We start from the raw sequence: 54,142 nt of genomic DNA on the forward strand, positions 1-54,142 counted from the left end.
CGATGCCACCGGTGGGCGCGTACGTGAGCGCCTTGAGCAGGACCAGTGAGCGGCGCACCTCCTCGCCCCACCGGCCGTCGTAGTCACAGTGCCCGATCCACGCCTGCCAGTACTTCTCGGTGTCGGCCAGCGCCAGTTCTGCATCGACGGCCCCAGGTGGGGGCAGGTGGGACGGCGAGTGGGTGAGCACGAACGCCACCCGTTGCCCAGCGCTCAGGTCGAAGGTGGCGCGGGCGTCGCCACCGTCCTGGCGCATCGGGACAGGCCCGTTCAGCCACGTGGCGTCCGGACCTGCCACCGCGACCAGGTGACCGTCCTCGTGCCGGATCCACGGCGCGACATTGCCGTAGTCGAACCGCAGGCGGAGCTCGGTGTGCATGGGCACGCGGCCCGACACGCCCTCGGCGATCCGCACGACGTCCGCGGCGTCTCCGCGCGGCGGCATGAAGTCGATCACGCGCACGGTGCCGTCCGGCGTCTCCCACTCCGTCTCGAGGATCAACGTGTCCCCGCGGTAGCGGCGGCGGGTGCAGGTGCCTCCGGCGGCGGGCGCCAGCAGCCACCTGCCCGCGCTCTCGTCGTGCAGCAGGGCGGCGAAGCACGCCGGGGAGTCGAACCGCGGCAGGCACAACCAGTCGATGCTGCCGCCACGGTCGACCAGCGCGGCGGTCTGCAGGTCGCCGAGCAGCGCGTAGTCCTCGATGTGCGCCGGGCTCACCGATCCGCCTCGTCCATCGTGATGACCACCTTGACGTCGTCGGGCCCGGCGGTGAAAGCGTCGCTGTGGCGCGACAACGGCACCCGCCGGCTGATCATCGACTCGAGCCACGACCGGTCCGCCTTCGCCAGCACGTCCGCGGCCTGCCGGTAGTGGCGCAGGTTCGCGTTGACCGAGCCGAACACGGCGTCGTTCTCCAGCACGAGGTCGCGGTTCACCGCACCGGCGTCGAGCCGCAGGGTGCGGCCACCCGACGACACGCCGGTCAGGCAAACGATGCCGTAGGCCGCGGTGTTGGTGAGGACGTCGAACACCACGCTGCCCGCGCCCGTCGCCTCGATCACCACGTCGGGCTTCAGGTGCGCGGCCACCTCGTCGGCGGCCTCGTGGTGGTAGGTGGCGCCGAGCGCACGGACCAGCTCCGGCTTGGGGCCGTCCTTGATCCTGTCCAGCACGTGCACGTCGAGCTTCTGCTGTGCGCCGATCAACGCGGCCAGCAGGCCGATCGGCCCCGCACCGGTCACCAGCACGCGCTGCGGCTCGAACCAGGCCCGTTCGCCGATGCGGTGGATCTGCTCCCACGCCTTGGCCACGACCGAGGCCGGCTCCACCAGCATCCCGACCGTGCGCAGCGAAGGGTCGAGCCGCACGGCGTACTCCGGTTCGACGGTCCACCTCTCGCTGGCGTAGCCGTCGAGCTCCTTGATCCCGCGTTCCACGTACTTCCCGTTGCGGCACATGTCGAACTCGCCGTTCGCGCAGGCTCCGCACGGAACGGGATCGGGGCGGCGGACCACGCCGACGACCAGATCGCCTTCGCTGAAGCCACTGCCGGCGGGCGCGCCGCGCACCCGGCCGAGCGACTCGTGCCCGAGCACCAGCCGCTCCCGCCCCGGCGGCGCCCAGCCGTAGTCGCCGGCCAGGATCTCCTTGTCGGTGCCGCACACTCCGACCGCGAGTCCGTCGACGAGCAGCTCACCCTCCCCCGCTCGCGGATCGGGCACGTCGGTGACGGCCACCGTGGAGTTCTGTCCTGGGTGGACGGTAAGAGCACGCATTCCTCACGCTTCCCCGGTCGCCGGAAGGACTTCGAGCACCTTGTCGCCCTCCCGCAGGCACCCCGCCTCGGGATCTTCGAGCCACATCCGCCTGCCGTCCCGCACCAGCGCGAGCACCGTCGGCTGGCAGAACACGGGCGGCCTGCCCACCTCGTCGGTGTCCACGCTCCGCTCGGCCACCGCCAGCGGCGCGTCCTCGCCGATCTCCGGTGCCGGCTCCACTACCTGGGGGGTGACGATGACGTGGTCGGCACCAAGGTGCACGACCATCTCGCACAGCTGCGGTTCGGAGATCACGGCGACCAGCGTCGCATCCTCGTTGGCGCACCGCAGGGCGGCCGTGATCCGCAGGGCCAGCGCGTCGTTGCCGACCGCGACGATGATCTGCTGGGCGTGTTCCACGCCCGCCTGCAGGAGAGTGCCCAGGTGGCAGCCGTCCCCCAGGAGTGCGCGGGCGCCGTCCTCCGCCGCCTGCACCACGCGTGCCCCGTCGATGTCGACCACGGTGAGGCCAGGTCGCAGGCAGTCCATCCGCAGAGACGCCAGTGCGACCCGTGCGTTCACACCGTAACCGATGAGAATGGTGCGCTGGATCATGTCAGCTTCCGTCCGGACGACAGCTGGTCTCGTCCGTGGAGTGCCCCACACCGGCGGCCCGCAATCATGGGAGCCCCGGTGTCAGCGAGTCGTAAGGTCGGCACGCCTCCGCGAATGCGCTGGTCTCAGGCGCGGATCTTGAGCCGTTCCAGCCGGTAGCGGGCCAGTTGGTGCAGCATCTCCCCGATCGCGTCGGGCACGATCTGTCCTTCGAGGTCCCTGCGTGCGCCGAGCACCGTGTCCGCCACGATCCGCGACGACAGCACGCCGTCGTACTCGGCGCTGAGCTCGCTGGTGGCCGTCAGCACGTGCTTGTCGGACCGATCGAGCTGAGCTGTCATGTTCTCCTCCTCGTCGAAACCTGTCACCGTCCATCGTCGGTGAAGTGCCCGGCCCGCTGACCTAACGAGTGGCTGACGATCGTTCGGCCGGTGACGGCACCGGCTTCGTGGTGGCGGTCGTCGTAGGGTCCGTTGAGCTGGATGGCGAGACATGGGGTCTCTGCGTCACCGTGGGAGTGGGCGCGTTGCTGCTGTCGATCGAGTTGAGCGGCTCCGGTTCATCCTGTGTGGACACTCCACAGGCCGCGATCGTCAACACCGCGGCCAATGCCGCCGCCGCCGCTTTCACCTGAACTCCAATCGGCGGAAGCCTGGTCGTTTACGGTCAGGAGGAGCCGATCCCGGCTTGCGCGGCCCGCGCAGCGGCCCGTCAGTCGGGACGCTTCTGCTGGTCGATGTACTCCTTGATGATTGACAAGGGCGCACCACCGCACGACCCGGCGAAGTAGGAGGGCGACCAGAAGTGCTGCCCCCACAGGTATCGGCGGATGTGCGCGGAGAATTCCTGCCGCAGGCGTCGAGAGGAGACGCCTTTGAGACCGTTGACCAGTGTGGACAGGGCCAGACTGGGCGGGTAGTGCACGAGCAGGTGCACGTGGTCGGTCTCGCCGTTGAACTCACGCAGCTCCGCACCCAGGCTGGCGCACACGTCCCGCATGATCTCCTCGCAGCGGCGCAAGATCTGATCGGTGAACGCGCCACGCCGATACTTTGTGACGAAGACCAGATGGATGTGAAGGCTGTAGATGACACTGCGTCCCCTGCGTACGTTGGGGTCAGGTTCCCACCGTGGTGACATAGACCAATGCTTTGATGATCAACGTGAAGCAGGTTGTGCAGGTGCGGTTGCTGCCGACGCCCGAACAGGCGTCGGCGCTGTGCGATACCCTGCACGCCTGCAACACGGCAGCTTCTTGGCTGTCTGAGCGGATGTACACCGACCAGGTGTTCCGGAAGTTCGACGTGCAGAAACGTCTCTACACCGAACTGCGGGAACGGTTCGGGCTGGCCGCGCAACCGGCGATCCGGGTCATCGGCAAGACCGTGGACGCCTACACGACACTGCGGGCCAACCTCAAGGCAGGCAACTACGGGCCACCTGGGTCGGACCAGCGCCGAAAAGTCGAGGACACCCCGATCAGGTTCCGTCCGCAAGCGGCGCAGCCGTTCGACGCCCGCTGTCTGTCCTGGCAACTCGGTGACGCGGGCCGCTACGGGACAGTGTCGATCTGAACGGTCGCCGGTCGACTCCGCAGCGTGCGGATCGTCGGAATCCCCAGACATCTCGCCCTGCTGCGCTCCCGACCGGCGATCGGGGAAACCGATCTGCTGCACAGGGACGGAGTGTGGCTGCTGCACGCCGTCGTCGACAGTCCCGAGGCCGCCCGGCAGGAACCGGCGAACGGGTTCCTCGGGGTCGACCTGGGCATCGTCAACATCGCGACCACCTCTGACGGTGACCGGTTCAGCGGGTCGCGCCTGAATCGCTACCGCGAACGCCAGAACCGAATCCGGGACCGGTTGCAGGCCAAGAGGACATCCTCCGCGAGACGGCTGCTCAAGCAACGCCGCCGCAAGGAGGCACGGTTCGCGGCCGACGTGAACCACCGGATCAGCAAGAACATCGTGGCCGAGGCTGAACGCACCGGACGCGGGATCGCTGTCGAGGAATTGACAGGAATCCGCGCCAGGGTACGGCTTCGCAAGCCCCAACGGGCCACGCTGCACTCCTGGGCTTTCGCCCGATTCGGTCAGTTCCTGACCTACAAGGCCCAGCAGGCCGGTGTGGTGGTGGTGCAGGTCGATTCGGCCTACACCTCGCAGACCTGCCACGCCTGCTGGGGCGAAGTCATGCGCCCAGACGCAGCGCCCATCCTGGCAGCCAGCTAGGACGGCAGCAGCAAGCCTGGAGACCGCCGCTCGCGGCGGTTGGCAAGCTCGTCCCTTCAGGGACGAGTTCATGACTGCTTCACCTTCGGGATCTCCACCACGAACCTCGCTCCGCCTCCTGGCCGGTCCTCGACCCACACCTGGCCCCCGTGCCGCCGCACGTGCTCGGCGACGAGCGCGAGACCGAGACCACTGCCGGTGTCGGCGCCCCGGTTACCCGCCCGGCTGCCGCGGGTGAACCGCTCGAACACCTGGGCGCGCAGCTCCTCCGGCACACCGGGACCGGCGTCGTCGACCTCCAGCCGGACGGTGTCGCCGCTGTTCAGCACCGCGAGCCGCACCGGGCCGTGCGCGTGCCGTTCCGCGTTCTCCAACAGGTTTCCCACCACCCGGTCCATCCGGCGCCGGTCGCCCAGCACGACCGCGGGGCCCTGTTCCACCACCACCTCGGTGGAGCTGCCCAGCCGGGCGTCCGCCATGGTGCGCACCAGCTCTCCGACGTCGAAGGGCTCCAGCACGTCGCCGCCCGCGCCCTGGTCCGCCCTGGTGATCTCCATCAGGTCCACGACCATCCGGGCGAACCTGTCCACCTCGGACGTCAGCAGCTCCAGCGCGGTGCCGGCGACTCCGGGCAACGCGGCCTGCCGGCGCCGCAGCACCGCGGCGGCGTTCACCATCGTCGTCAACGGCGAGCGCAGCTCGTGGCTGACGTCGCCCGCGAACCGCGCGTCCCTGAGCACCCGTTGCTCGAGTGCGCCCGCGGTGGCGTTGAACCTCTCGATCAGCGGAGCGAGGTCGCGGTCGGACTGCTCGGGCAGCCTGGCCTTCAGGTCACCGGCGACGATCCGGGACGCGGCCGCGGTGAGGTCGGACAGCGGCCGCAGCGCCCGCCTGCCCGCCCACCAGCCGAGCGCGACGCCGGCGAGCCAGCTGAGCACGGTCCCCGCGATCAGCAACCCGCTGAGGAACCGCAGGATCCGATCGAGCTGGGTCAGCGGGAACAACTCGACGTAGAAGCCCGGCGGCGCCGAGGCGATGGGCTCGGTCACGGCCAGAACGGGCACCCCGTCGACCCGGATCCGCTGCCGTGCGGCGACGCCGTCACGGGCGAGGCCGAGCAGGCCGGAGGGCAGTGCGTCCGGAGCGACCTGACGGCCACTGGTGAGCACGGTGCCGTCGCGGAACAACAGGATCGTGGAGTCGGCATCGGTCGTGAGGCCGGTCAGCAGGTCCTTCAGCCCACCGGAACCGGTGCGCACCGCTTCGTCGACCAGCCGGACGTTGACCTCGGCCTGCCTCGTGGCGCCCTGCACCCGTTGCCGCAGCATGTAGTCCGACGCGAAGTTCCACGTCGCGACAGCGAGCACGCTGGTGATCAGCAGTGAGCAGAAACCGAGCGCGGCGGCCACCCGCCATCGCATCGACATCCGCAGCACGAAGCTTCCCGTGGCTCGACCATCTCGTCCGTTCCTGGTGGTACTGGTGCCACCTTGCCACGCTGACGTCCGGCACGCCCGACTCCGAAAGCGTTTCGCAAGGTTGCGCGGCATCCACCGCGAGGGCACGCCACAGTGGACCCCGAGCTGTCAGCGTTCGCGGGTCTGGATCGTGACGGTCAGCTCCTGGCGTTGCCCGTCCCGCGTGAGCGTGAGTCCGACACGTTGGCCCTCGTCCACACCACGAAGCGCGCCGAGCAGGTCCTCGGTGCTGCGCACCTCCGACTCGGCCAACCCGACGATCACATCGCCCACCCGGACACCGGCCGTCGCGGCGGGCCCGTTCTGGTCGACGCCGAGGACGAGCACGCCGTGGTCGGCCTGGACCCCGTACTGCTCCCGGATCTGCGGCGTCAGCCTGCCCGCCGTCACGCCGAGGTACGCGTGCTCCGCCGTGCCGTCCTCCAGCAGCTGTTCGGCGATGTCGACCGCCGTCGCGGACGGGATCGCGAAGCCGAGCGACACGGCACCCGCCGCCGGCGGGATGTACGCCTCGTTGATGCCGACGACGCGGCCCGCCGTGTCGAGCAGCGCACCGCCGGAGTTGCCCGGCGAGATGGCCGCGTCGGTCTGGATCAGGTCCACCATCGACCGCGTGCTCGCCACCGAACCGGGAATCTCGCGGTGCAGGCCGGACACGATGCCCGCCGTCACCGAGTTCTCGAACCCGAGCGGGCTGCCGATCGCCACCACCGGGTCGCCGGGACGCGGCAGTTCCCGGCGGAACTCGGCAACCGGCAGGTCCTTGCGCTCGGTGCGCACCACCGCGAGGTCGGTGATCGCGTCCGCGGCGAGCACCGTCCCCGGCGACCGGCCGCCGTCGGCGTACTCGATCTCCACCTGTTTCGCCTGGCCGACGACGTGATCGTTGGTCAGCACGACATCGGCCCGGAAGACCACGCCGCTGCCGACACCGTTGGCCGTGCGCACCGTCACGACGTGCGGTGCGGCCCGTTCGACCAGGTCCGCGTAGGAGAATCCGGCACTGACCTGCGGCGGCGGAGCCGGAGTGGACCTGTTGTCCGCGGTACCTCCCGACGTGCAGCCCGCCAGCGCCAGCACGGTGATCGCCATGGCCGCCCAGCGCGGTCGTTCGTCCTTCACGTCAGCTCCTCCATCACCGCTTCGGCAGCGGCGTCAGGCCGGCTCGGCCCGCGCGATCTCGAACGGGATGCCCTGCTGGCAGGTCGTCGCCTGCCCCTGCCGCGCCACGCCCTCGAGCACGACCTCCGCGCCCGGCTTGACCACGGCCGAGTTCCCGCCGAGCAGCAGGTACTGGCGTCCGTCGGACTCCATCACGAGGCAACCGGCCTCCACACCGGAACGCACCGTGCCGCGCAACGTCACGGCTTCGGGAGACGGCGGCGACGAGGTGGCGCCCGCGGCCGGACAGTCCCCAGGGTGACCAGCGCCGTCCAGGTCGGCGACGGCCTCCACCGGCACGTCCAGTGAGACCTCACCGGCTTGCTCGAACCGGAACGTCATGGGGATTTCGGTGCCCGCCTGCACCTCGCGGGTGAAGCCGTCCAACTGGACGCGGTACTGCAGCAGCGAGCCACTCAGCCGGGTGACACCGCCGTCCGCCAGCAGTGGCAACCGCTGCACCTGCTCGGACTCCCCGTCACACGCGGCGTCCCACAACAGCGAAGCGTTGGTCGCGGCATCGGTGCGTACGTCGACGAGCGCATCGGGTCGTGCGGCCTTGTTGAACAACGCGAGCCGGACGGCGGCATCGTCACCCTGCTGGTAGCCGTCCCCACCTGGTGGAACGACGTGCACGTTGCGCAGCAACACGTCCCCCACCTGGCCGTTCGCGCCGATCGTGCCGCTCTCCTTCACCTGTTGTGGATCACCGCACGAAACCAGGACCAAGGCCAGCGCGGCCGTCGCGAGCGATGCGGACCAACGACAACCCATGACCGTGATGCCTCCGAAGTCCTCGTGCCGGCGAGACGAATCGCTCCCTGGGTTCCCGTGGCACCGAGGCCTGCACGCCATTCACACCACCGTGACCCACAAGTGATGTGGGCGGTGGCCAGCACGCCGATGGCGCGCACCACCGTGTCACGGGACTTCGAGCAAGCGAAAGGCGGGGCCGGCAGATGCCGGCCCCGCCCTGTGATCACCTCGTGGTCACACCTTCACGGAGTGCTTCCCGTGCGTCCAGGACGCGGCGTCGCCGCCGTCGCCCGCCGGACCGGAGTGGCCGCCGACCGTGTTGCTGTGGTTGGAGGCGTCACCGGTCGAACCGGTCGCACCGGTGTCACCGGAGTCGCCGGGAGTTTCCGGTGGTGGCATTGTTCGAGCTGGTGCCATCGCGGTCCACGGCGACGGGCGGGACAGATGTGCGCTCGGCAAAGCGGATGCTGACGCCGCGGATCGTGTCATCGTCACGGTGCCGGACGACCTCAACGCCTTCCTGATCACGAGAGCGGTCCGGTCGCTGAACCCCGACGCCGTGATCGTGGCCGTCATCCGTGAACCGGCGAACCACACGCTGTTCCTGTCCTCCGACGTGACGTCCGTCCACTTCAGACCAACCGACGAGCAGACATGACGAACTCCGGAAACAGCGGTGCCGTTTCCGGAGTTCGTCAGACCTCATCGTTTGCTTACGAGGGCATCAGGACCGAGTCGATCAGGTAGACGGTGGCGTTGGCGGTGTGCACGCCGCCGCAGATCACGTTGGCGTCGTTGACCTTCAGCGCGTCGCCGGTGCCGGTGACCTTGACGGTGCCGGTCTGGACGGTCTTCTGCTCGCCGGTGATCTTGTCGGGCGAGATCTGGCCGGGGACCACGTGGTAGGTCAGGATCTTGGTGAGCAGCGCGTCGTCGGTCTTGAGCTTCTCGATCGTGGCGGCGTCGATCTTCGCGAACGCCGAGTCGACCGGCGCGAAGACGGTGAACTCGCTGCCGTTGAGCGTCGAGACGAGGTCGACCTTCGGGTTGAGCTTGCCGGACACGGCGCTGACCAGCGTCGTGAGCAGCGGGTTGTTGCTCGCCGCGACGGCGACCGGGTCGGCGGCCATGCCCGACACGGAACCGGAGCCGGAGGGAACCTGCTTGGCGTAGTCGGCACAGCCGGGGCCGACGAGGTCGCGGGCCGGGTCGGCCATCGCGGCCGACGAGGTCGTCGCCGTGGAGGTGGGAGCGGCGCTGGACGAGGTGCCGGTGCCGGCCATGTCACTCGAGCCGCAGGCAGCGCCGAAGAGGGCGAGCGAGACGGCGCCGGCGGCCAGGACGGTGCTGCGAACGGTCTTGTTCATGACAGGACATCTCCAAGGGTGAACGGGGAGGTTGCTACTGGTGATTCGCCGCCCCTGGGCGACCGGATGGGTGCGGTTACCGACCTGTTACCAACGGCTCCGCACATCGATCCTCACCAGCACAAACGACCCGGCTGAAAGCTGGAGTCCACAGTCGACGGCCGGCTCGGCGCACTTCCTGATACACCAACCGGTTCTGCCGCACGGGGCAATCCGCGACGCGATCAGCAGCGAACCAGGGACATCTCGCACTTCCGTCAATCCGAGTTGGGCCCCACATGTTGACCCTCGCACTGATCGGTCTGATCGGCGGCCTGGTCACCGGCATCTCGCCGTGCATCCTCCCCGTCCTTCCCGTCATCTTCTTCTCCGGCGGCACGCAGAGCGCCCGCACGGCGTCCGGGTCAGGGGTGGCGCCGGCGGCGAAACCGGCCTCCCGCACCCGGCCCTACCTCGTCATCGCCGGACTCGTCGTCAGCTTCAGCCTGGTCACCCTGTTCGGGTCACTTCTGCTCTCGGTGCTGAACCTGCCGCAGGACGTCCTGCGCTGGGCCGGAATCGTCGTGCTCGTGCTGATCGGCATCGGCCTCATCGTGCCGCGCTTCGAACACCTGCTGGAAAAGCCGTTCACGTGGATCCCGCAACGCAACCCGGACGCGAGCCGCGGCGGGTTCACCCTCGGCCTGGCGCTGGGCGCGGTCTACGTACCCTGCGCCGGCCCGGTCCTCGCCGCCATCACCGTCGCCGGCTCCACCGGCAGGATCGGCACCGAAACCGTCATCCTCACCCTCACCTTCGCCGTCGGCGCGGCGATCCCGCTGCTGATCTTCGCCCTCGCCGGGCGCCGGGTCGCCGAACGCGTGCAGGCCTTCCGCAAGCGCCAGCGGGGAATCCGCGTCACCGCGGGCCTCGTGATGATCGCGCTCGCCATCGGGCTGGTGTTCAACCTGCCCCAGCTGCTGCAGCGGGCGATCCCGGACTACACCAGCTCGTTGCAGGACAAGGTCAACAACTCCGAGCAGGTCCGCAGGGCGCTCAACCTCGGCGGGCTGGTCAACGACCAGAACAAGGACCTCGACCAGTGCTCCGACGGCGCGCCCGAGCTGGAGAGCTGCGGCACCGCGCCGGACATCACCGGCATCCAGCAGTGGCTCAACACGCCCGACGGCCAGGCACTCGACCTGAAGTCGTTGCGCGGCAAGGTCGTCATGCTCGACTTCTGGGCCTACTCGTGCATCAACTGCCAGCGCTCCATCCCGCACATCACCGCGTGGGACAAGGCCTACCGCGACGCCGGACTGCAGGTCATCGGCATCCACTCCCCCGAGTACGCCTTCGAGAAGGAACCCGGCAACGTCAGGGCCGCCGCGAAGAACTTCGGCATCACCTACCCGGTCGCCCTGGACAACAACCTCGCCACCTGGACCAACTACCGCAACCGCTACTGGCCCGCGCACTACCTGATCGACGCCCAGGGCACCGTGCGGCACATCAAGTTCGGTGAAGGCGACTACCAGGTCACCGAGAAGCTGATCCGCCAGTTGCTCGCCGATGCCAGGCCCGGTGTCCGGCTACCGGCCGCCACGGAACTGGCCGACGACACCCCGGTCGTCGCCGACATCACCCGCGAGACCTACCTGGGCTCGACCAAGCGCGTGAACTTCGCCGGCACCGAGACCTACACCAGCGGCGACAAGTCGTTCCAGTTCCCCGAGAACCAGCCCGGCGACAGCTTCGCGCTCTCCGGCCAGTGGACGCTCACGAGCCAGCACATCACGCCCACCAGCGGTTCCGGCCGGATCAAGCTCAACTACCGCGCCAAGGAAGTCCGGATGGTCCTGTCCGGCAAGGGAACCGTCACCGTCGAACTGAACGGCCAGACCAAGACCATCGAGGTCGACGGCACCCCCGACTCCTACCAGCTCCTCACCACCCAGCAGATCCAGGGCGGCTCGCTCACCGCGACCGTCAGCCCCGGCGTCCAGGCATTCTCCTTCACCTTCGGATGAGCAGGAACCCCACCATGCAGCTCGTCGACGTCACCACGGACTCCTTCGACACCACCGTTCTCGCCGCGGGCAAGCCAGTGCTGGTCGACTTCTGGGCACCTTGGTGCGGGCCGTGCAAGGCATTGAGCCCCGTCGTCCTCGGCATCGCCGAGGAACACCAGGACGCCCTCTCCGTCGTGAAGGTCGACATCGACGCCAACCCCGACATCGCCGTCCGCTACCAGGTGCTCAGCATCCCCACGCTGATCCTGTTCTCCGGCGGGCAACCCGTCGCGACCCTCACGGCACCACGACGGCGCGCGGACATCCTCAAAGCACTCGCCGCCTGGCTCTGAACCGCCCGCTTCACCGGCCGGTGCGCGCGGTGTGGGTGACGCATCCCCGAAGTCACGGCGCGGCGACCGCGCTCAACACGCAGGCGGGCATTCGGCAGCTCTGGGCGGTCACGGTGACCATCGACGCCCGATGGGACGTTGCGGCTCCGACGTTCGAGTCAGACGACGATCAGGCACCCGTGGTCGTCGCGCACGGCCGCGTCCTCGTCGTCGAACCAGTGACCGTTCGAGCCGAGATAGCGGAAGCGCAGGGTGGTGCCGCGCGGCACGACGACCGTCGCGGTGCGGTTGCCGTTGGAGCGGGCCCGCAGCGCGGTCGCTCCCGGAGTCCAGTCGTTGAAGTCGCCGACCACGCTGACAGGGCCCGGCGGCTCATGCCGTGGCAGCGCCCAGGTCACTCGTATTTGCTGGTCCTTGGCAGGCACGATCCGGATCATCTAGTCATCGTTCCTTCCACGCTTCTCGGTCGCCGTGTTGAGACAGCCTGCCGATGAAGTACCGCACCCGACGCGCCGACGCGCTGTGCAGACAGCACAATCGCCGAATCGTGTGGTCTTGCGGGCGACAGAGTCACAGGCGTTCGCGAACGCGGCTACCCGCCGTTCACCCTGCCGACCAACGCCAGAGCCGCCGCGTTGAACGTACTGTTGTCGCATCGGTTGTCATCGATCGAAATTTTCCCAACTCTCGATTGCATACCGTTCGCCCACCGACTGAGCTGGAAAATCGTCAGCAAGCCGATCTTCGCAGCTCAGATACTCACAGCTGATTATCAGGAAGTGCCCGTCGGAGTCCAGTCGTTGAAGTCGCCGACCACGCTGACAGGGCCCGGCGGCTCATGCCGTGGCAGCGCCCAGGTCACTCGTATTTGCTGGTCCTTGGCAGGCACGATCCGGATCATCTAGTCATCGTTCCTTCCACGCTTCTCGGTCGCCGTGTTGAGACAGCCTGCCGATGAAGTACCGCACCCGACGCGCCGACGCGCTGTGCAGACAGCACAATCGCCGAATCGTGTGGTCTTGCGGGCGACAGAGTCACAGGCGTTCGCGAACGCGGCTACCCGCCGTTCACCCTGCCGACCAACGCCAGAGCCGCCGCGTTGAACGTACTGTTGTCGCATCGGTTGTCATCGATCGAAATTTTCCCAACTCTCGATTGCATACCGTTCGCCCACCGACTGAGCTGGAAAATCGTCAGCAAGCCGATCTTCGCAGCTCAGATACTCACAGCTGATTATCAGGAAGTGCCCGTCGGATTTTCTGGTCGGGAAGAAATCTGCTCGTGCGCGCAAGTGATGGGTGTAGTCTGACGACAAGAGTCTCCTCTCTGAAGAGGGTTCTCGTTCCTTCCGAAATGGCTTGAGTCCCATGACGGACCATTTTCTCAAAAATCGGCCGCCAGATCGTGTGACCGGGGGACGGAGCACCGATATGAGCTCGTCGTCATGGACCACCGACGCGTTGACCACGGAACGGCTGGCCTTGCGCCCCTGGCAGGTCGACGACGCTCAGGCCGCGTTGGAGGTCTACGGGTACGCCGAGGTGACTCGCTGGCTCAGCCCCGACATGGACCGGGTGCCGGACCTCGCGGCCATGCGGCTGCTGCTGCAGCAGTGGAGCGCCGAAGGCGCCCGGTTGCCTGCTCCGGCAGGCCGCTAAGCCGCCCAGCGCAACTCCGCATCCTCTTGTTCCGACATCGATCATCGGAGTACCCCATGCCCGTGTCCGAGCTGCAAACCGCCGTACTGGCCGACCACGCCGACGCTGCCGAAACCTGTGTGGCGTGCCCGCACCCGTGGCACGAGCACGACCCGCTCAGCGTTCGCTACTGCACCGCGACCACAGCTGTCGCGCTGTCCCGAAGCTGCATCTGCCGGTGACGTGCGACGCCTGACGCCACCAGCGCGTCGAGTCCGAGGTCCCCAGGCCCCAAGGGCTCCACGGGCCACCGGCTTCCGCGCCGTCCGACCTCACTCGTGCTCCTTCCAGCTGACACACGCTGACGGAGACACCGAACCGGTTTCGCCACCGCCACACCACGGGTATCCGCCCGGTGAGGCGACCTGACGCGGGTCGCTAGACGCGCGCACCCGCCAAATCCCACACCGATCGCCCCGGACCCGGCGACGGAGAACGTATGCCGTTCCTGGAGGTACGAACGTGAGCACGCAAGTCGAATCAAACGTCCCCCGAGTCGATGCCGCGCCGCAGCCCATGCTGGCCGGAGAGAAGTCCCCGGCCGAGATGTTCCTGGTCAAGCTGTTCGCCGTGATACCGGCGCTGGCACTGGCCGCAGCGGTGCCACTGGCATGGGGCTGGGGCCTCGGCTGGGTCGATGTGGGCCTCGCGGTCTTCTTCTACACCCTCACCTGTCTCGGCGTGACGATCGGATTCCACCGCTACTTCACGCACGGTGCTTTCAAAGCCACCCGTGCGCTGCGGATCACCCTCGCGGTCATCGGCAGCACGGCCATGCAGGGCCCGATCATCGGCTGGGTCGCCGACCACCGCCGCCACCACGCCTACGCCGACCGTGAGGGCGACCCGCACTCGCCGTGGCTCTTCGGCACCTCGGCCCGCGCACTGGCCAAAGGCTTCTGGCACGCCCACATGGGCTGGATGTTCCGCCGGGAGCAGACCAACGCCGCCCGCTTCGCCCCCGACCTGCTCGCCGACCCGGACATCCAGCGCGTCAACCGCCTGTTCCCCGCACTGACCGCCGTGACACTGCTCGCACCCGCACTCGCCGGAGGCCTGATCACCTGGAGCTGGTGGGGCGCACTCACCGCCTTCTTCTGGGCCGGGCTCGTTCGCGTCGCCCTGCTGCACCACGTCACCTGGTCGGTCAACTCGATCTGCCACATGATCGGCGACCGGCCCTTCACCGCGCGCGACAAGTCCGCCAACTTCTGGCCGCTCGCGATCCTGTCGATGGGCGAGTCCTGGCACAACTCCCACCACGCCGACCCCACCTGCGCCCGGCACGGCGTCCGCCGCGGTCAGATCGACATCTCCGCACGGCTGATCTGGGCCTTCGAGAAGCTCGGCTGGGCCACCGACGTCCGCTGGCCGAGGCCGGACCGGCTGGCTCGCAACCTCAAAGCCACCGAATCCTGACCAACTTCGCTTGTCCCACAAGGGAAGTACCACAGAGGGTTCATGCGACCAGGAATGAGGTGTAGGGTTGCCGTCCGTGGGGCAGGTGCGTTCTCGCACTCCCCCAACCCTCGCGCCGTCGAGAACGCGCGCCCGGCCAGGTGGTCCGAGGAGCCCGAGCACCAGAAGCCGTGCAGCCACTTCGGCTTCAGCACGAACAGGACGCGAAGAAAGCCGGAAACCACTGTTCAGCCATCCCGAAGAACACCACTCACGCGCGAAGCCCAGCTCCCCCGACGACAAACGGTCCTACGCGAACCTGTTCCGTGAACCAGTGCCGGCACCGCGAAGGACAGCCTGAACACCGGCAAGCCATCGCCCGGCAACAGCAGCGCATAACTCCACAGAGGACTGGCAAGCGCATGCCCGACACTCATGAAGGCGCGGCAATCGTCGCCCAACGCCTGCACCTCGCCACCGGATTCCTCGCATCCGAACGCGGCTGGGTCTCGAAACGCCTGAGCAAGCTCGGTTCGCGGTTGCGCTCGTTCCGCCACAACGAGATCGACCTGGAAATCAGCCTGAAGGACCGTCAAGGTGCCGAGCAGCGAGTCATCCTGGAATGCTGGATCAACTGCCGCCCTCGCCTGCACCTCGTCGCCACGTCCTCGGCACGCGATCTGCCCGCGGCACTGGGCGAGGTCCGCAACGAGCTGATTCGGCAGGTCGACGTGGCCGAGACGCGCACTGATCCACGCGCCAACCGCGCGCTGCGGCTGGTACCGAGATTGCCTGAGGACGAATAGAACTCGGCTCTCCGTGCCGGATCCTGTCCTCTGGTGGTCCACAATGGACTGCGAGGCCACGGGTCGTGCAGGACGCGTGAGTGCGGACTAGCGTGGGTTCCCTTCGCGCACGCCGCGGTGAACCTGGTGTTCGTCCGATGGGCGCGCCGGCGACTGGTGTCAGCCGAACTCTTCAGCGCGGTGGTGAGTGCGGCCTTGCTGGCCGCCGGACTGGCAGCTTCCGGCTTGAGTTGAGTACGCCGGAACGGGCGACTGTCGTCACCGCAGCGGCGTGAAACGGAGTAACCGAGGGCATGTCGTCGCACCGGCGGTCACGTTGGTGCCGCCTTTGGCGCACAAGGAAGTCCGGCCGTTTCGGCTGGAGGCGGGAGCGCCGAGATGATCTCGGAAACCGCAGGTGCGGGCCTTTCGGATCGGCGGAAGTGGACGCTCCACCGTGGACGGCTCAGACGAGCGGTCGGGGTGCCTGAGCCGGGACGGGTGCGGGCAGGCTCAGCACGTGCACTTCGGCCCGGTTCGGGCGCGCGGGCAGCGTGAGGCGATGCCCGTCCAACGTGGCCAGGTCGATGGTGCGCACAGGCCGTGCGACGAACCCGTCGAGCTGACTGCGGCGCCAGCGGTCGACGAGGTGGTAGTAACTCAGCCAGAGGACGTCGCCCAGTTCGGCGAGCAACGCACGCGGTGATTGCCGAGACCGCTTGGAGACCGGGCGGGCCGTTGGGGCGATGGGAAGGTGGGATGCCGACATCATGCCGGGACTCCCGTCCCCGGCCGGAGAAACGGCCGGTTCAGTTTTTCGCCGAGTACGACGTGAGCTTGACCGCCCAGGTACGAGGTGTTCCCGGCAAAATCAACCCTACACCAAATCGGATATGATCAACCAAATGCGAGGCGTGATCTTTTAAGTGTCACTCACTGCAGGTGAGGGCACCTTCCGTGATCCAGCAAATGCCGAGAAAGGTACTGCGCAAACGGCGGTGAATCACACAGTTTGCCGGATCGCAGATCTCGATTCGGCTTGCCGGTGAGCCGCAATTTCGCGCGACGCGTCCAGCCGCCCGGTCGTGGCGGCGACTGATTCCGCGTGGAGTGGTTGGAGGCGGACACACACGCCTTCCGCCTGCTGGATTACCGCCGAGGCGGGGATGCCTGTCCCGGCGCGCATCCGGCATTCCCCGCTCGGCAAGCACGTGGAGCACCACCACTCGGCACGCCGGCGCGCGGGGGCTCGCTGGGCGCGTCGCCGCGTATGCCCGCCCGCTGCTGCGGCAAGGCTGACACGTTCCGCCGTCGGAGCTGCCGCGCTCGACCAGCACCACCCTGCGGTGGTTGGGAAGGGCTAGGGTTCGTCCGTACGAGATCGCAATGGCGAGGAGTGACCGACATGGGCACGAATCGGCATCTCGACATCCTCCTGGTGATCAACGAAACCGCGGGTGCCGACCAGGAGCCCGTCGGTGTCCGCCACGTTTGCCTCGCCTGCCGGAAGTGCCTGAACGCGGCCGGTGTCGCGATCTACCTGGTAGGCACCGTGCAACCGCTCGAAGTCGCAGGAACCGCCGGCGACGAGATGGCCGAGTTGCAGACAACGGTCGGGGAAGGGCCTGTATCGGAGGCCATGCGACAGAACCAGCCGGTGTTCGCGTCCGACCTGGCGGACGGGTGGAGTGCGAACCGCTGGCCCGTGTTCGCCCCGGCCGCGGTCGCGGCGGGGGTCGCGGCGGTGTTCGTGATTCCCCTGACGCTCGGGGCGATCGCGCTGGGCGCGCTGGAGATCTGCCGGGACGTCGGCGGCCCGTTGTCGCCGGACGAGCTCGCGGACGCGCTGCTGTTCGCGGACACCGCGACCGCGCTGCTGCTCAGCCGGTCGGCAACACCGGCAACGCTGGACGGCGCCGACCTGTGGGCCACCGAGCCGGAGCGCCGGTGGGGAGTGGTGCACCAGGCCACCGGCATGATGTCGGTGCAGCTGGACACCGACCTCGGTGAGGCGTTCCTGCGGTTGCGGGCCCACGCGTACCTCACCGGCCTCCGTCTGTCAGAGGTGGCGGCGGACGTGGTTGCGCGCAGACTGAGATTCACCCCGGACACCAACCATGAGAATCAGAGGTGAGTCACGTGTTGGACCGGCGGATCGCTCGAACCTTCGTCGAGCTGGCGGACACGCTCGTGTTGCGGTTCGACGCCATCGACTTCCTGCACACCCTGACCGAACGCTGCGTCGAACTGCTGGAGGTCGACGCCGTCGGAATCCTGCTGGCCGACCAGCGGGGCGCGCTGAACCTGGTGGCCGCGTCCACCGAGCAGGCCCGGATGCTGGAGCTGTTCCAGCTGCAGGACGAGGAAGGCCCCTGCCTGGACTGCTTCCACACCGGGCAGCCGGTGGCGTGCGCCGACCTGGCCCAGGAGCCGCAACGCTGGCCCCGGTTCACGCTCGCGGCACGCGAACAGGGATTCTCCGCCGTCCACGCGGTACCGATGCGACTGCGCGAACAGGTCGTCGGCGCGCTGAACCTGTTCCGGGCCTCGCCCGGCGCCATCCCGGAGGACGCCGTCGAGCTGGCCCAGTCCTTCGCCAACGTCGCGACGATCAGCATCCTTCAGGTTCGTGCGCTCCGGCACAGCGAGATGGTCACCGAACAGCTGCAGAACGCGCTCAACAGCCGCATCGTCATCGAACAGGCCAAGGGCATCCTGACCGAACGCCTGCAGATCGGCGTCGCCGACGCGTTCTCCCTGATGCGGACCTACGCCCGCGACAGCAACCAGCTGCTGTCGGACATCGCGCATCAGGTGATCACGCGATCACCAGAGGTCGCCGAACTGACGAGGACCAAGAAACCCCGGTAGAGAGGCGCCGCACAGTCCACCGGCGTAAGTTCGACGGTGCCGAGAGCCACTTCGCGCGCCGGAAACCGGACTGACGCCGGCGTTGCCCGAGAACGGTCAGCTGACGACCGGAACGGGAGTGATTGGCGCGATGCCGCAACAGCGCACCTACCAGGTTCCCGTGCGGACCATTCTCGCGACCATCGGGCTGACCCTGGCCACGGTCGTGGCCGTGGTGTTCGTGATGCACGTCCAGCGAGTTCTCGTGTGGATGCTCATCGCCCTCGTCTTCACCGTCGCGCTCTACCCGGCGGTCAACTGGCTGCAGAACCACGTCAGGTGGTGCCGTCGCTCACTGGCGACCTTGGTCGTGTTCCTCGTGGTCTTCCTGGCATTCGGCGGCGTGCTCACACTCTTCGCCATACCGCTGGCCGAGCAGGGCACGCAGCTGGCGACCCGGTTGCCGGACATGATCGCGGACGCACGCGGAGGCAGAGGCCCGGTCGGCATCCTGCTGGAGCGCACCAACGCGCTGGAGTTCGCCCGTGACAACGAAGAGCGCATCCGGCAGTTCGCCACCGGACTCGGCACCCCGGCGCTGAACCTGCTGCGCAGCGCGGTCACCGGAATCGTCGCCACCATCTCCATCTTCGTCCTGTCCTACCTCGCGGTGCTGCAAGGCCCCAAAGTCATCGACGGGACGCTCGCGCTGTTCCCGCCGCACCGCGCGCAGCGCATCCACCGGGTCGGCCGCGAGTGCGCGAAGACCATCACCGGCTACATCTCCGGCAACCTGCTCATCAGCGTGATCTGCGGCGTGCTCACCTACATCGTGCTGAAGATCCTGGGAGTGCCGTTCGCGGAACTGATCGCGGTCTTCGTCGCGATCGCCGATCTGATCCCCCTGATCGGTGCCACCCTCGGCGCGGTGGTCGCCGGCGTCGCCGCACTCATCCACTCGCTGCCAGCGGCCATCACCGTGATCATCTTCTTCATCGTCTACCAGCAGCTGGAGAACCACCTGCTGCAACCGGTGATCTTCTCCAGGACGGTCAAGCTCAACCCGTTGACCGTGCTCGTGGCGTTGCTGCTGGCGACCGAACTCGCCGGAATACTCGGCGCACTGCTCGCCATCCCGGCCGCCGGCATCATCCAGGTCGTCCTGCGCGACGTCTGGCACCACCGCGGCGTGGCGCCGGACACCGGACCTGGTGCGGCAAAGCCGGCCGCGACGCCTGAAAACCAGGTGGACACCGGTGCAGACCAGCGCCATGAGCAGTAGCGCGAACGGTGGCGCCATGCCGGTCATGCCGGCGACGACACACCAGGTTCCGAGTGCAGACGCGTCCGGGCGTGGGCGATGTCGGGATAGACGTCGAACAACTCGTCCAGGCCGGTGATCGTCAGTGGCCGCAGCACCACGCGGGTACGCGCGACGAGACGCAGCCTGACACCGACTTCCTGTGCCGTTCTCCTGGCAATGACCAGGTCGGTGAGACCGGCTGCTCCGAAGAAACTCACTTCGGTGAGGTCGACGACCAGGTCCAGGCAAGTGGGCCGCAAGTGCTCCTGCAGACGATCACGCAGCAGCGGGCTCGTGACCATGTCCACCTCGCCGCGCACGGCGAGTACGACCGCACCGGGCGGGGCCGGGCACACCGTGACAGCGAGGACTTCGGCTCGTGGCGTGGTATTCGGCTGGACAGCCGCTGCGCGTGCGGGACCGTCCGTCGATTCGAGTTGGAGGAGGGACGCCATGGGGACATCTCCTTGATGGGGCAATGTCGAGCTTGCCCGGGTTGCAGGTGGCGCGGATGGAGCCGGGCCGTGCGCGGATGGTGGAACGCACACGGAGCCCCAGCCGGGGTTCCTCGAAGGTCCGGATGCTCGTCGGCAGACTCGGCGGCGGCCAGAAGTTCGCAGACACAACAGTCAGATGACTGTTCCGTTAGGACTGGTCGGAACGGCTTCCACGGGGGACCCGGTCGTGAGCGCACGGATCCGGTCGATCATCAGTTCTGCCTCGGCCGCGCTGAACAGGCCCAGCCCGGCAGCACGCCGGATGGCGGCGACCGTGCTCTGATGGGGTTCTGCGATCCCCGCGACAGGCGCGACAGCGGGAAGCTGATCGAAATGTGCCATGCGAGTGCCCCCTCGGTCGGATGCCGTCATGCCGGGGTCCAGGGCACTTCCCTGGAACAGTACTCGCATGTCCGGACAACGTTCGATCATCGCGGGCGCCCGGGTGCTGGTCGGTCGCACACGCAGGGCGCCAGGTAGCGGTTCTGGGCGTAGGCTGAGGGCACCGGAGGCGAACGAGCACCGCGGTCGTTGGTGCCGCCTCAGGTGCATGAGCAATTGCCGGCGCTCACTCATCGGGTGAACCGGAGGCAGGAGCGCCGAGATGACCTCGGTTCAGCTCAGTCCCACCCGCACAGCACCGACTGACCGGCGCGACCTCGCGCTGCGCTTGCGGATGAAACCGGCAGGAGCGGCACTCGTGCCCGTCGCCGGCGGCTGGTGGCCGCGGTCGGACGACCCGGCAGCCGAGTTCCCCGCGCTGATCGCCGCGCTCGCCGCATGGGTCGGACCGGTCAACCGTCTCTCCTACCACCTCGACACTTGGGGCACAGTGCCGCGGAAAGCACCCGTCGACGGTCGAACGGTTCGGTTCGAAGGCTTCCGATCGATCGATCCGCACACCGTCGTGGTGATCGGATCCGATCATCGGCGGGTCAACCTGCTCGTCGTGCCGCCCGGCATCCCGGCCGGTCCGGCACGCGCGGCGCTGCGATCGGCCGCCGACCGCGACTCGACCGCGAACGTCGCGGACATCCTGGCCGGCGACGGCGTGCCGCTGGACACCCACCACTTCAGCCCTCTGCTCATTCCCAGGGCCCGCCAGGCCGAGCCGGCCGAAGACCGCTGGGAATCGGAAGGTGGCCGCATCTGGTGACCCGGAAGCGTCCAGTCGCTGTTCCGGATGGAGGTCTCTTCGAGATGGCACAGACTGCATCAGTCCTCAGTGGACTGAGACACGGTCTCCTCCTTCAACCTTCGTAGGCTGAGGGGCTGAGGTAGCCGAGGCTGGAGTGCCGCTGAAGATCAGATCCTCTGGCGGCAACGAGCAGATCGCGGACAGGGACCGAAGCCAAGGGAACGACCTGGCGAGCGAGAACTGCGGCGGGGTTGCCCAGCGCCGGTCCGAGGGAGCGCTCCCATTTCGACCTGAGATCATCTAGCACCATGGACCGTTACGAGCAGTTCCGCAAGGCGGCGATCGATCGGGGCATCCCGAGCGACGAGGTCGACAAGTTCGCCGAGTACCTCCGATTCTCGATCTGGCTGGGTTCCGCCGCCCCCGGCGAGAAGGTTGTCGGGCAGAACGGAGGAGTTCCCCGGTTACCGGTGGGCATGGAGTGGCCGGGCGGCGAGTCCCCGCTGCCGTTCATCGCCTCCATCGACTGCGCGGCCCTTCCGCGGGTCGAGAAGCTTCCCCTGCCCGCGGACGGCACGCTGCTCTTCTTCCTGCACCACGAGGATGACCATCTGGAGCCCCTCAACGACGGCGTGCAGAAGTTCGCGCGGGTCCTGTACGTCCCCGCGGACACAGAGACGGCGGTGGCCACACTGCCGTGTGAGCCCGACGCCGTTTTCTACCACGAAGAGATCCCGTTCCTCATCCCGGAGTATCCGCTTTGCGCGTGGGTCGAGCCGTCCCTGCCGGAATGGATCGAAGACCGTGAAGATCGTGAGGTCGAATGGGAGTCGGACATCGAGAGGCAGCGGTTCGACGAACTGGAGCACCTCGACGAACTGTGCGAAGTAGCCGACGATCTCGGGGCGGAGCACGACTGGATGTCCACGCTCCGCATCGGCGGGTACTGCCAGTCGATCGGCGGGCAGGACGACCCTTGGCACCAGATGGCGTCCGCCGGCATCAGGAACCGGCCTGAAGCCCGCGACCGCCCGCGGTCGGAGAACATCCGCCTGGTCGAGGCGGAGGAGCACCGGTTGACGCGGGAATGGGTTTCGCTCGCCCAGTTCCACACGGAAAGCGAGGTCTACTATGGATGCTTCCTGATCAGCTTCGATGATCTCGCCGCCAAGCGCTTCGACAAGATGCGCTCGTTCTCCATGTTCACCGAATAGGCGGGCGCGTTCACGACTCTGCCATCCGTACCCGCCGGCTGGCGTTGTCGGTGAGAAACGCCGCCAGTTCCTGGCCTTGCTCAGCTACGGCGGCGTGCTCGGCCCGGGAGAAGCGTCGTAGCGGGGCGACGGTGACGGTGTCGGCCTCGGCGGTCCACGTGGCGGAGACCCGGCCGTCGACCAGCACCACGCGCTCGCCAGCGACGGACAGGCCGCGGTGGGCGTGGTCGATGATCCGGTCGCGGTCGTGGTAGCCGAGGATCGCGTTGTCGAACGCGGGCAGGAACCGCACCGGCGCGGGCGTGTCCGGATCGGGACGCGGCGCGTCGGGGAGGTCGATCAGTTCCCTGCCGCGTTCGTCTCGGAAGGTGACCAGCTTCTCGCGGATCGCGGCGACCGCGCCGGGCAGTCCGGCGAGGCCGCACCAGGCGCGCAGGTCGGCCACCGCGGCGGGGCCGAACGCGGCCAGGAAGCGCAGTGCCAGCGCCTCTCCGACCGGATCGGCGCCGGCCGGGGACGGCGGGGCGAGACCGCGCCCGAGCCACGAGGTGAGCGGCACGGTGCGCGCGCCCGCCTTCTGCCGCCAGAGCCCGCGCGGTGGCACCTGCACCGTCGGGACGAGCGCGGCGATCGCCATCTCGCCCAGGGGCCGCGCTCCGGCGGACGGCCAGCGCGCGGCGAGCGCCCGGCCCAGTTCGGGCATCGTGCGGGGCTGGTCGTCCCCCAGCACCTCCCGTGCCGCCGCCGCGAGTTCGTCGAGGTTCACCCCGTCGAACTCGCGGCGGTAGACGCCGAGAACCCGTTGGCGCAGCATGGAATCGTGGCGGGCACGCCAGGCCAGCGCGTCGTCGGCGGTGACGAGGTGGACCGTGCGGCGCATGAGGTGGGTCCGCACCACGCGACGCGTGATCAGCAACTCGTCGAGCCTGGCCGGGTCGAAGGCTGGCAGTCGTGACCAGAGGCCGACGAACGGTTCCTGTGGTTCCTGCGCCTGCAGGCCGCACAAGTGCGCGACGGCGTCGTACACGAAAAGGTCCGCGCGCTCGAGCAGCAACTGCCGGGCGAGCGTCGCCCGGTTGAGCGCACGGGTGGTCAGCACGGTCATCGGGTCAGGCCGCCACTCGCTCGGCGGCCGTCGCCCATCGGACCGTTGACCTTGGTCGACGGCACGACGTCGGCGCGCCGCCCCCGGAGTGCGGCACCCACGATCTCCTCGGGCAGGCCGTGCGGACCGTAGACGTCGACGAAGTTGATTCCCGCGTCCAGCGCCCGGCCGGGATTTCCGTTCTGGCCGGACAACATCGTGCCGAGGCAGTAGGGGCTGACCTGGATCCCGGTGCGGCCGAGAGTGCGCATCCTCATGGTGATGTGTCCTGTCGTGTGGTGGTCATGACCGACACGGTCGCTCCGTACCCGGACTGGCTGTCTCACGGCACAACAGTCGCAAGGCAAGCGGACAGGGTGTGTCCTCTACTTCCGGCGTAAGGAGAAATCCCGAGCACGGAGAACGGTCACGCCCGGCGGCCGGGCTGCGAGACGAGAGCGATCACTCCGGTCCTCCATAGGCACGAAGGAAAACGTCGACGCCGTCGGCGATGATCGCGGGGATGGACGCGCACTCCGGATCATCCTTGAGGGCTTCCAGCGCGAGGAGGAGCGTCAGCGCGGTGAAGTGCTTCACCGCGCGCTGCGGCTCGGCGGCCCGGATCGCGCCGGTCTCGGCGAGATGCGCGAACCGGTCTTCGAGCATCCGTTCCGGGTTGTCGCGCACCGCCGGGTCCAGTCGAGGCGCGGACAGCCCCTGCGCGCTCAGCCGCCGGAACGTGACGTAGTCGGAGGACGGGAACGCCTCGGTCACCACGCGCATCGCGAACGCGGTCAACGCCTCGCGCAGATCACGGCCGGACGTGAGCTCCTGCTCGATCGCCGCTCGAACGTGCGCCGTCATGGCTTCGTTGGCCCGTTCGAGAACGGCGCTGAACAAGGTCTGCTTGTCGCCGAAGTGGTCGTAGACGGTGCGTTTGGAGACCTGCGCCTGAGCGGCGATGGCGTCGACGCTGGTGAGCTCGTACCCGTCGGCGACGAAGAGCGCCTCGGCCGCGTCGAGTATCGCGGCCTGCTTGCGCGCGGACCGCTGCCGCCGCCCAGGAGTCTGGGCTGTCGCCTTGATCGTCGCCATGGCTCACATCGTATTCTCAGGAAAACAAAACTACACCGTGTAGTGTGGTTTCCGAGAGGAGCTGCGATGACGTCTACTGACACCGCCACGGACATCCGGGCGCGCGCCTTGACCAAGAGCTACGGAACGAAGGTCGCCGTCGCCGACCTGACCTTCACCGCGCGACCGGGAGCCGTCACCGGCTTCCTCGGGCCGAACGGGGCCGGCAAGAGCACGACGCTGCGAATGCTGCTGGGCCTGGTGAAGCCCACCCAGGGAACGATCACGATCGGCGACCGGCCCATCACCGCCCTGGCGCATCCCGCCCGCACGGTCGGCGCTCTGCTGGACGCCCGTGCGGTCCATCCCCGGCGCACCGCGGCCGACCACCTCCTCGCCCTGGCCCAACCGGCGGGCCTGGGCAGGAAGCGGGTGGCGGAGGTGCTGGACCTCGTCGGACTGACCGACGCCGCCACCCGGCAGGCCGGCGAGTTCTCGCTGGGCATGAACCAGCGCCTCGGCATCGCGGCCGCCCTGCTGGGCGATCCGGGTGTGCTGGTGTTCGACGAGCCGCTCAACGGCCTGGACCCCGAGGGCATCCGCTGGGCGCGCACGCTGATGCGCGGACTGGCCGACCAGGGACGCACGGTCCTGTTCTCCAGCCACCTGATGTCCGAGATGGAACTGACAGCGGACCACCTCGTGGTCGTCGGCCAGGGCCGGCTCATCGCCGAGTCCACAATGGACGAGCTGGTGCGGGCGAACGCCGCCCAGGCGGTCCGGGTCTCCGCACCGGCACTGGAGGAGCTCGGGCGGGCACTGCGGCAGGCAGGCGTCACGTTCGAGCAGACCGCCGACCGCGCCTTGGTCGTCACCGGGGCCGACCCGGCCCTCGTCGGCAAGATCGCCGCGGCCGAGGGGATCGCTCTCGACGAGCTCGCCGCGGTCCGCGAGTCCCTCGAGGACGTCTTCCTGAGGCTCACCCACCACGTCACCGAGTACGAAAGCCACACGCCGTGAACATCGTCCGTTCCGAATGGACAAAGCTGCGCAGTGTCCGCAGCACCTGGATCACCGCCTTCAGCACCATCGCCTCCGGTATCGCGCTGAGCGTGCTCGGCGTGTCCGACCTGCTCACCGCACCGCCATCCGGCCTGGCTCCCGGCTGGGACCCGACCGCCCTCAGTCTGAAGGGGTTCCTCTTCGCCCAGCTGGTCATCGGGATGCTGGGCGCCTTCAGCGTCACCCCGGAGTACGCCAGCGGGATGATCGGCAGCAGTCTCTCCGTGGTTCCGTCGCGATCTCGTCTGCTCATCGCGAAAGCCGTCGTCGTGACGGCGATCGCGTTCGCCACCGGCCTGCTCACCACGTTCGTCAGCTTCACCGCCGTGCAACTGGCCCTCGGCGGCGCCGGGATTCCCGCCGCCGGACTGACCGATCCCGGTGTCTTCGGGGCGCTCGTGGGAGCGACGCTGTACCTCACGCTCATCGCGCTCATCGGGATGGCCGTCGGCGTGCTGACCCGCTCGAGCACCGGCAGCCTCGCCGTGCTCGTCGGCGCCCTCCTCCTCGTGCCCGCGCTCGCCCCTGGGCTGCCCGGCGCGCTGGGCGACTTCTTCGGCCGGTACTGGCCGATCACCGCCGGCCAGGCCTCGTACGCGGTGGTGCCGGTCGACGACGCGGTCGCGCCGGGGGTCGGCCTGCTCCTCCTCGTCGCCGGTGCCGCGGCGGTCAACGTCGCCGGCCACGTCTCCTTCCGCACCAGGGACGTCTGACACCCGCACCGTCTAGGACGACATGGTGACTGACATACCCGGCACCGAAGTCCTTCGCCGTCCTGGACAGGCCGTGCTGGGCCACACTCGAAGCCTTCGTCGGCTCACTGTGACGGCTCATGAAACCGGCCTGGTCGGCGCGGAAACGCCGACCAGGCCGGTCACTTCTTCAGGGCAGGTGATCAGAGGATCTTGTTGAAGTTGCCCCAGCCGTTACCGATCTGACGAGCCTCACTGTAGGCGTCTCCATTGTCGCGGACGAAGTTGTTGGCATACAGCCACAACGTGCCATCCGCCTTACGCGCCACCAAATCAGTAAACCCATCACCAGTCACATCAGCACCGATGACCTTGTCGAAGTTGCCCCAGCCGTTACCGATCTGACGAGCCTCACTGTAGGCGTCACCGTTATCGCGGACGAAGTTGTTGGCATACAGCCACAACGTGCCATCCGCCTTACGCGCCACCAAATCAGTAAACCCATCACCAGTCACATCAGCACCGATGATCTCGTTGAAGTTGCCCCAGCCGTTACCGATCTGACGAGCCTCGCTGTAGGCGTCGCCGTTGTCGCGGACGAAGTTGTTGGCGTACAGCCACAACGTGCCGTCCGCCTTGCGGGCCACCAGGTCCGCGAACGAGTCGCCCGTGACGCTGTGGCCGATCTTCGGCTCCTCGACCGGCGTGCCACTACCCACGCCCGCGGGTGAGATGTACCCGTCGATGTCCGAGTTCGTGCGCGAGTAGCTGGCCCGGCTGACCTTGCTCGGGTTGCCCTGGTTGCCGCCGATCGTGTTGACGTAGGTGCTGCTGGCGCTCGTCACGATGGCGACGTGGTCGATCGGGTGCGCGTCGCCGGACACGTGGTCCCAGTCGAACACGATGGCGTCACCTGGCTGGGGCTTGTACCCGCTGGAGCGGGAGTGGTACAGTCCGCGCTTCGTCCCGTACGTCTTGAACGACTGCGCCCAGCCGTCCAGACCACTCCGGTCGGACACGCCGGCCTGCGCCCACACCCAACGGGCGAACTCCGCGCACCACGCCATGCCGCAGCTGTTGTAGTAGCCCGGGTTGCACGCCGTGCCGCCCAGCTCGTCGACGGCCACGTCGACGATTTCCTGTCGTGTCGCGGCGGCGGACGCAGGGGGCGCCACCAGGACAGCGCCACTCACCATGGCCAGCGCGGCGACCAGCACGACACGACCGGACCGTCGCCAGCCGGCGGTCGCCCTCCGGCGGATTCCTGACCTGTGCATCGAAATCTCCTCAACTCTGATGTGAACGCGACCGGATGACGGGCGACCGGATCGAGAGGGTGGTCGTTCCTCTACCCGGTGTCGGCCGCCGATGTCCCACACCGTGGTTCCGCGCGGTTGCAAGAAGGTTCAGGAACCCTTTAACCGCCACGGCGAGACCCCCGTCTCCGGAGGCTGCCGGCCTCAAGGATCAGGCGGTGACACGACCGGGCCGTGGGTCGAGGTGGTGCCGCTTGTGGCCCGTTGAAAGAAAAATTCCAGTGCCGGCCCGCATCATCGCCCGATCCCGGTCTGAAGACCGGTGAGCCAGGAGGAGCAGGCCTTGGACATGGTGTCCCTGTCGGATCCCGCCGTCGCGACGATCCCGGTGCGCGAGAGCGGTGAGCCGCTGGCCGACCTGCGCACGGTCGCCGCGCTCCGGCTCGACAGCCGCCTCGCCGACGAGGAAGGCCTGTACGCCCGGTTGCGCATCGGTGTGGTGGACCGGCTGGTCACGGCGCAGACGCTGCTGCCGGCGGGCCTGCGGCTGCTGATCGTCGAGGGATACCGGCCGCCGGCGGAGTCCTCCGAGGAGCTCCGGACCCGCTCACCGCACGTCACCGGGGCCGCTGTCGACCTGAGCCTGTGCACCATGGACGAGGTCGAGCTCGACCTGGGAACCGCCGTCGGCGACACCGCAACGGAAAGGTGCCACACCGAGGACCCGGCGATCGGGGCCGACGCTCGCCGGAACCGCGAGATCCTGGCGGCGGCGTTGCGGGCGGCGGGGCTGGTCAACTATCCGGCCGAGTGGTGGCACTGGTCCTACGGCGACCGCTATTGGGCATACGTGACGGGGTCCCAGTCTGCCTGCTACGGGCCTGCTTCACCCTGATCTGACCGAAGGCCGGCCGCGGCCGGGCGATGTGATCTACCTTCAGTGGCGTCGCTGGGGAGGTCACGTCTTGCTCGAGTTCCGGCTGCTCGGCCCGGTCGAGGCCGTCATGGGTGGTAGACCCGTTCCGCTCGGCGGAGCCAAGCCGCAGGTGCTGCTGGCCGCGCTGGTGCTGGAACGCGGGAGGGTGGTGTCGGCGAGCCGTCTCGTCGAGCTGGTGTGGCGCGACGACCCGCCGACCAGCGCCCGTTCGATCATCCAGACGTACGTTTCCAAGCTGCGCAAGGCGTTGGCCGACCACGGCGCCCACGACGTGATCGTCACCAAGCCGCCGGGCTACCTGATCCGCCTCGACGGCGCGCGGGTCGACGCCGACGACCTCTCCGCCCTGCTGGCGCGGGCCAAGCAGGAAAGCCAGACCCACGGCTACGATCCGGCCGCGCGCCTGCTGCGCGAGGCCATCGCCCTGTCGCGCGGGCCGGCGTTGTCCGGTCTGGAGGACACGCTCCTGCACAGCGAGGCCAGGCGTCTCGACGAACTGGTCGTCTCCGTGCTGGAGGAGCGCTTCTCCGCCGAGCTGAGCCTCGGCCGGTTCGACCACCTCGCCGAACTCACGCGTGCCGTGGCACGACATCCGGCGAACGAGCGGCTGCGGGGGCAGCTGATGGTCACGCTGTACCGCCTCAGACGGCAGGCCGACGCCCTTGCGTGCTACCGGGAAGGACGCGAGGCGCTGGTCGAGGAACTCGGCGTGGAGCCGGGAGCGGAGCTCAGCTCGATCCACTCCGCCATCCTGCGCGGCACGCTGGACCTGGTCCCGGCGGGCGCGGCGCCGGTGGGACAGACCGCGTGGGCCATGGTCCCCGCGCAGTTGCCGGCCTCGCCCGCCGACTTCACCGGCAGGGTCCGGGAACTGGCGGCGCTGGCCGCCGGGCTGTGTGCCGAGGCACCCGCGGTGCAGGTCGTGACCGGGCAGGGAGGGTGCGGGAAGTCCGCGCTGACCGTCCGCGCCGCGCACCAGGCGTCGGCGTCGTTCCCCGACGGTCAGCTGTACGCCGAGCTGCGCGGCATGAGCGACGCGCCGGCGAGCCCCGGCGAGGTCCTGGGCCGGTTCCTGCGAGCGCTCGGGATCGAGGCCGGCCAGCTGCCCGAGTCGGCGCAGGAACGCCAGGAGCTCTACCGGACACTGCTGTCGGGCCGCCGGGTCCTCGTCGTCCTCGACGACGCCGCGTCCGAGGAACAGGTGCGACCGCTGCTGCCGGGCGCCGCCGGCTGTGCCGTGCTCATCTCCTCGCGCGACCGCCTGGCCGGGCTGGCGGGCGCGATCCTCACCGAGCTGGACCTGGTGACGCCGGAGGAGGCCTACGACCTGCTCGCGCACATCGTCGGCGAGACCCGCCTGGCAGACGACGAGGACTCGGTGGCCCGGATCGTCGACGCCTGCGGGCGGCTGCCACTGGCGCTGCGGATCGCCGGTGCCCGCCTGGCCTCGCGCCGGCAACTGCCGTTGAAAGTGCTCGCTGACCGGCTCACCGACGAACGCCAGCGCCTCAACGAACTCGCCGCCGGTGACCTCGCCGTGCGCAGCAGCATCGCGCTGAGCTACCAGTCGCTGGACGAGCGGGCACGGACGGCGCTCGGCCGGATGGGACACCTCGGCCTGCCGGACTTCTCCACCTGGGTGGTCAGCTGGCTGCTCGCGACCTCCGAGGCGGACGCGGAGAAGGTTCTCGAGGTTCTGGTCGACGCGCAACTGGCCGCGTTGTCCGGCATCGACGCGGCGGGCGTCCTGCGCTACCGGCTCCACGACCTGGTCCGGCTCTACGCCCGCGAGCGTGCCGAGGCCGACGAGCCCACCGCGTTGACCGGCTCGATCGCCCGAGTCCTGGAAGGCTGGATCGGCCTGCTGGGCCGGACGGCGGTGAACATCCCGCCGGCGGAGACCTCCTGGCGTCCGGCCGCCGGGGAACCGACCGACTTCGCCGGGATGGCGGCCAGGCTGCCCGGCGACCTCAACGCCTGGCTCCAGGGCGAGGAGCCGGCTCTGGCGGTCGCGGTCGAGCGGGCCGCCGCCACCGGCCTGCACCAGCAGGTCTGCGACTTCGTCTCGGCGCACAGCTCGATCGAGCCCGTGACCAACCGGTTCGAGTTCCGTGATCGGATCATCGGCGTCGCGATGGCGGCGGCACCGCACACCGGCTCCCCCGCCACCGAGGCGGAGATGCTGGCCCAGCTCGCGCGCCTGCGCTACGCCCAGGACCGGTACGCCGAGGCGCGCCAGCTCTTCGGCGAGGTCCTGAGCCGCTGCCGCAACCTCCACGACGTACGCGGACAGGCCGCCGCGCTCACCGGGATGGGGACCGCGTGCCGGGAGCCGGGCTACCTCACCGAAGCTGTCCACTTCCTGAGCCAGGCGGCCACCTTGGTGCAGGCGCTCGACGATCAGGCCGGCATCGGGCACGTGCTGCGGATCAGGGGTTCGGTCTACCTCGAACAGGGTGACTACGCCGCGGCGCACGCGGACCTGACGGAGTCACTGGCCGCGTACCACCGGACCGGCAGCCGGCGGGGCGTCGCCCTGTCACTGCGCAGCATCGGTCTCTACCACCGAGCGCTCGGCGCGTACGACGAGGCGCTGGCCGCTTGTGCCGACGCAGTAGCGATTTTCGCCGAACTCGGCGACGATCTCATGCACTCCTACGCCGTGCGCGCGCACGCCAAGACGCAGCTGCGGCTGGGCCAGAGCGCCGAAGCGCTGCCGCGCCTCGAAGCGGCGCTGGCCACCGCGCACGACAACGACGACCGATGGGGCCAGGCCGCCACCCTCCGCGTCCTGGGCCAGCTGCACCTGGCGGACGGACGCCTGGACCTCGCGCAGGACTACCTCGACGGCGCGATCTCGATCTGGGACACCATGGAGACCTCGCTCTGGAAGGCCCGCACCGAGTACGACCTCTCGCTGCTGCACCGCGCGCGTGGCGAAACCGAAGCGGCCGACGCGGCGTTCGCCCGCGCGCGAGCCGTGTTCCACGCCCGCGGGTCACGGGAGTACACCGAGCACCCGGCGAGCCACTAGCCAGGGCATCGAGCGCCGGCGGGCTTGGGTGATCGGTCGTCCTGTTTCCACTGCGGCACATGGGTTCGGTCCTCCCAGCCGCGCGACGACGCCGACGAGAAATCGCCGGCCTCGTCGCGGGCCTGGACGGTGGCCGATCAGGGTGTGCTGACTCCCAGCGTGTACTCGCCCTCGATGTCGGCGCGCAGCGCGGTCACCGCGTCCTGGGCCTGGTCGCCCAGCGGGTCGCCGGGCAGTTCGGCGCTGAGCACCACCACGTCGTCCTTGGCACCGATCGGGTGCACGTCGCCGGCGATCGTGCCGGCGTCCTTGATCAGCGCGGTCACCGCGGCCTGATCTTTGGTGGCACCGCCGTTCCGTAGGGTGGTGCACATGTGACGGGGAGGGGTGGGCCATGACCAGGATCGCTGTAATTGGCGACGTCGGAGGGCACGCGATGCCCACACGAGCGTGAATCCGCGTAGGCGGCACGGCCGTTTCTCCGGCGCCCGGGTGTTCAGGGCCTCGGGTCACGTGCGGGGAACGCCGAGTCGTGAACGCACGGGCCGTTAGTGAGCCCGAAGGCTCGCAAACCAATACGGGCGCCAGCAGGTTCGGCACCCAACGCTGCGCGACAAGCCGCAAGACGCGTCTTGACGAAGCGTCACGCCGGGAAGCCGGACCGGCCCGCCGCCGCCACCCGATACCGCCCAGAAGTAGTGCCGAACTCCATCTCGAAGGCGTGCGAGAGCGCGTACGGAGAGCTGTAGCCGACCCGGCCGGCAATGCCCGCCAGGGTGTCGGCGGTATCCCGGAAGAGGCCGACGGCCAGGATCAGGCGCCACCACGTCAAGTAGGCCATCGGCGGACGGCCGACCAGCGCGGCCAGACCACCCGTCTGTAGAGCAACCTGCGACGTCACCGTTCAGTCGCTCGGCGACTTCCGCGCTCGAACGGACATTCGAAATTCCAGCGGCGTGTTTCACTACAACCCATGCAATATCTCAGAGCGCGTCACCTATGCACTCAGCATAGATTTCGCCATAGCGGGACGGGTCTACTTCCAGATAGCCGCCGGATCCAACGAAATAAGCACCGCGCGCGAAGCAGACCGAGAAAACTTCCAGCATGGATTCGATGTTCGGAAACTCTGTGTCGGCCGGCTCGCCGATGAGCACACCTGCGACGCAGGCCGTTCTTCCCCTTTCCACACGGCCGCGTAAATATCTCCACCGCCCGAGACCAGAAGCGGGATCCATGTGTCCCCGAGCTCTGAATCCTCTTGGTATGACGGTTTCATCCGGAGAGCCTCCGCCAACGAGACCGGCCAGTATCCAGGAATCACGCTGATCTCGTCCTGAGACTTGCCGGCCACCTCCAACACGCCGTTCCACCAGCCGAACCAGTCCCACACGTCCTGCGGCTGAATCCTCGCCTCGTCAAGGTCAGCAGGAGTGGTGCCTTGCCGAAGCAGGCCGACCACAGGACGCCCTAGCACCCGAAGGTGCTCGACCAGACCATTCAATCGGTCCACGATCACGACTTTCTCCCCTACGGGACGATTTCCTTCCAGAGGTCCGGCCGACCTTGACGAGGTATACCACTCGATCGCCCTGTCGAGAGGTATGCCGTTCCGACGACGAAACCGTCGTGCGACCGATCAACCAGACCGATCGCGGCGGCCCGGGAGGAGATCGGTAGCATAGCCACCGATTCGCACATCGTCCAGGAACGTCTTCCTGAATCCATTATTCGCGAGAGCAGATTCATCGATGACCGAGATGATTCTTCCTCGTGGCGGCGCGACCGGGTTCTTCTGGCTGGGGCACAACCACGTCCGCGACCTGCGACGGGCGGTCACCAGACCGACTGAGATGACGAGGGCGATGACACCCGCACGGGCAAGCAACCGGATCCGCAGCATCCGCCGGCAGTGTTCTGCCGCGACCGTCGTGGACAGCGCGCCCCACGTAGCGACGTGCCAGCGATGCGAACCTTTCTTGATCGAACAGACCGTGACGATGCCTCGCCGCACCGGCTTGCCCCACAGCCACCACACCCTTGAGATCGCCGCCTGTGCGGTTCCGGAAACTACTTGCCTGCCAGGAAAGCTCAGTGATACTTTCCCGGCAGGAAAGTACTAGCGGGGAGGGCACCATGGCAGACGGCTTACGACCCGGCGACGCGGTTCAAGCACTGGCCGAGATCGAACAGCGCCGGGAACAAGTGATCGAGCTGGCGATCATCCCCTGGCGGTACTGGTGGGCTGTCGCCGCGTTGCAGGTGGGCCTCGCGGCGGCGATCGACTCGCGTCAGCCACTCGCGATCGGCCTCGGTACCGGCGGTTTCGTGATCGGCATCCTGGCCGCGACCGGCTGGGTCCTGTCCGGTGCCCTGCGGCGGGCTCAGCCGCGCAACGATCTCATCAGCCCAGTTGGCGTCCTCGCGATCCTCGGCTTCGTGGCGGCGGTCCTGGCGGTCTCCCTGCCGACCGCGTTCGCGCTGGACGCCAACGGGATCGCCTATCCGGCGACCTGCGGCACGCTTCTGGGTGGCGTCGTCATGGTCGTCGGCGGGCCGCAGCTGATGCGGTTTCTGCGGCGGATCATGCTGGCCAACGGCTCTGAGGGTCGCCGATGATCAAGCCAAAGTTCGACGAGCTCATCCACGCTTCGACCCGGTTGTCCATCGTGGCGCTGCTCGCGGCCACCGAATGGGCGGAGTTCAAGTTCATCCGTGACAGCGTCGGGCTGTCGGACTCGGCGCTGTCCAAACAGTTGACCACCCTGGAAGAAGCCGGATACATCGAGATCCGCAAGGGGTTCGTCGGCAAACGGCCGCGTACCTCGGCACGACTCAACAGTGTCGGGCGTGCCGCGTTCGAGCAGCACGTCGCCGCCCTGCAGGAGATCGTGGCCCGCGCCGGCGCCTCGGTTCTGCCCCGCTGACGAACACCACACGCTCGCCGGTCTCGGCAGGCACAGCGCCTGCGCGACAATCGTCGTTCTGACCGCGACTTCGCCGGAGGGCCGTGTGACTGCATTGAGCGAACAGGTTCGGACGTGGATCGCGGCGCCGAACTTCTGGCACCTGGCCACGGTGAACGAGGATGGTTCACCGCACGTGTCGCCCATGTGGATCGACGCCGAAGGCGACTACATCGTCTTCAACACCGCTGTCGGTCGCGTGAAAGAAGGGAACCTGCGCCGTGATCCGCGAGTCTCGCTGTCGTGCGTCGACACGGACAACCCGTACGACCGGGTCGTGATTCGAGGCCGGGCCGTCGAGTTCGTCGAGGGCGCTGAGGCGGACCGCTGCATGGACCGGCTGGCGAAAAAGTACGTCGGGACCGATCGTTTCGAATGGCGGATTCCGGGAGAGCGGCGCGTCAAGATTCTTGTCGAGCCGACACGGGTTCGCCACGTTGTCGGAGTCGAGCCCTTCCGGCGTGGAGTTCTGCCGTCATCCTGAGATGTCAGCACCCGGACTGCGGCATTCAGGTGAACCCGTTCGGATGAAAACCGACCCAGGTCCGTGCTCGTCGAGGTACGTCAGCATCGGTGCCGACGCATCCCCTCAGATCCCCAGGCGTGGTGCGAGCGGCTACCGACGGTCGGGTTCGTGTGGCGGACGCCGCAACGACGACTTCGCTGGTCGCCCCAGTTCAGCGCACGGGCACGGAATGCAACGATGGGACAGGTCGTAACCGGGGCAGAACCGGATCAGTCCGCAAAAGCGCCGCAACGCGCACCCGGTCAGCAAGGAGTACAACCCACACACGGGTGACACCGCGCGGCTGGCCGTCCCTAGTCCTTCCGCAATACGATCTGACGCATCATGTGTGAGCGCACGGACGCCCCCGCGGACAAGGGCGACGCCCCCATCAACGACCCTCTGCTCACCACCCCGGTAGCCAGACTGATGGCACTGGCGATGGGGACGGATATCCGCGTGTTCGACGTGCCCGCGGAACGCAGCGTGGGACTCGCGGGCCTGGTCGGCCTCGGCTCCGACAAGAACGGCGAGCCGAAGTGCATGATCGGGCTCACCAGCGGCTTGGACGACGACCTGCGCGCCGACGTGCTGGCGTTCGGACTGGCGGTGCTCGTCGGCACACCGGAGATCCTCGACGAGAGCCCGGACGGCATCCTCGGGATCAGCAGGCACCGACTGCCCCAGGCCGACCACGGCCCCGGCAACCTCGCCTGGCACATGTTGCAGACGTGCGGGCGCGAGTCGCCATCGACGACGTTCCAGCTGATGATCATCCAGTCGGACGAGTAGGTCCAGCCCGGCACGGAAACCGGCACGATCTGAGGCCGGCACCTGCGCGTGGGACTCGGCAACGTAGGACTCAGAGGTCCACTCAGGATCAGAAGTTCCGCGGGACAATGACTTGCATGGCAGACAACAACCGCGAACTCGCCGATTTCCTGCGTCGGGCGCGCAGCCAGGTGGACCCGTCGCGAGCAGGCCTGCCGGCGGATAGCAGGGTCCGCCGGGTAAAAGGTCTGCGGCGTGAGGAAGTCGCACTGCTCGCCGGCGTCTCCGCCGACTACTACGCCCGGCTCGAGCAGGGCAGGCGCATCAACCCTTCCCCGGCGGTGGTCCAGGCGATCGGCCGCGCGCTCCAGCTCGACGACGCGGGGCGGGCCCATCTCGAAGACCTGATCGGACTGCCCACCGCACCGACGCGGCGGGCGCGCGGTGTGCAGCGGGTACGTCCCGGTCTCTACCAGCTCATCGACGCACTCGACGGCGAGCCCGCGCTCGTGCTCGGCCGCCGCACCGATGTCCTTGCCGCCAACCGGATGGCCAAGGCGTTGTTCGGCGACTTCGACAAGATTCCGCCGAAGCAGCGCAACTACGCGCGGTGGATGTTCCTGGACGAAGACGCCCGCGCCTTGTTCGTGGACTGGCAGGACCAGGCCCGTGCCGCGGTGGAAAGCCTGCGCTTCGAGGTCGGTCGCGACCCTCACGACGCGGCAACGATCGCGTTGGTCGCCGAACTGCGGGAACAGAGCCGCGAATTCGATCAGTGGTGGGAGCAGCACCGGGTCCATCAGCGCACCCACGGCTCCAAGCGACTGCGTCACTCGCTCATCGGGGACGTCACCGTCGAGTACGAATCGTTCCTCCTGCCCGGTGACCCCGACATGACTCTTTACGTCTACACCACCGAATCCGACTCGCCGTCACGACGAGCCATGGACATTCTCGCCAGCTGGACCGCCACTGGTCCTGGCGCCCACCAGTAACCGATCACGCGCCTGGCGACCAGGTGACCGATCGGGTCATCGCCTGGGCGCTGCCGAGGCAGGTCGCGGGATCGCAGAGCTCGTCGATCCGGTCGATGCCGAGAGTCGTTACGACGACCGGGTTTGCTCGAAGTTCGGTGGCCAGATCGGTACCGGTGTCGATCACCCGGCCGCAGGCGGCGTAGACGAGCTCGTGAGCGTGCTGGCGGCCGAGGTCCGGTGCGAGCGCCATCATCACCGCCTCCGCCATGATGAGCCCGCTGGTGAGGTCGAGGTTGGCACGCATCCGGGCCTTGTCCACGCGCAGGCCGGCCATGAGCTGGGAAGCCTGGGCGAGCGACGAGGAGAGCAGGAGGAACGCCTCCGGGATGACAGCCCACTCGATGTGCCACGGCCCGGTGGCGCGCTCGAAGTCCTGCATCATCGCGTCGAGCATCGCCGCTGCCTTGTCCCGCAACAGTTTCGCGGCCGCGACCATGAGTTCACTGGAGATCGGGTTGCGCTTCTGCGGCATGGTGGAACTGGCGCCGCGGCCTGGTGCGAAGGGCTCGGCCAGCTCTCCGAACTCGGTCGAGCACAGCATGGCCACGTCAGCTCCGATCTTGCCGGCCGAGCCTCCGATCGCGGCGAGCACGCCGACCATCTCGACGAGGCCGTCGCGAGCGACGTGCCAGGTGATCTCCGGGTCGCGGAGACCGAGCTCCGCGGCCAGTTCCGCGCGCACCCGCAGGCCCTCCGGTCCCGGCCCGAGTGAGGCGAGCGTTCCCACGGCACCACCGAACTGCACCATCAGGTCCCGCTGTCGCACGGCGGCGAGCCGGTCGGCGTGGCGATCCAGCGCCGAGAGCCACACGGCCACGCGATAGCCGAAGGTGATGGGCAACGCGTGCTGGAGGTGGGTGCGGCCGGCGGTGACGGTGTCGATGTGTTGCGCGGCAAGGCGTCGCAGGTACTCGCGCAGGCGATCGACCTCCGACTCGATGAGCGCGAGGGCATCGGAGCACTGCAGGACCAGCGCCGTGTCCATGATGTCCTGGGTGGTGGCACCCCAGTGCAGGTAACCGCCCGCGTCACCGGACTGCTCGGCGAGCTGGGTGACGATCGGCAGCACCGGATAGCCGACGTTGCCGGTGTCACGCCGCAGACGCTCGCGGTCGAGCTGTGCCGTTTCGCAGGACGCGGCGATCGATTCCGCCGCGTGCCGGGGGATGACGCCGACGCGCGCCTGCGCCCTCGCCAGTGCGACCTCGGTTCGCACTATCGCATCCACAAAGGACTGGTCGGTGAAGACCGCGCGCATCTCCGGTGTTCCGAACATGTCGCGGAACAGGAACGAGTCGAAGACCGTGCTGGCGGCCATCAGACGCGCACCGAACCCGCGTCGATAGCGACGTACTTCTGCTCCAGGTACTCGTCGGTGCCGGTGTTGCCGCCCTCGCGGCCGGCTCCCGACTGTTTCATGCCACCGAACGGGGCGCTGGGATCGGACACGTAGCCGCGGTTGAGACCGACCATGCCGGTCTCGAGCGCCTCGGTCATGCGCAGGGCCCGGCCCAGGTCCTGGGTGTACAGGTAGCTGACGAGACCGAACTCGGTGTCGTTCGCCTCGCGCAGCACGTCGGTCTCCGTGGTGAAGGTCCGGATCGCCGCGACGGGACCGAAGATCTCCTCCCGGCTGATCCGCGCACCCACAGGCACGTTGGTGATCACGGTCGGTGGATAGAAGTAGCCTGCTCCATTGGGCACCACTCCCCCGGCGCGCAGGCGACCGCCCGCGGCGACCGTCGCCTCGACCAAGCCGGCCACGCGACTCCGTTGCCGATCGTCGATCATCGGTCCCATGTCCGTCGCGGGGTCCGTGCCGTCGCCTACGGAGATCGCTTCCATTCGTGCGACTAGCTTCTGGCTGAACTCCTCGGTGACGTCAGCGTGGACGTGGAAGCGGTTGGCCGCGATGCAGGCCTCGCCGACGTTGCGGAGTTTGGCGGTCATCGCACCGTCCACGGCAGCGTCGACGTCCGCGTCCTGGCACACGATGAACGGTGCGTTGCCTCCGAGTTCCATGGAGGTGCGCAGGACCGTGGTGGCCGCCTGAGCCAGCAGATGACGCCCCACCGGGGTGGAGCCGGTGAAGGACACCTTGCGCAGCCGCCCGTCCCGCAGCAGAGGTTCAGTCACCGCCGCGGCATTCGAGGTCGTGACGACGTTGAGAACTCCGTCGGGGAGCCCGGCCTCCATCAGCACCGCGGCCAGAGCGGCTGTCGTCAGCGGTGTCTGCTCGGCCGGCTTGACGATCATGGTGCAGCCCGCCGCGATCGCCGGGCCGATCTTGCGCGCGGGCATCGCCAGCGGTGCGTTCCACGGTGTGATCAGCAGGCAGGGCCCAACTGGCTGCCGCATGACCAGCACACGGGCCGAACCGTCCTCGCTGACCTTCCAGGTGCCGTCGACACGGACCGCCTCCTCCCCGAACCAACGCAGGTAGTCGGCTCCGTAGACGACCTCGGACCTCGACTCGGCCAGCGACTTGCCCATCTCGAGGGTGATCAGGAGCGCGAACTCCTCGATGCGCTCGATCAACAGGTCGTGTGCACGGCGCAGGATCTCACCGCGGTGCCGCGGGGGCACTGCCGCCCATCGTCGTCGCGCGGCACTGGCGACGTCGAGTGCGGCCAGGCCATCGGCGGGCGTGCCGTCGGCGACCTCGCACAGCGGCCGGCCCGTGGCGGGGTTCTCCACCACGAACGTCGCGCCGCCCGCTGCTCGACGCCATCGGCCGGCGATGAGCAAGCCTTTCTCCACGCGGCCGACGACATCGGATGCGGACAAGGGGGCAACCACGGTGCTCACGCTTCTTCCCGGATGTTCGTGGTGACATGAGTTCGGAACCGGCTGGCCGCTGCCCCTCGTCCGGAAAGGGGAGGAGGGGCGCGACGGTGGTGGAGAGCGCCTGGCTACCTGGTGAGCGCGGCGATCATGGCCTCGGCCATCGGAGCGCTCGACGCGGGGTTCTGGCCGGTGAACAGGTTCCGCTCCTGCACGTTGTAGGCCTGGTAAGCCGGACCACCCGAGTGCAGCGCGCCCTTGTCCCGGAGCGTGCTGGCCAGCAGCCACGGCGCGTTCTCGGCGGTGCCGAACAACTGCTCCTCCTCGTCGGTGAAGGCAGCCATCCGCCGGCCGGCGAACACCCACCTGCCGTCGGTGTCCACAGCGGACAGCAGTGCGGCGGGCCCGTGGCAGACCGCACCGATGACCTTGCCTTCCCGGTCGGCCTGGACGAGCAGCCGGCCGAGGGCGGCATCCTGGTAGAGGTCGACCACCGGGCCGTGCCCACCGGGTAGGACCACGGCGACGTAGTCGTCGAGGTCGATCTCCTCGATCTTGAGCAGGGGACCGAACTCCCGCAGGGCACGCTCGGCATGCGCGACGTGGTGCGCGCAGTCCGGGCCCGCGATCTCCGGGTCGGCGCTGTGCTGGTCGAGCGGCTGGAGAATCCCGCCGGGTGACGCGAAGTCGACGGTGAACCCGGCCTCGACGAACTTCTCGTGCGGCGCGGCCAGTTCCTCGGCCCAGTACCCCGTCGGGTACAGCGAACCGTCCGTGCGCTCCCAGGTGTCGGCCGCGGACATGACGATCAGGATCTTGCTCACGATGGGTTCCTATGCTTGTGGTTCCGGGGTGGAAGGTCAGACAGCGGCGAAGTCGGTGGCGCCGGCGGTCTCCGCCGCGGCGTCGAGGTTCGCCTGCAGGGCCTGCACCTTGGCCGTGGCGTAGGCGTGCGAGTCCGAACCGAGCACCTGACGCAGCGGACCCTCGCCGCTCACGACCCGCTCGATCATCAACCGCGCGCCCTTCACCGGGTCGCCGAGCTGGTTGCCCTGCAGCTTCAGGTGGTTCTCGGTCATCTCCCGGATCGCCGGGTAGGCGTCCGTGGTGCCGTCCGGCAGCGCGAGCGAGTCGGCCGTGAGGAACTCGGTACGGAAGTAGCCGGGCTCGACGATGGTGACCTTGACACCGAAGCCGGCCACCTCGCCGGCGAGCGCCTCGCTCAGGCCCTCCAGCGCGTACTTGCCGGCGCAGTACAGCGCCCACCCGGGAACGGACGTCAGGCCGAGAACCGACGACACGTTGACGACGTGACCGCTCTTCTGCTCGCGCAGGATCGGCAACGTGGCCCTGAGGACGTTCCACACGCCGGCGACCTGAACGTCCAGCATGTCGCGGACGTCGCGGGCGCTGGTCTCCTCCACTGCCGCCAGGAAGCCGTAGCCGGCGTTGTTGACCACGACGTCAAGACCGCCGAAGCGCTCCGTCGTCTGGCGAACAGCCTGTGCGACAGCCGTTTCGTCCCGCAGGTCGACAGTGAGCGCCAGCAGGCGCGAGGTGTCGGCACCGTCACCGAGCGCGGACAGCAGACGGTCCGTCGAACGGGTCGTCGCCGCGACGTTGTCCCCACGGCTGAGGAGCTGCTTGACCAGTTCGAGACCGAGGCCGCGCGAGGTACCCGTCACCAGCCAGGTGGCAGGGCGATCCGTTGGGAAACTCATTGTCTTCCTTCGCTCTTCAGTGACGGAGAGTCCGGTCCGGGGCTCTTCCCCGGTCCGGCATGACTGAAATTCTGGTCCACGTAACGGGTTTTCAGGTGGTCATCGCGAGCCCTGCGCGACCTCGGACTCAGCGACCTGGGACTCGCAGTCCCACCCAGGACCGGAAGATCTGCGGAACAATGACCCGGCATCCTGCCGCTCCGGCCGCCGGCGCAAGGTGCCGCCGTTCGGTCGTGAGCTGTGGGACCGCACAGCACAGTTGTTGAAGACAACGCGCTGACAGAAACCCGGAGGGACCGGCAGATGTCCATGTTGCCCGTCGAACCCCACGATCCGTCGTGCACCTCCGCGCGCCTCCGGACCGGCCAGCCGGACGGCTCGGCATGAACGGGCACTTCTGGTGGGTTTCGCCGCACGACAACGAATCCCACGCCATTCCCCGGAGGCAGGCGGAGGGCGGTGCCGACGACGGCATGGTGGACACCGAGTGCGACAAGGTGCTGCTGGTCGCCCGTGCTCAGCATTCTTCGAATGGCAGGTTCTGCCGCCAGTGCCTGGTGAAGATCGGAGAGATGACTCCGGACGACAGCTGGCGGTGATCGCGGCAGCGCAGCGCTTGCCGTTGCGGAGGTCGTTGAGGCACAACGGTTCCCGATCACGCCTGTCCACAGTCGGCAGAGCGCGGCCCTCTCGCTCGTCCGACGACCTTTCCAGGACAACGTCTCAGGTCAGCCAGCGCCTCCCCTGCCCGGCGAGAACGCGGCCGAACCGGAGCTCGGGGAAATGCGCTCCCGCCCCGTAGGTGACGCAGTCCTCGAGCTCACGGAAGAGTCGCTCGCGGACCTTCTTCGCGAGTTCCGGATCGACGTCACCGATCGAGTGCCAGGTCGGCTCGTCGAGCTGAACCGGGCAGACGACCGCGTCGCCAAGCAGAAGCGCGCGGCGGTTCTGCGACGAGACGATGACGCTGAAACCTGTCGGTAGGCGTGGCACGAGCACATGAGGCCGCCGACCCCGGTCGCGGTCAGGTCGTGTTCGGCTTTCTCCGCACCATGGGACACAGCAGGGCTCCGGAACTCCTGCGCAGCTACCGCGCGGCGCACCCGCGAGTCCGGCTGGCACTGGTGCAGGCCGCGCACGAGGAACTGATCGAGCAACTGAACAACGGGACCATCGACGTCGCACTGACCACCATGAGGTCCATCGATTCGAACGTTGCCGCCACCGAACTCTTCCGCGAACCCTTCGTACTCGTGGTTCCCGCCGATCACCGGCTGGCACGCCGGGAGGCGGTCCGGCTGCACGACTGTCGCGACGAGACGTTCGTCGGCCTGTCCTCGAGCATCGCGCTACGCAGGCGCGTCGACGAGTTGTTCGGCACAGCCGGGATCCGGCCGCGCTACGGCTTCGAGACAGAGGAAGTGGAGACCGTACGCGGGCTCGCTGCCGCAGGGGTCGGCGTCGCCGTTCTGCCATCCCGCCACGGCGGCCCGCTGGCGGGTTCGGCGGAGGTGCCGATCGTGCAACGGCACTACCGGCAGATCGGCCTGCTCGTCTCTTCCCTGCACCCGCTGGAACCGACGGTCGAGACTTTCCGCGAGTGGGCCGTCCGGCACGAGTGGGCGCACGTTCCGAAGAGGCCGGGCAGTTCCGGCACGCGGCGAGATCGCAGCACCTGACACCCGTTCCCGGTACCGGGCGACGGCGATGTGTCAGCCTCACGGCGTTGCTGCTGCCGGCGCCGCTGCTCGACACCATCGTTCGCGACGCCGGCAGGAGTCAGGCCGGTCGGCGGAAGCCGTCGAGCATGGTGCGGAACAACGGGCAGACGTAGCCCGGCGTCGCCGTGGATCCTGGCGATGGCGAGCAGGGATCGTGATCTACGCGCCGCGCCGGATGACCGCCGGAGTCCGCGGGAGCAAGCATCAACGAGCCACGGCGGCGGCACGCTGGTGTGCCGTGGCAGCGGCGACGAGCTGGCCACCGTCTTCGTAGATCTGCGCGGCCCGCAGGTAGAACTCGTGTGCGGCGGCGGGATCCGCGGTGGCGTGGACGTCCCCGAGTGCGTCGAGGATCTGAGCGCGGTCGAAGTCCCGGCCGAGCTCGGTCATCAGCGCGAGAGCGCGGTCGAGATGGTCTCGGGCCACGGCGAGCTCGCCCTGTTCACCGTACTTGCATCCCTGCCAGAGCAGGACCTTGCCCAGGTTGTGGCGATCCGGCTCGTCGAGTCCGCGGAATCCGGACCACGCCACGGCCAGCAGCCTGAGCGCTTCCTCCGGCGTGGCCGGCTTGGCGGCGTGCAGGTAGGCCAGCGACGTTCGGCGCGGATCCCCGATGCCCTCGGCGAGTTCGATGTTCTGCTGGAGCAGCCGCCGCGCTCCGTCGAGGTCGCCCTGGTCGAACAGGGCGAGCCCCGCACCTTCGACCGCGGTCGCCTCCAGTGCCACGCTTCCCTGCGCACGGGCCAGCGCACTCGCGTCAGCGAGCAGGCGAGCGGCATCGGCGAACCGTGCCCGCGTACGTTGCGCGTATCCCTTCTGCACCAACAGAAGAGCCTTGACCTCAAGGCGACCCAGATGCTGCGCGGCCTCGATGCCCACGTCGTGCGTGGCGACCAGGTCGTCGGAACACTTCTCGGACTCGTAGAGCCACCACTGCGCCACGCACAGCCGCAGCAACGCCTCCAGCTCACCGAGATCAGCCGCGAGCTGGGCCACCGAGGGCAGCGTGGCGCGTTCGGCGAGCATCCACTCCCTCGGCTGCCGGTGCGCTGGATGCCCGGTGTCCACGACGACGTCCGGGAACAGTGCGCGCACCCAGGGGCGCTGCGGCTGCAGAACACTGTCGGCCGCGACCGCCCCCTTGACGTACCAGTGGACGAACGCACGCCTTCTCAGGTCGCAGACGTCGGTGCCGTCGACCTCTTCGGCGGTGTTGCGCGCGTGCTCGCGCACCAGAGCGTCCAGGCGCAACCTCGTGTCGATCCGGTCGACCATCCGCTTGCCCTCCACCAGCTCGCGCAGAATCGGGCGCAGCGTGGGCTCGGGCAGCTTCATCACCGCGGCCAGCGCCGCGACGGACACGCCGTCCGCCGAGGGATGAAGACCCAGCGTCCGGTACACCCGCTGGGCGGGTTCGGTGAGGCGGCGGTACCCGGCGTCGAGCACCGCGGCGATGGCGGGTTCGCCGTCGATGGTCATGCGGGTGATGCCACCGCCGAGCTCCAGTTCCTCCAGCAGCTCGCCGATGAGCAGGTCCGGAGCTTCCCTCAGCACCCGGCCCACCACGCTCAGCGCGACCGCCCGGCCTCCGCACAGGTCGACGAGGGCGGCCCGGGCGGCTGGTTCGGCGTCGATCCGGTCGCCGGCCAGGCCGCGGAGCAGCTCGGCGGCCATCTCGTCCTCGAGCGGTTCGACGTCGACGAACGTCGCGTCCTGCTCGGCCAGCGCACCGAACCCGCCCTGACCGGTGACGACCACCATCGACCGCCCCGGCCCCGGCAGCAGGCTCTTCACCTGCGCGGCGGTGACCGCGTCGTCCAGCAGGATCTGCAGCGACCGGCCCCTGGTGAGCGAGCGGAACAGGTTCATCCGCGATTCCAGGTCCGCGGGCACGTCCGCCTGCCTGATGCCCAGCGAGGTGATGAAACCGAACAGAACCTCGGCGGGCGCCGCGGAGTGATCCGACCACGCGCCCAGGTTCGCGCGAAGCTGCCCGTCGGGAAAGCGCTCATGGTGCTGCTGCAACCAATAGACGGCCGCGGTGGACTTCCCGCTGCCGCGGGCACCGGCGAGCACGACGATCGCGGGATCCTCGGAGAGGGACTCCAGCACGTCGTCGAGAACGGCCAGCACGTGCTTCTGGTTGACCAAGGTGCTGATCGGCCTGGGCAACTGGGCGGGAATCGGCAAGGTGAACTGGTTCATGTTCAGGTTCATGACACCGACCGATCCGGATTGGACGACGTTCGCCGCCGATCCCTCCACCCGGTTCCCGACGTTCTGCCCGTCCTCCACGCTGACCTCCCCGCACGCGCATTGGTCAAGATCGGCACCTTATCGCCTCTGTCACATCACCCGCACTCCGCGTGATCGCGGCTAGGATCGCGGCTTGTGTTCAATGCGCGACGACCAGAGGCTCTCGATCGGAATTCGCCGTGGATGACGCGTCGGGCAGATCGAACCGTATTGGCCGTCGTGCACAACGTCACGGCGGCTACCCGGCTGTTCGACGTGCTTCCGCTCCTGGCCGACGACCCCCGCGTACAGGTGCTTTTCACCTGTCCTGAATCGTCGGCGTTCCACGGCCGGCTCTCCGAGTACTTCAGCGAGCGGGGCGTGACACCGATCGCGTGGCAGCCGGCCGTGCAGACACCTTTCGACCTGGCGATCGCGGCCAGTCACGGCGGACCGCTGCACGAGCTGCAGGCGCCACTGGTGGTCCTGCCGCACGGAATGGGATATAACAAATACTTGCTCCGAAAATCGGAAGCGGGGCACCGGAAATCAGAAATCGGGCACCGGAAACCGGTTTTCGGCCTCTCTCCGGAATGGTTGTTGCACGAAGGCCGGGTCATCGCCACGTCGCTGGTGCTGTCACATTCTGAGCAGCTCGACCGGCTGCGGCGGTACTGCCCCGAGGCCGCGGAAGTCGCGGTCGTCGCGGGTGATCCCAGCTTCGACCGCGTGCTCGCCAGCCTGCCCCTGCGCCACCTGTACCGCGAAGCCCTGGGAGTCCGCGATCCGCAGCGCCTGATCCTGATTTCCTCCACCTGGGGCGACACCTCCCTGTACGGAAGGCAACCGGATCTCGCTCAGCGTCTTCGCGCCGAACTGCCGCTCGACGACTACGCGGTCGCCGTCGCACTGCACCCGAACGCCTGGTCCTTCCACTCCCCCTGGCAGATCCACCGCTGGCTGCACACGGCCGCGCGGTCGGGGGTGATCGTGTTTCCGGCGCACGAGGGCTGGCGTGCCGGTCTCGTGGCGGCGGACGTGGTGATCGGGGACCAAGGTTCCGTGACCTTCTACGGCGCCTCTCTCGGGCGGCAGGTCATCCTGGCCGAAGCACCGGACGAGACGGTGGACCCCGCCTCACCGATCGGCAGGTTCCTGGCCGCCGCACCGAAGTTGCGGTCCGCGGACCCGCTGCGGTCCCAGGTGGAAGCGGCACTGGACGCGACGCCCGGCGACGAGATCAGGGCCATCGCCGACCTCACGACGTCGGCTCCGCTCAAGTCACACTCGTTGCTGCGCACGGAGTTCTACCGTCTGCTGAACCTGCCGGAACCGGACGGCCCGGCGGAGGCGTCCGCGTTGCCGATCCCGGAGGCCTCCGGCAGAACCGCCGCCACCCAGTCGGTTCAGGTCACGCTGGACCAGGCAGGCGACCTCCTGCGCGCGGCGGTGGAGCGGCTGCCCGCCGAGCTCCTCCTGCGTGGCCGGCCGCTCGATGTCCACGCACACCTCGTCGTCAGCACGGACGAACCCTCGGAAACCGCGCTCCAACTGGCTGACGTGATCGTGCACGGAGAACCGGGCGAGGCGACGGTGTGGATCACCGAGACACTCAGGGCGTCGCCCGGCGCCACGGTGGCGGCACGACCGATCGACGACACCACCTGGCTCGCGGGAACCCGCGACGGGCACCGCGTCCGGTTCGGTCAGACCGGCACGTTCGGCGCGGCCCTGGCCTCGGTGGCGCTGGCCTGGACAGCGAAGGGCGAAGCTCTCCGCACCTTCCCCGGTCGTGTCGAACTGATCATCGGCGGGGTTCGGCACCACGTCACGGCGACGCCGTCCTCCTGCTGTTGCTGACTGTGGACGCCGGCCGCGTCACTGGTAGGAGATCATCGACGGTGTCGGTTCGTATGTCATGGTCTGCTGCGGGGTGAGCATCGGCTTGTCTTCGTCGTAGAAGTTCTTCCAGCCCAACGGCAGGTCATCCGGCCGGGCTCCCACGACGGCGTTCCACGTGGCCACCTTCTCGCCCGTCGTGCCCTGCCCGTCCATGTGGATCAGCAGCTGCACCTCGTCACGGCTGGTGTCGAGCGCCTGCTCGTTCCGGATCATCGACAGCTGGAACTGGTGCACCACAAGCAACTTCTGCGGCAGCAGCTTCGCGGCGGTCAGGTCGGCGAGCCACGCCGAGACCTCGTTGATCTCCGCCGCGTCAGCACCGCCGATCTGCTGCAGCGGCACCTGGTTCGGCCCGAGCTTCCACTCCGGGTCGATGGCCAGGCCGACGTGGGGCATCTCGAGCAGCGCCGTGTACCGCTTGGCCTGATCGACCAGACGAGCCCGGCCCGGTTGCAGGTCCAGGACCACATAAAGGCCTTCCTTCCCGGCCCTCTCCACCCACGGACGCAACGCCTCGACCTCCGTCTCGCCCGAGTAGTCGCCGTCCGGGCCGGGAACGCCGTGGGCGACGGTGGCGATGATCTCCAGCGCGGGCACGACCGGAACGTCGCTGAGCGGCTCGTACTCGGCGGCCAGCTTCTTGGCGCGGGCGATGCTGCCGTCGAGGTCCTGTTCGCCGAGTGCGCCGAGCGCGGGCCCGTCCGGATGGCCGTAGAGGCAGACCAGCATCCTGCCGGGGAAGAGGACCTGCCCACCGCCGGGCAGCAGACCACCGTGCAGCACCGTGTCGACCCGCCGGCGCAGCCGGTCCGGCGGACCGAAGCCCTTGCCCAGCGCCAGCAGCGCGGCGGGCGGCTCCGCGCGCAACGCGTCGATGGCGGCCGGGTCGCTCCTCGGATCGGCTCCCCGCACCGCGACGATCCGCGCCCCCGCCGCCCGCGCCGTGGCGACCGCGGCGACGTCGTCGCGGCCGCTGTCCGCCAGCACCGTCACGTCCACGGGGCCGGGGGCCTCGACGGCCGGAAGCCCTTCGGGCAGATCGGGCGACGTGTCACCGTCCTTGGGTGTGTCGATCCCGAGCACCTTGGCCGTGCCCGCCCATGCCTCGACTTCACGGCGCGCGTCGGCGCCAACGGTGAGCACCACCTGTGGTGCCAGCCTCTTCACCTCGTCGCGCACGACGCCCTGGGACGTGGCCACCGAACCGTTCTGGGCGGGGACCTGGAGCACCGGTACCCCCAACCGCTCCGCGACGACGCCCGCGCCGGCCGAGGCCGCACGGTCCGCCTCCGCGGCCACCACGACGACGGGAGCGCCGCGGAAGAGAGCCGAACTCACGGCGATCGCCGACGCCGCACCGGGCTGGGCGTCCAGCACGGCGGTCTTCTCGGCCGGCGCGGCCACCTGTGCCGTCACCGCATCGGCCGTTCCCTCGAACGTGAGTCCAGGCAGGTCTGCTGTGCAGCCCGCCAACACCACCGCGGACACCACCAAGGCGATGGGCCAGCGACTCCGCACCGCCACCCGATCACACGAACGTTCGCTCTTCCTCCGCCTCGACTCGCTCCAACCGGCCGCGACAGTGCGAGAAGGCTTGTGCTTGAGGCGTTTCGTCACGTCAGCCGTCCTCTGCGGATAGTGCCGTCCACGCGAGACGGAACCCCGTTTCCGGCCCACTGCACGAGGGGTAGCCGCTAGGGCGAGAAACCCTCATCGCCAGGCGATAACCACCCGAAGGGGGCAGCACCGCCGCGGTGACCACCGGCGGAGGCGACCTGGGCCGTCGGCGGCAGAGCCACGCCGACTTGACGGACCTGGTGCTCATCGAGTCCGGCCAGGCCCTTGCCGGCCTGGAAGGACTCCTCCACGGTCCAGCGGCCCCAGCGACGCGGACCAGTTCGCGCAGCGGAGTATCAGGAACGGACCCGGTCCGCGGGCGGAGTCCAGCTGGTGCAGCGGATCCACTCGGCCAGGTCCCAGGTGGTCGGCTCGATCGCCCGCACCGCTGCCAGGTCCGACGGGTATTCGGACCCCTTGGCGAACTGGCGGAACATCGCCTTGTCGAGGTCGTTGCCGAGGACGCTCAGCGGCAGGACCTCGTAGCGTGACGGTAGCCCGGCGCGCGCGCCGAACGCGGCCGCGATCTGGGGGCCCGTCGGCTCGTCGCCGATGACCTCGATGGCTCCGCCGGGCACGTCCGCGGTGCCGAGCAGGATCGCGGCGGCGACCTGGCCGATGTCCTTGATCGAGATCATCTTCAGGGCGATGTCGTCCGGCAGCGGCAGCCTCAGCACGATCGTTCCGTCCTCCAGGCTCGGCGCCATCACGGTCGCGAAGTTCTCCATGAAGGCGGTCGCGCGAACCATCGTCGCCCTCAGGCCGGAAAGCTTCAGGTATTCCTCGATCCGGTGCTTCGAGTCGTGGTGCGGCACGCCCGTTTCGCGATCGCTCCGGAGACCGAGTTGAACACGACGTGTGGCACGCGCGCCGCGGCCGCCGCATCGACGAGGGCCGTGCCCACCCGGACCTCCTCCTCGACCTCCTCGAGGCTGTTCGCCTCCGGGGTCATGAAGTAGAACGCGTCGACCGCCTCGAGCGCGGCGACCGTTGACGCCGGGTCGTCGATCCGGACGGTCGACAGCTCGACGCCCCGGGCGGCCAGCGCCCGCGCCCGGTCGGACTCGGGGGTGCGGACGAGGGCCCGCACCCGCGCTCCTCGGGCCAGCAGCGCGTCGACGACCGCCCCGCCCTGCTGCCCCGTCGCCCCGAAGACCGCGATCGCGCCGGGTTCCCGCGTGCTCATGTTGCCACCTCTCGTTAGTTCATGTCAGGAACTACATTAGTTCCTGACATGAACTAACGCAAGGCGCGCGGGTGCCCCGCAAGACACTGCGCGGTAGGTCAGGATGAGATGGACGGCAAGACGCCCGACGCGTCCACGATCGCGGTGGCGAGGCGTTCGAAGTCGCGCTGGTCGTCGGCGTCGAGGTTCCTTGCGACATCGGGCAGGCGCTTGACGGTCTCGGCGAACACCGCTTCGGCGAGCACCTTCCCCGCAGGCGTCACCCCGAGCATGACGACCCGCCGGTCCTGCTCCGAGCCCACCCGGCTCACCAGGTCGCGGCGCTCGGTGCGGTCAACGAGCTGACTCAGCGCGTTCTTGCTCAAGCCGAGCGAGGCCGCGAGGTACGCCATCTGCCGCGGCACATCCTTGACCGCACACAGCAGCGTGGCCTGCGAAGGCGTCAGCTCGTACTCGGCGCAGATCTGCGCGTACCTGCGCTGGATCAGGACCGAGAGCCAGAAGAGCTTGTCGCCGTAGTCCACGCCCGCCGCCCCTCGTCTGGTGCCCAACACCCAGCTTACCGACGCCGACCGGCTTGCCCGACCGTTCGCCTTGCCTGGCCTGGAGCGCCGAGGACACCGCACAGGCTTGACACCTTAACGACGTTCAGTCACTGTTGCCCACAAGTGAACTTAGTTAAGGAGCGATCATGACGGCTGTCATCGAGGGCGGTCCCGACGCCGCGGGACAGCTGGGTTCCCGCGACCGCACCGTGATCGGGGTGCTGCTGGTCTCCGCGTTCGTCGTCGTCCTCAACGAGACGGTCATGAGCGTGGCGCTGCCGGTGCTCATGACCGACCTGCGGATCGAGGCGAGCGTCGGGCAGTGGCTCACCGCCGGCTTCCTGCTCACGATGTCGGTGGTCATCCCGGTCACCGGCTTCCTCATCCGGAGGGTGCCCACGCGCATCCTGTTCGCGACGGCCATGGTGCTGTTCAGCTCGGGCACGCTGCTCGCGGCGGTCGCGCCGGACTTCGGCGTGCTGTTCGCCGGACGCGTCGTGCAGGCCAGTGGCACCGCGATCATGATGCCGCTGCTCACGACCACGGTGATGACGCTCGTGCCGCCGGCCCGCCGGGGCGTCCTGATGGGCAACATCGCGATGGTCATGTCGGTGGCGCCGGCCATCGGGCCGACGGTCTCGGGCATCGTGCTGGACCTGCTCGGCTGGCGTTACGTGTTCTGGCTGGTGCTGCCGGTCGCGCTCGCCACGCTGGTACTGGGGCTGCGGCGGATCACGAACCTCGGGGAGCCCACCCCGATGCCGATCGACGTGGTGTCCGTGGTGCTCTCCGCGCTCGGCTTCGGCGGGCTCGTCTACGGGTTGAGCAGCGTCGGCCACTCCGGTGGCGGCTCCTCGCCGGTCGTGACATGGGGCGCGTTCGCCGTCGGCGCCGCGGGCGTGGTCGCGTTCGTCGCCCGGCAGTTGGTGCTACAGCGGGCCGACCGCGCCCTGCTGGACCTGCGCACGTTCCGCTCGCGGACGTTCACCGTCGCGAGCGTGATGATGATGCTGATGATGGCGATGCTGCTGGGGACGATCGTGGTGCTGCCGATCTACCTGCAGAGCGTGCTGATGCTGGAGCCGCTCACCACGGGTCTCCTGCTCCTGCCGGGCGGGCTGATCATGGGTGTGCTGGGGCCGGTCGTCGGGCGGCTGTACGACCGGTTCGGGGCGCGGACGCTCCTCGTGCCCGGCACGGTCGCCACCAGTGCGGCGCTGTGGTCCGCCACGCTGTTCACGGCCGACAGCTCGCTGCTGCTGGTGGTCGGGTTCCACCTGGTGCTGTCGGTCGGGCTGGCGTTCGTGTTCACGCCACTGTTCACCGCGGGTCTGGGGGCGGTGCCGGAGAAGCTGTACCCCTACGGCAGCGCCATCTTCAGCACCGTCCAGCAGTTGGCCGGGGCCGCCGGCGTCGCGCTGCTGGTGAGTGTCCTGTCGGTGCGCTCGGCAGCGCTCGCCGCCGAGGGTGCCGCGCTCGTGGAGCAGACGGCGGCCGGCGTGCACGCGGCGTTCGTGGTGGCCGCCGCACTGTCGCTCCTCGCGATCGCCGGGGCCTTCCTGGTCCGCGGCTCGGCGTCCGTCGGGACACCCGCGACGCACTGACATCGGCAGGCCGACGCCCATTCGGTGAGCAGGCTGGCCAGGCGAGAGTGCTCGCCTGGCCAGCTGCCATGCCGTTCGGCCAGGCCGCCGTCGTGGGGCGCGCGACCTTCTTCGCCACGGTTGACTCCTTAACTTTGTTCAGGCATGCTGGTCACAGAGTTGAACAAAGTTAAGGAGACAGAAGATGCGTGCTGTAGTCGTCAACGCCGCCGGCGAGTCGCCGGTCTGTGGTGAGTTCTCCGAGGTCCCGGTTCCGTCGGGTCGTGAGCCGCTGAGCCTGGTCGGTGCGGGTCTGCACAACGTCGTGCGCGGGATGGCGTCGGGAGGGCATTACGGCCGCCGGATGGACTACCCGGTGATCTTGGGGATCGACGCGGTCGCCCGCACCGGTGACGGGCGCCTGGTCTACACCGGTTATGCGCGTCCGCCGTTCGGGACGATGGCCGAGCGGCTGATCGCCCCGCACCAGGTGGAGTTGCCGGCCGGCGCGGATCCGCTGATGGTCGCCGCGGGCATGAACCCGGCCCTGTCGGGCTGGGTGGTCCTCGAGTCGCGACGTACCGAAGTGGGGGCGTTGGGCACCGTGCTGGTGCTGGGCGCGACCGGGATGTCGGGCAGCCTCGCCGTGCAGGGGGCGCTGGCGCTCGGGGCGGACCGGGTCATCGCCGCCGGCCGTGACCCCGAAGCCCTGGAGCGGCTGCGCGACGCCGGAGCGACGACCGTGACGCTGGCGCAGGACAGCCCCGACGCCCTGGAGAAGGTGCTGGCCGACGTGGTCGCCGAAACGCCGCCCACACTGGTGCTGGACTACCTGTGGGGACCGATCGCCGAGGCTGCCTTCTCCGCGCTGATCCAGGCCGGCGAGGCCGACACGGCCTACGTGCAGATCGGCTCACTCGCGGGCCTCAACGCCTCGGTGCCCGCGGAGCTGTTGCGCAGCCGCCGGATCCAGATCAGCGGCAGCGGCGCGGGCTCGGTGTCCTTCGAGGACATGTTCGCGCAGGCACCCGAGGTCATGGCCCGCTTCGCCGACGGCTCCCTGCACATGCCCTACACCGCGTTCCCGCTCAGCCGCATCGACGAGGCCTGGGCACACACCGGACGCAGCCGGGCCGTCGTCGTCCCCGACTGAGCCATCCATCAAATCGATCACGATCAGAAAGGGAAGAACCATGCAGAAGAGGGCACTGGTGGTCGGGCTCGGCATCGCGGGGATGTCCACGGCGATCAGCCTGCGCCGGGCGGGATGGACGCCCGTGATCATCGAACGGGCGCCCGAGCGGCGAACGGGCGGCTACTTCATCTTCCTGTTCCCGGAGGGTGTGAAGGCCACGGTCGACCTGGACATCGCCAAGCACCTGCACACCCGCAACCCGGGGAACCACCCGAACAAGCCGGGCGGGAAGACGTGGGAGATGACTCGCCGGGGCAAGCGGAAGCCGACTCTGGGATGCCTGGACGTGCCCGAGGGGCAGGCGGCGGTGCTGCGCGGGGACATCGAGGCCGCGCTGTGGCAGGGCCTCAACGGCGACGGCACCGAGGACCCGGTCGAGGTGCGGTTCGCCACCACTCCGGTCGAGTTCGACGAAGGCGCCGACGAGGTGCGGGTCCTGCTCGAGGACGCGAAGACCGGTACGCGGTACCGGGAGAGCTTCGACCTCGTCGTCGGCGCGGACGGGATGCGCTCGAGCGTGCGCCGGATGGTGTTCGGTCCCGACGAGGACTTCATGGTCAACTGGGACTCGATGATCTGTGCCTTCCAACTGAAGGAGCAGGTGCCCTCCTTCGATGAGACCGACACCATCGTCGTCGCGCGC

General features: G+C 68.6%; 63 protein-coding genes (2 of these 63 cut by a window edge). 30 read left to right on the top strand and 33 right to left on the bottom strand.

Features of this window, described 5'->3' with window-relative positions; genetic code table 11:
- The 4 genes from ACRSBM_RS25505 to ACRSBM_RS25520 form a co-directional block, all read right to left on the bottom strand.
- Nucleotides 1–718, bottom strand: partial view of a glycoside hydrolase family 15 protein gene (locus ACRSBM_RS25505; protein ID WP_434446755.1) — the 5' portion only. 1,100 nt of this gene lie to the left of the window's left edge; the window shows 718 of its 1,818 coding nt (coding positions 1–718); the start codon lies at nt 716–718; the stop codon falls past the left edge of the window.
- Nucleotides 715–1,776, bottom strand: a complete 1,062-nt coding sequence (locus ACRSBM_RS25510) for a glucose 1-dehydrogenase (protein WP_434446757.1) — start codon at nt 1,774–1,776, stop codon at nt 715–717. Before ACRSBM_RS25510 ends, ACRSBM_RS25505 begins: the two co-directional genes overlap by 4 nt.
- Before the next feature lie 3 nt (nt 1,777–1,779).
- Nucleotides 1,780–2,373: an NAD(P)-binding protein gene (locus ACRSBM_RS25515; RefSeq protein ID WP_434446758.1), complete on the bottom strand. Its 594-nt coding sequence runs from the start codon at nt 2,371–2,373 to the stop codon at nt 1,780–1,782.
- Nucleotides 2,374–2,498: 125 nt separating this feature from the next.
- Entirely contained in the window at nt 2,499–2,714 is a 216-nt protein-coding gene (locus tag ACRSBM_RS25520) for a hypothetical protein (RefSeq protein ID WP_434446760.1), read from the bottom strand.
- Between the two features lie 68 nt (nt 2,715–2,782).
- On the opposite strand from ACRSBM_RS25520, the gene ACRSBM_RS25525 reads away from it, so the two are divergent.
- On the top strand, nt 2,783–3,007 hold the full coding sequence (locus tag ACRSBM_RS25525) for a hypothetical protein (RefSeq protein WP_434446761.1): 225 nt from the start codon (nt 2,783–2,785) through the stop codon (nt 3,005–3,007).
- 77 nt (nt 3,008–3,084) lie between these two features.
- Here the strand turns inward: ACRSBM_RS25525 and tnpA are convergent, their stop codons facing one another.
- Entirely contained in the window at nt 3,085–3,513 is a 429-nt protein-coding gene (gene tnpA, locus ACRSBM_RS25530) for an IS200/IS605 family transposase (protein ID WP_434446763.1), read from the bottom strand.
- A 23-nt stretch (nt 3,514–3,536) separates the two neighbouring features.
- On the opposite strand from tnpA, the gene ACRSBM_RS25535 reads away from it, so the two are divergent.
- Both ACRSBM_RS25535 and ACRSBM_RS25540 read left to right on the top strand, forming a co-directional pair.
- Nucleotides 3,537–3,947, top strand: a complete 411-nt coding sequence (locus tag ACRSBM_RS25535) for a hypothetical protein (RefSeq protein ID WP_434446765.1) — start codon at nt 3,537–3,539, stop codon at nt 3,945–3,947.
- A 24-nt stretch (nt 3,948–3,971) separates the two neighbouring features.
- Nucleotides 3,972–4,604: an RNA-guided endonuclease TnpB family protein gene (locus ACRSBM_RS25540; protein ID WP_434446766.1), complete on the top strand. Its 633-nt coding sequence runs from the start codon at nt 3,972–3,974 to the stop codon at nt 4,602–4,604.
- 68 nt (nt 4,605–4,672) lie between these two features.
- On the opposite strand, the gene ACRSBM_RS25545 is transcribed toward ACRSBM_RS25540, so the two are convergent.
- The 4 genes from ACRSBM_RS25545 to ACRSBM_RS25560 all read right to left on the bottom strand — a co-directional run bounded on the left by ACRSBM_RS25545 (nt 4,673) and on the right by ACRSBM_RS25560 (nt 8,398).
- A complete protein-coding gene (locus ACRSBM_RS25545; RefSeq protein ID WP_434446768.1) occupies nt 4,673–6,031 on the bottom strand; it encodes a HAMP domain-containing sensor histidine kinase in 1,359 nt (452 codons plus the stop codon).
- Nucleotides 6,032–6,190: 159 nt separating this feature from the next.
- The gene (locus ACRSBM_RS25550; protein WP_434446770.1) at nt 6,191–7,204 is read right to left on the bottom strand and encodes a S1C family serine protease; all 1,014 of its coding nucleotides are present in this window, start codon (nt 7,202–7,204) and stop codon (nt 6,191–6,193) included.
- A 33-nt stretch (nt 7,205–7,237) separates the two neighbouring features.
- Nucleotides 7,238–7,939: a copper chaperone PCu(A)C gene (locus ACRSBM_RS25555; protein WP_434446771.1), complete on the bottom strand. Its 702-nt coding sequence runs from the start codon at nt 7,937–7,939 to the stop codon at nt 7,238–7,240.
- Nucleotides 7,940–8,233: 294 nt separating this feature from the next.
- A complete protein-coding gene (locus ACRSBM_RS25560; protein WP_434453518.1) occupies nt 8,234–8,398 on the bottom strand; it encodes a hypothetical protein in 165 nt (54 codons plus the stop codon).
- Between ACRSBM_RS25560 and ACRSBM_RS25565 the strand changes: the two genes are divergently transcribed.
- Complete coding sequence (locus ACRSBM_RS25565; protein ID WP_434453212.1) at nt 8,361–8,657, top strand: NAD-binding protein; 297 nt, start codon at nt 8,361–8,363, stop codon at nt 8,655–8,657. The two genes, ACRSBM_RS25560 and ACRSBM_RS25565, sit on opposite strands and share 38 nt — an antisense overlap.
- 55 nt (nt 8,658–8,712) lie before the next feature.
- Here the strand turns inward: ACRSBM_RS25565 and ACRSBM_RS25570 are convergent, their stop codons facing one another.
- On the bottom strand, nt 8,713–9,366 hold the full coding sequence (locus ACRSBM_RS25570) for a fasciclin domain-containing protein (protein WP_434446773.1): 654 nt from the start codon (nt 9,364–9,366) through the stop codon (nt 8,713–8,715).
- 278 nt (nt 9,367–9,644) lie between these two features.
- On the opposite strand from ACRSBM_RS25570, the gene ACRSBM_RS25575 reads away from it, so the two are divergent.
- Both ACRSBM_RS25575 and trxA read left to right on the top strand, forming a co-directional pair.
- A complete protein-coding gene (locus ACRSBM_RS25575) occupies nt 9,645–11,375 on the top strand; it encodes a cytochrome c biogenesis protein DipZ (RefSeq protein ID WP_434446775.1) in 1,731 nt (576 codons plus the stop codon).
- Nucleotides 11,372–11,710, top strand: coding sequence for a thioredoxin (trxA, locus tag ACRSBM_RS25580; RefSeq protein ID WP_434446777.1), 339 nt, complete (start codon nt 11,372–11,374; stop codon nt 11,708–11,710). Before ACRSBM_RS25575 ends, trxA begins: the two co-directional genes overlap by 4 nt.
- Before the next feature lie 158 nt (nt 11,711–11,868).
- Here the strand turns inward: trxA and ACRSBM_RS25585 are convergent, their stop codons facing one another.
- Nucleotides 11,869–12,147 carry an isoamylase gene (locus ACRSBM_RS25585; RefSeq protein ID WP_434446779.1) on the bottom strand — a complete coding sequence of 93 codons (279 nt, stop codon included), beginning with the start codon at nt 12,145–12,147 and terminating at the stop codon, nt 11,869–11,871.
- A 993-nt stretch (nt 12,148–13,140) separates the two neighbouring features.
- Between ACRSBM_RS25585 and ACRSBM_RS25590 the strand changes: the two genes are divergently transcribed.
- The 4 genes from ACRSBM_RS25590 to ACRSBM_RS25605 all read left to right on the top strand — a co-directional run bounded on the left by ACRSBM_RS25590 (nt 13,141) and on the right by ACRSBM_RS25605 (nt 15,611).
- Nucleotides 13,141–13,368: a hypothetical protein gene (locus tag ACRSBM_RS25590; RefSeq protein ID WP_434446781.1), complete on the top strand. Its 228-nt coding sequence runs from the start codon at nt 13,141–13,143 to the stop codon at nt 13,366–13,368.
- Between the two features lie 62 nt (nt 13,369–13,430).
- Nucleotides 13,431–13,589, top strand: coding sequence for an RGCVC family protein (locus ACRSBM_RS25595; protein ID WP_434446783.1), 159 nt, complete (start codon nt 13,431–13,433; stop codon nt 13,587–13,589).
- A gap of 334 nt (nt 13,590–13,923) precedes the next feature.
- Complete coding sequence (locus tag ACRSBM_RS25600; protein WP_434453213.1) at nt 13,924–14,826, top strand: acyl-CoA desaturase; 903 nt, start codon at nt 13,924–13,926, stop codon at nt 14,824–14,826.
- A gap of 305 nt (nt 14,827–15,131) precedes the next feature.
- Nucleotides 15,132–15,611 (top strand): HPF/RaiA family ribosome-associated protein, encoded by a 480-nt coding sequence (locus tag ACRSBM_RS25605; RefSeq protein WP_434446785.1) that lies wholly within the window; start codon nt 15,132–15,134, stop codon nt 15,609–15,611.
- 445 nt (nt 15,612–16,056) lie between these two features.
- Here ACRSBM_RS25605 and ACRSBM_RS25610 read toward each other — a convergent pair whose 3' ends face one another.
- Nucleotides 16,057–16,362, bottom strand: coding sequence for a hypothetical protein (locus ACRSBM_RS25610; RefSeq protein ID WP_434446787.1), 306 nt, complete (start codon nt 16,360–16,362; stop codon nt 16,057–16,059).
- 633 nt (nt 16,363–16,995) lie between these two features.
- Here ACRSBM_RS25610 and ACRSBM_RS25615 point away from each other — a divergent pair.
- From ACRSBM_RS25615 to ACRSBM_RS25625, 3 genes are all read left to right on the top strand, one after another.
- Entirely contained in the window at nt 16,996–17,724 is a 729-nt protein-coding gene (locus ACRSBM_RS25615; RefSeq protein WP_434446789.1) for a GAF and ANTAR domain-containing protein, read from the top strand.
- Nucleotides 17,721–18,461, top strand: a complete 741-nt coding sequence (locus ACRSBM_RS25620; RefSeq protein WP_434446791.1) for a GAF and ANTAR domain-containing protein — start codon at nt 17,721–17,723, stop codon at nt 18,459–18,461. Before ACRSBM_RS25615 ends, ACRSBM_RS25620 begins: the two co-directional genes overlap by 4 nt.
- Nucleotides 18,462–18,591: 130 nt before the next feature.
- Nucleotides 18,592–19,722 carry an AI-2E family transporter gene (locus ACRSBM_RS25625; protein ID WP_434446793.1) on the top strand — a complete coding sequence of 377 codons (1,131 nt, stop codon included), beginning with the start codon at nt 18,592–18,594 and terminating at the stop codon, nt 19,720–19,722.
- A 23-nt stretch (nt 19,723–19,745) separates the two neighbouring features.
- Here ACRSBM_RS25625 and ACRSBM_RS25630 read toward each other — a convergent pair whose 3' ends face one another.
- Both ACRSBM_RS25630 and ACRSBM_RS25635 read right to left on the bottom strand, forming a co-directional pair.
- A complete protein-coding gene (locus ACRSBM_RS25630) occupies nt 19,746–20,198 on the bottom strand; it encodes an STAS domain-containing protein (RefSeq protein ID WP_434446795.1) in 453 nt (150 codons plus the stop codon).
- A 174-nt stretch (nt 20,199–20,372) separates the two neighbouring features.
- Nucleotides 20,373–20,651, bottom strand: coding sequence for a hypothetical protein (locus ACRSBM_RS25635; RefSeq protein WP_434446797.1), 279 nt, complete (start codon nt 20,649–20,651; stop codon nt 20,373–20,375).
- Between the two features lie 193 nt (nt 20,652–20,844).
- Between ACRSBM_RS25635 and ACRSBM_RS25640 the strand changes: the two genes are divergently transcribed.
- Nucleotides 20,845–21,396: a DUF5994 family protein gene (locus tag ACRSBM_RS25640; RefSeq protein ID WP_434446799.1), complete on the top strand. Its 552-nt coding sequence runs from the start codon at nt 20,845–20,847 to the stop codon at nt 21,394–21,396.
- Between the two features lie 66 nt (nt 21,397–21,462).
- On the opposite strand, the gene ACRSBM_RS25645 is transcribed toward ACRSBM_RS25640, so the two are convergent.
- A complete protein-coding gene (locus tag ACRSBM_RS25645) occupies nt 21,463–21,678 on the bottom strand; it encodes a fumarylacetoacetate hydrolase family protein (RefSeq protein ID WP_434446801.1) in 216 nt (71 codons plus the stop codon).
- A gap of 8 nt (nt 21,679–21,686) precedes the next feature.
- On the opposite strand from ACRSBM_RS25645, the gene ACRSBM_RS25650 reads away from it, so the two are divergent.
- On the top strand, nt 21,687–22,592 hold the full coding sequence (locus ACRSBM_RS25650) for a DUF1963 domain-containing protein (RefSeq protein WP_434446803.1): 906 nt from the start codon (nt 21,687–21,689) through the stop codon (nt 22,590–22,592).
- Nucleotides 22,593–22,602: 10 nt separating this feature from the next.
- Here ACRSBM_RS25650 and ACRSBM_RS25655 read toward each other — a convergent pair whose 3' ends face one another.
- The 3 genes from ACRSBM_RS25655 to ACRSBM_RS25665 all read right to left on the bottom strand — a co-directional run bounded on the left by ACRSBM_RS25655 (nt 22,603) and on the right by ACRSBM_RS25665 (nt 24,771).
- Complete coding sequence (locus tag ACRSBM_RS25655; protein WP_434446805.1) at nt 22,603–23,697, bottom strand: winged helix DNA-binding domain-containing protein; 1,095 nt, start codon at nt 23,695–23,697, stop codon at nt 22,603–22,605.
- Nucleotides 23,694–23,954, bottom strand: a complete 261-nt coding sequence (locus ACRSBM_RS25660; RefSeq protein WP_434446807.1) for a hypothetical protein — start codon at nt 23,952–23,954, stop codon at nt 23,694–23,696. The genes ACRSBM_RS25655 and ACRSBM_RS25660 overlap by 4 nt, the downstream gene beginning before the upstream one ends.
- A 184-nt stretch (nt 23,955–24,138) precedes the next feature.
- A complete protein-coding gene (locus ACRSBM_RS25665) occupies nt 24,139–24,771 on the bottom strand; it encodes a TetR/AcrR family transcriptional regulator (RefSeq protein WP_434446809.1) in 633 nt (210 codons plus the stop codon).
- 66 nt (nt 24,772–24,837) lie between these two features.
- Between ACRSBM_RS25665 and ACRSBM_RS25670 the strand changes: the two genes are divergently transcribed.
- Together ACRSBM_RS25670 and ACRSBM_RS25675 are read left to right on the top strand one after the other, a co-directional pair.
- Nucleotides 24,838–25,770 carry an ABC transporter ATP-binding protein gene (locus ACRSBM_RS25670; RefSeq protein WP_434446810.1) on the top strand — a complete coding sequence of 311 codons (933 nt, stop codon included), beginning with the start codon at nt 24,838–24,840 and terminating at the stop codon, nt 25,768–25,770.
- Entirely contained in the window at nt 25,767–26,525 is a 759-nt protein-coding gene (locus tag ACRSBM_RS25675) for an ABC transporter permease (RefSeq protein WP_434446812.1), read from the top strand. Before ACRSBM_RS25670 ends, ACRSBM_RS25675 begins: the two co-directional genes overlap by 4 nt.
- A 182-nt stretch (nt 26,526–26,707) precedes the next feature.
- Here ACRSBM_RS25675 and ACRSBM_RS25680 read toward each other — a convergent pair whose 3' ends face one another.
- A complete protein-coding gene (locus ACRSBM_RS25680; protein WP_434446814.1) occupies nt 26,708–27,781 on the bottom strand; it encodes a CHAP domain-containing protein in 1,074 nt (357 codons plus the stop codon).
- A 328-nt stretch (nt 27,782–28,109) separates the two neighbouring features.
- On the opposite strand from ACRSBM_RS25680, the gene ACRSBM_RS25685 reads away from it, so the two are divergent.
- Both ACRSBM_RS25685 and ACRSBM_RS25690 read left to right on the top strand, forming a co-directional pair.
- The gene (locus ACRSBM_RS25685) at nt 28,110–28,655 is read left to right on the top strand and encodes a M15 family metallopeptidase (protein WP_434453215.1); all 546 of its coding nucleotides are present in this window, start codon (nt 28,110–28,112) and stop codon (nt 28,653–28,655) included.
- 70 nt (nt 28,656–28,725) lie between these two features.
- A complete protein-coding gene (locus tag ACRSBM_RS25690) occupies nt 28,726–31,731 on the top strand; it encodes an AfsR/SARP family transcriptional regulator (protein WP_434446816.1) in 3,006 nt (1,001 codons plus the stop codon).
- A 137-nt stretch (nt 31,732–31,868) separates the two neighbouring features.
- Here ACRSBM_RS25690 and ACRSBM_RS25695 read toward each other — a convergent pair whose 3' ends face one another.
- The 4 genes from ACRSBM_RS25695 to ACRSBM_RS25710 form a co-directional block, all read right to left on the bottom strand.
- Nucleotides 31,869–32,057, bottom strand: a complete 189-nt coding sequence (locus tag ACRSBM_RS25695) for a hypothetical protein (protein ID WP_434446818.1) — start codon at nt 32,055–32,057, stop codon at nt 31,869–31,871.
- A 317-nt stretch (nt 32,058–32,374) separates the two neighbouring features.
- Nucleotides 32,375–32,632, bottom strand: a complete 258-nt coding sequence (locus ACRSBM_RS25700) for a helix-turn-helix domain-containing protein (RefSeq protein WP_434446820.1) — start codon at nt 32,630–32,632, stop codon at nt 32,375–32,377.
- Nucleotides 32,633–32,767: 135 nt separating this feature from the next.
- Nucleotides 32,768–33,250, bottom strand: coding sequence for a hypothetical protein (locus ACRSBM_RS25705; protein WP_434446822.1), 483 nt, complete (start codon nt 33,248–33,250; stop codon nt 32,768–32,770).
- Between the two features lie 120 nt (nt 33,251–33,370).
- Nucleotides 33,371–33,769 carry a hypothetical protein gene (locus ACRSBM_RS25710; protein ID WP_434446823.1) on the bottom strand — a complete coding sequence of 133 codons (399 nt, stop codon included), beginning with the start codon at nt 33,767–33,769 and terminating at the stop codon, nt 33,371–33,373.
- Nucleotides 33,770–33,867: 98 nt separating this feature from the next.
- Here ACRSBM_RS25710 and ACRSBM_RS25715 point away from each other — a divergent pair, with 98 nt between their 5' ends.
- From ACRSBM_RS25715 to ACRSBM_RS25735, 5 genes are all read left to right on the top strand, one after another.
- Nucleotides 33,868–34,350 (top strand): hypothetical protein, encoded by a 483-nt coding sequence (locus ACRSBM_RS25715; protein ID WP_434446825.1) that lies wholly within the window; start codon nt 33,868–33,870, stop codon nt 34,348–34,350.
- A complete protein-coding gene (locus ACRSBM_RS25720; RefSeq protein WP_434446827.1) occupies nt 34,347–34,658 on the top strand; it encodes a winged helix-turn-helix domain-containing protein in 312 nt (103 codons plus the stop codon). The genes ACRSBM_RS25715 and ACRSBM_RS25720 overlap by 4 nt, the downstream gene beginning before the upstream one ends.
- Before the next feature lie 85 nt (nt 34,659–34,743).
- The gene (locus ACRSBM_RS25725; protein ID WP_434453217.1) at nt 34,744–35,181 is read left to right on the top strand and encodes a PPOX class F420-dependent oxidoreductase; all 438 of its coding nucleotides are present in this window, start codon (nt 34,744–34,746) and stop codon (nt 35,179–35,181) included.
- Between the two features lie 366 nt (nt 35,182–35,547).
- The gene (locus ACRSBM_RS25730; RefSeq protein WP_434446829.1) at nt 35,548–35,994 is read left to right on the top strand and encodes a hypothetical protein; all 447 of its coding nucleotides are present in this window, start codon (nt 35,548–35,550) and stop codon (nt 35,992–35,994) included.
- 116 nt (nt 35,995–36,110) lie between these two features.
- Nucleotides 36,111–36,968, top strand: coding sequence for a helix-turn-helix transcriptional regulator (locus ACRSBM_RS25735; protein WP_434446831.1), 858 nt, complete (start codon nt 36,111–36,113; stop codon nt 36,966–36,968).
- Nucleotides 36,969–36,972: 4 nt separating this feature from the next.
- Here the strand turns inward: ACRSBM_RS25735 and pcaB are convergent, their stop codons facing one another.
- From pcaB to ACRSBM_RS25755, 4 genes are all read right to left on the bottom strand, one after another.
- The gene (gene pcaB / locus ACRSBM_RS25740; RefSeq protein WP_434446833.1) at nt 36,973–38,328 is read right to left on the bottom strand and encodes a 3-carboxy-cis,cis-muconate cycloisomerase; all 1,356 of its coding nucleotides are present in this window, start codon (nt 38,326–38,328) and stop codon (nt 36,973–36,975) included.
- Nucleotides 38,328–39,770, bottom strand: a complete 1,443-nt coding sequence (locus ACRSBM_RS25745; RefSeq protein WP_434446835.1) for an NAD-dependent succinate-semialdehyde dehydrogenase — start codon at nt 39,768–39,770, stop codon at nt 38,328–38,330. Before ACRSBM_RS25745 ends, pcaB begins: the two co-directional genes overlap by 1 nt.
- A gap of 152 nt (nt 39,771–39,922) precedes the next feature.
- The gene (locus ACRSBM_RS25750) at nt 39,923–40,618 is read right to left on the bottom strand and encodes a type 1 glutamine amidotransferase domain-containing protein (RefSeq protein ID WP_434446837.1); all 696 of its coding nucleotides are present in this window, start codon (nt 40,616–40,618) and stop codon (nt 39,923–39,925) included.
- Nucleotides 40,619–40,654: 36 nt separating this feature from the next.
- Complete coding sequence (locus ACRSBM_RS25755) at nt 40,655–41,515, bottom strand: SDR family oxidoreductase (RefSeq protein ID WP_434446839.1); 861 nt, start codon at nt 41,513–41,515, stop codon at nt 40,655–40,657.
- Between the two features lie 383 nt (nt 41,516–41,898).
- On the opposite strand from ACRSBM_RS25755, the gene ACRSBM_RS25760 reads away from it, so the two are divergent.
- Nucleotides 41,899–42,114: a hypothetical protein gene (locus ACRSBM_RS25760; protein WP_434446841.1), complete on the top strand. Its 216-nt coding sequence runs from the start codon at nt 41,899–41,901 to the stop codon at nt 42,112–42,114.
- 124 nt (nt 42,115–42,238) lie between these two features.
- On the opposite strand, the gene ACRSBM_RS25765 is transcribed toward ACRSBM_RS25760, so the two are convergent.
- Complete coding sequence (locus ACRSBM_RS25765) at nt 42,239–42,508, bottom strand: hypothetical protein (RefSeq protein ID WP_434446843.1); 270 nt, start codon at nt 42,506–42,508, stop codon at nt 42,239–42,241.
- Between ACRSBM_RS25765 and ACRSBM_RS25770 the strand changes: the two genes are divergently transcribed.
- On the top strand, nt 42,502–43,194 hold the full coding sequence (locus tag ACRSBM_RS25770) for a LysR substrate-binding domain-containing protein (protein WP_434446845.1): 693 nt from the start codon (nt 42,502–42,504) through the stop codon (nt 43,192–43,194). The genes ACRSBM_RS25765 and ACRSBM_RS25770 overlap by 7 nt on opposite strands.
- Nucleotides 43,195–43,440: 246 nt before the next feature.
- Here ACRSBM_RS25770 and ACRSBM_RS25775 read toward each other — a convergent pair whose 3' ends face one another.
- Nucleotides 43,441–45,531 (bottom strand): tetratricopeptide repeat protein, encoded by a 2,091-nt coding sequence (locus tag ACRSBM_RS25775; protein WP_434446847.1) that lies wholly within the window; start codon nt 45,529–45,531, stop codon nt 43,441–43,443.
- Between the two features lie 180 nt (nt 45,532–45,711).
- Between ACRSBM_RS25775 and ACRSBM_RS25780 the strand changes: the two genes are divergently transcribed.
- Nucleotides 45,712–47,331 (top strand): hypothetical protein, encoded by a 1,620-nt coding sequence (locus tag ACRSBM_RS25780; protein WP_434446849.1) that lies wholly within the window; start codon nt 45,712–45,714, stop codon nt 47,329–47,331.
- An 18-nt stretch (nt 47,332–47,349) separates the two neighbouring features.
- Here ACRSBM_RS25780 and ACRSBM_RS25785 read toward each other — a convergent pair whose 3' ends face one another.
- The 4 genes from ACRSBM_RS25785 to ACRSBM_RS25800 all read right to left on the bottom strand — a co-directional run bounded on the left by ACRSBM_RS25785 (nt 47,350) and on the right by ACRSBM_RS25800 (nt 50,727).
- On the bottom strand, nt 47,350–48,789 hold the full coding sequence (locus ACRSBM_RS25785) for a hypothetical protein (RefSeq protein WP_434446851.1): 1,440 nt from the start codon (nt 48,787–48,789) through the stop codon (nt 47,350–47,352).
- Nucleotides 48,790–49,286: 497 nt separating this feature from the next.
- A complete protein-coding gene (locus tag ACRSBM_RS25790) occupies nt 49,287–49,805 on the bottom strand; it encodes an NmrA family NAD(P)-binding protein (RefSeq protein ID WP_434446854.1) in 519 nt (172 codons plus the stop codon).
- Complete coding sequence (locus ACRSBM_RS25795; RefSeq protein ID WP_434446856.1) at nt 49,763–50,176, bottom strand: NmrA family NAD(P)-binding protein; 414 nt, start codon at nt 50,174–50,176, stop codon at nt 49,763–49,765. Before ACRSBM_RS25795 ends, ACRSBM_RS25790 begins: the two co-directional genes overlap by 43 nt.
- Before the next feature lie 98 nt (nt 50,177–50,274).
- Complete coding sequence (locus tag ACRSBM_RS25800) at nt 50,275–50,727, bottom strand: MarR family winged helix-turn-helix transcriptional regulator (protein ID WP_434446857.1); 453 nt, start codon at nt 50,725–50,727, stop codon at nt 50,275–50,277.
- 140 nt (nt 50,728–50,867) lie between these two features.
- Here ACRSBM_RS25800 and ACRSBM_RS25805 point away from each other — a divergent pair, with 140 nt between their 5' ends.
- From ACRSBM_RS25805 to ACRSBM_RS25815, 3 genes are all read left to right on the top strand, one after another.
- Complete coding sequence (locus tag ACRSBM_RS25805; RefSeq protein WP_434446859.1) at nt 50,868–52,325, top strand: DHA2 family efflux MFS transporter permease subunit; 1,458 nt, start codon at nt 50,868–50,870, stop codon at nt 52,323–52,325.
- 184 nt (nt 52,326–52,509) lie between these two features.
- Nucleotides 52,510–53,457: a zinc-binding dehydrogenase gene (locus ACRSBM_RS25810; RefSeq protein ID WP_434446861.1), complete on the top strand. Its 948-nt coding sequence runs from the start codon at nt 52,510–52,512 to the stop codon at nt 53,455–53,457.
- A 40-nt stretch (nt 53,458–53,497) separates the two neighbouring features.
- Nucleotides 53,498–54,142 carry the 5' portion of an FAD-dependent monooxygenase gene (locus ACRSBM_RS25815; protein WP_434446863.1) on the top strand. Its footprint extends 588 nt past the window's final position, so the window shows 645 of its 1,233 coding nt (coding positions 1–645); the start codon lies at nt 53,498–53,500; the stop codon falls past the right edge of the window.

Source organism: Lentzea xerophila, assembly GCF_051094245.1.
Lineage (GTDB): Bacteria > Actinomycetota > Actinomycetes > Mycobacteriales > Pseudonocardiaceae > Lentzea > Lentzea xerophila.

What these genes read in the sequence shown, in the direction of transcription:
- ACRSBM_RS25655 (WP_434446805.1), bottom strand. Translation starts at nt 23,697, where the DNA reads ATGACCGTGCTGACCACCCGTGCGCTCAACCGGGCGACGCTCGCCCGG.
- ACRSBM_RS25575 (WP_434446775.1), top strand. Translation starts at nt 9,645, where the DNA reads ATGTTGACCCTCGCACTGATCGGTCTGATCGGCGGCCTGGTCACCGGC.
- ACRSBM_RS25515 (WP_434446758.1), bottom strand. Translation starts at nt 2,373, where the DNA reads ATGATCCAGCGCACCATTCTCATCGGTTACGGTGTGAACGCACGGGTC.
- ACRSBM_RS25755 (WP_434446839.1), bottom strand. Translation starts at nt 41,515, where the DNA reads ATGAGTTTCCCAACGGATCGCCCTGCCACCTGGCTGGTGACGGGTACC.
- ACRSBM_RS25640 (WP_434446799.1), top strand. Translation starts at nt 20,845, where the DNA reads ATGACCTCGGTTCAGCTCAGTCCCACCCGCACAGCACCGACTGACCGG.
- ACRSBM_RS25680 (WP_434446814.1), bottom strand. Translation starts at nt 27,781, where the DNA reads ATGCACAGGTCAGGAATCCGCCGGAGGGCGACCGCCGGCTGGCGACGG.
- ACRSBM_RS25635 (WP_434446797.1), bottom strand. Translation starts at nt 20,651, where the DNA reads ATGCGAGTACTGTTCCAGGGAAGTGCCCTGGACCCCGGCATGACGGCA.
- ACRSBM_RS25520 (WP_434446760.1), bottom strand. Translation starts at nt 2,714, where the DNA reads ATGACAGCTCAGCTCGATCGGTCCGACAAGCACGTGCTGACGGCCACC.
- ACRSBM_RS25805 (WP_434446859.1), top strand. Translation starts at nt 50,868, where the DNA reads ATGACGGCTGTCATCGAGGGCGGTCCCGACGCCGCGGGACAGCTGGGT.
- ACRSBM_RS25685 (WP_434453215.1), top strand. Translation starts at nt 28,110, where the DNA reads ATGGTGTCCCTGTCGGATCCCGCCGTCGCGACGATCCCGGTGCGCGAG.
- ACRSBM_RS25660 (WP_434446807.1), bottom strand. Translation starts at nt 23,954, where the DNA reads ATGAGGATGCGCACTCTCGGCCGCACCGGGATCCAGGTCAGCCCCTAC.
- ACRSBM_RS25630 (WP_434446795.1), bottom strand. Translation starts at nt 20,198, where the DNA reads ATGGCGTCCCTCCTCCAACTCGAATCGACGGACGGTCCCGCACGCGCA.
- tnpA (WP_434446763.1), bottom strand. Translation starts at nt 3,513, where the DNA reads ATGTCACCACGGTGGGAACCTGACCCCAACGTACGCAGGGGACGCAGT.
- ACRSBM_RS25670 (WP_434446810.1), top strand. Translation starts at nt 24,838, where the DNA reads ATGACGTCTACTGACACCGCCACGGACATCCGGGCGCGCGCCTTGACC.
- ACRSBM_RS25715 (WP_434446825.1), top strand. Translation starts at nt 33,868, where the DNA reads ATGGCAGACGGCTTACGACCCGGCGACGCGGTTCAAGCACTGGCCGAG.
- ACRSBM_RS25650 (WP_434446803.1), top strand. Translation starts at nt 21,687, where the DNA reads ATGGACCGTTACGAGCAGTTCCGCAAGGCGGCGATCGATCGGGGCATC.
- ACRSBM_RS25810 (WP_434446861.1), top strand. Translation starts at nt 52,510, where the DNA reads ATGCGTGCTGTAGTCGTCAACGCCGCCGGCGAGTCGCCGGTCTGTGGT.
- ACRSBM_RS25645 (WP_434446801.1), bottom strand. Translation starts at nt 21,678, where the DNA reads ATGATCTCAGGTCGAAATGGGAGCGCTCCCTCGGACCGGCGCTGGGCA.
- ACRSBM_RS25610 (WP_434446787.1), bottom strand. Translation starts at nt 16,362, where the DNA reads ATGATGTCGGCATCCCACCTTCCCATCGCCCCAACGGCCCGCCCGGTC.
- ACRSBM_RS25590 (WP_434446781.1), top strand. Translation starts at nt 13,141, where the DNA reads ATGAGCTCGTCGTCATGGACCACCGACGCGTTGACCACGGAACGGCTG.
- ACRSBM_RS25545 (WP_434446768.1), bottom strand. Translation starts at nt 6,031, where the DNA reads ATGTCGATGCGATGGCGGGTGGCCGCCGCGCTCGGTTTCTGCTCACTG.
- ACRSBM_RS25720 (WP_434446827.1), top strand. Translation starts at nt 34,347, where the DNA reads ATGATCAAGCCAAAGTTCGACGAGCTCATCCACGCTTCGACCCGGTTG.
- ACRSBM_RS25570 (WP_434446773.1), bottom strand. Translation starts at nt 9,366, where the DNA reads ATGAACAAGACCGTTCGCAGCACCGTCCTGGCCGCCGGCGCCGTCTCG.
- pcaB (WP_434446833.1), bottom strand. Translation starts at nt 38,328, where the DNA reads ATGGCCGCCAGCACGGTCTTCGACTCGTTCCTGTTCCGCGACATGTTC.
- ACRSBM_RS25615 (WP_434446789.1), top strand. Translation starts at nt 16,996, where the DNA reads ATGGGCACGAATCGGCATCTCGACATCCTCCTGGTGATCAACGAAACC.
- ACRSBM_RS25665 (WP_434446809.1), bottom strand. Translation starts at nt 24,771, where the DNA reads ATGGCGACGATCAAGGCGACAGCCCAGACTCCTGGGCGGCGGCAGCGG.
- ACRSBM_RS25760 (WP_434446841.1), top strand. Translation starts at nt 41,899, where the DNA reads ATGAACGGGCACTTCTGGTGGGTTTCGCCGCACGACAACGAATCCCAC.
- ACRSBM_RS25625 (WP_434446793.1), top strand. Translation starts at nt 18,592, where the DNA reads ATGCCGCAACAGCGCACCTACCAGGTTCCCGTGCGGACCATTCTCGCG.
- trxA (WP_434446777.1), top strand. Translation starts at nt 11,372, where the DNA reads ATGAGCAGGAACCCCACCATGCAGCTCGTCGACGTCACCACGGACTCC.
- ACRSBM_RS25600 (WP_434453213.1), top strand. Translation starts at nt 13,924, where the DNA reads ATGCTGGCCGGAGAGAAGTCCCCGGCCGAGATGTTCCTGGTCAAGCTG.
- ACRSBM_RS25795 (WP_434446856.1), bottom strand. Translation starts at nt 50,176, where the DNA reads ATGAGCACGCGGGAACCCGGCGCGATCGCGGTCTTCGGGGCGACGGGG.
- ACRSBM_RS25585 (WP_434446779.1), bottom strand. Translation starts at nt 12,147, where the DNA reads ATGATCCGGATCGTGCCTGCCAAGGACCAGCAAATACGAGTGACCTGG.
- ACRSBM_RS25510 (WP_434446757.1), bottom strand. Translation starts at nt 1,776, where the DNA reads ATGCGTGCTCTTACCGTCCACCCAGGACAGAACTCCACGGTGGCCGTC.
- ACRSBM_RS25730 (WP_434446829.1), top strand. Translation starts at nt 35,548, where the DNA reads ATGTGTGAGCGCACGGACGCCCCCGCGGACAAGGGCGACGCCCCCATC.
- ACRSBM_RS25735 (WP_434446831.1), top strand. Translation starts at nt 36,111, where the DNA reads ATGGCAGACAACAACCGCGAACTCGCCGATTTCCTGCGTCGGGCGCGC.
- ACRSBM_RS25560 (WP_434453518.1), bottom strand. Translation starts at nt 8,398, where the DNA reads ATGCCACCACCGGAAACTCCCGGCGACTCCGGTGACACCGGTGCGACC.